The organism is Nitrosospira sp. CT (assembly GCF_059489795.1).
The window spans coordinates 1-54318 of sequence record NZ_JCAHZJ010000031.1; the positions used below are offsets into that span (position 1 = coordinate 1).

Here is a 54318-nt window from a genome sequence, read left to right on the forward strand (position 1 = left end):
CTGACCACATGGAGTTCCTGGTGGACCGCTTCGGCTACCTGCGCGCGCGCTGGATACCCGAATTCGATGGTCCGGGCTGGTCCGGCTCCGACATGCTGATGCAGCAGGTGGCGCAGCTCAACCGCGAAGGGGAAATCCTCCCCCCGCCAGGCGAGCATGTGCATTAGGAATCCTCGGTATAAAAGGGAGGCTTGCCTCAATCAAGAGCCCGGCTCCTCAGGTTCAGTCGGGATTGCCTGTTTGAGGCGTGTTCTCTGGATCAGGCAGTTGTTCCACGTTTTCCTTCGGTTCAATCAGTGAACCCAGTTCTTCCAATGGCGGCAATTCCTCCAGGGAGCGAAGTCCAAGATCATTAAGAAATTCAACGCTCGTAGCATACAAAATGGGTCGGCCCGGTACCTCACGATGGCCGACGGCAGATATCCAGCCTCTTGATTCCAATGCCTTCAGCACTGAACTGGCGACCGCCACCCCCCGTATCTCCTCGATATCGCCGCGTGTCACCGGCTGGCGATATGCAATGATGGCGAGCGTTTCCAATACTGCCCGCGAATAGCGGGGCGGCTTCTGCGGGTTGAGGCGGTCGAGAAATTCCTGCATTTCCGTTTTAGCCTGGAAGCGCCACCCGCTTGCAACCTGTACGAGTTCCACGCCTCTTCCTTCCCAGTCCCTGCTCAACTCGTCCAGCAGGCGCCGCAGGATTTCCGAGCCTAGTTCACCCACGAACAGTTTTTTCAGTTCCGACAGAGGGAGAGGTTCCGGGCTGGTGAGTAACGCAGCTTCCAGAACCTTTTTAACCTGAACAGGGGATGAAACAGGGAAACTAGACGGTGGTAAGGACGCTGATCGGTCGGACATAAATCATTCCAAAAGCGTGCGGCTGGCTGACCTCCACCTGACGTTCCTTCACAAGCTCCAATAATGCCAGAAACGTCACCACAAGTTCCGCTGCTCCGGCAGCGGTGCCAAATAAATCACTGAATTCCACAAAATGGTGTCCCTGCACATGTCGCAGAATACGGCTCATATGTTCGCGGACTGAAAGTTCTTCCCGCGTGATGTTGTGCCGGCGATTTACGTTCAGGCGCGCCATCAGGATAAGCCAGGCATTGCGAAGATCATCGACATTGACTTCCGGTAGGCGTTCAATCACTTTTTGCTCGATCCATACGTTCGCCAGCACGAAATCGCGTTCCACCTGGGGCAGCGCGTTAAGCTTCTGCGCAGCAGCCTTCATCTGCTCGTATTCCAGTAGACGCCGCACCAGTTCTGCTCGCGGGTCCACCTCGTCCTCATCCCCCTTGGCAACGGGTTTGGGCAGCAACATTCGCGACTTGATTTCGATCAGAACAGCGGCCATCAATAGGTATTCCGCGGCCAGTTCCAGCTTATTCGCACGCATCATTTCGATATAAGCCAAATATTGACGCGTGAGTTCCGCCATCGGTATATCGAGTACATCCAGATTGTGCCTGCGAATAAGATAAAGCAGCAGGTCCAATGGCCCCTGAAACGTATCGAGAAATACTTCCAGCGCATCCGGTGGAATATATAAATCCGATGGGATCTCCGTCACCGGCTCGCCATGTATGCGGGCAATGGGATTTACCACAGGGTTTGTCACCGGCGGAGCAGGGGCTTCCTCAATGGAAAGGCTTTGAAAATCGTTCATTCTCGGATAAATCGAGCAACGTCCATGATAGATAGCAAGCGTCGATCCGGCTGGGGTGCCTATGTTGCTTCGTGCGAAGCAAAAATCAGGAATAATCCAGTCCCATTGCCTCCCTGACCTCGCGCATGGTTTCCTGTGCCAGTTTATCGGCCTTTTCGCAACCATCAGCAATGATATTTCGCACCAGTGAAGGCTCTTCTTCGTACATGCGTGCACGTTGGTGCATTGGCCGCTGCTCGGCCAGTATTGCATCGATGACAGGTTGCTTGCAGTCCAGGCAGCCGATACCCGCAGTGATACAGCCCTCATAAGCCCACCTCTTCGTATCTTCATCCGAGTATACGAGATGGAATTGCCATACCGGGCACTTCTCCGGGTTTCCGGGATCGATACGCCGTACGCGTGCGGGATCGGTCGGCATCGTACGAATTTTTCTGGTGACGCTCGCGGCGTCTTCGCGCAGGGTAATGGTGTTGTTATAGGACTTTGACATTTTCTGGCCGTCCAGTCCGGGCATTTTCGACGCTGTCGTCAACATCGCTTCCGGTTCGGAAAGAATCATCTTTCCACCGCCTTCCAGATACCCGAACAGGCGCTCCTGATCACCCATGCTCAAATTTTGCTGCTCATCCAGCAATGATTTCGCCGCCGCAAGCGCTTCTTCGTCTCCCTGTTCCTGGTAACGGTTCCTCAAGTCCCGATAGAGGCGGGCCTTTCGGGAACCCAGTTTCTTGACCGCCGCTTCCGCCTTTTCCTGGAATCCCAGTTCCTTTCCGTAGACATGATTAAAGCGTCGCGCAATTTCCCGAGTGAACTCGATATGCGGTGTCTGGTCCTCTCCCACCGGCACCCGTGTAGCCCGATAAATAAGGATGTCTGCGCTTTGCAGCAAGGGATATCCAAGAAAGCCATATGTGTTCAATTCTTTTTCAACCAGCTTTTCCTGCTGATCCTTGTAGGACGGGACGCGCTCCAGCCAGCCCAGCGGGGTGATCATGGAAAGCAGCAGGTGCAACTCTGCGTGCGCAGGAACACGTGACTGTATGAATAACGTCGCCTGTGCCGGGTCGACACCGGCTGCAAGCCAGTCGATCACCATGTCCCAGACATGCTCTTCGATGATTTCGGGCGTATCGTAATGGGTTGTGAGGGCATGCCAGTCGGCGACGAAGAACAGGCATTCAAACTCGTGTTGCAGTTCTATCCAGTTTTTGAGCACCCCATGATAATGCCCCAGATGCAGCCCCCCCGTGGGTCGCATTCCCGACAAAACGCGATCAGCGAACATAAATCATTGCCTCGGTAACTCCAACCAGAATCCTTCAGTAGAGAAGCAGTTCAATAAGCATTGAAACCAAAAAACAACGCCATCAAATGGATCGTAATTGCAATCAGGGGTCCTATAACAGCCCCGAGTACACCCGTCGCCAGCAGAAACAAAAGGATCATGAAACCGTAAGGCTCGATCTTCGAAAAATTATAGGCCAGACGGGGTGGCAGCAGGCTTACGGCAACCCGACCTCCATCGAGCGGCGGCAGAGGCAACAGGTTCAGCACCATCAGCACCACGTTGATTTTGATTCCCGCCTCGCCCATCAATATCAGCGGCTCGGCCAATCCGTCCTGTGGCAGCCCAAGCGCAAACTTGATGACGAACCCCCAAAGTATCGCCATGAAGAGGTTCGCGCCCGGACCGGCGAGTGCCACCCACATCATGTCCTGCTTGGGATTACGCAACGCGGAGAAGTTGACCGGCACCGGCTTGGCCCAGCCGAACAGGATTCCCCCGAGCAGCATCGTTACGATCGGCAGAACGATGGTCCCCAGCGGGTCGATATGACGTATGGGATTAAGGCTGACGCGCCCCTGGGTATAGGCGGTGAGATCGCCGAAATGCTTGGCTACATACCCGTGCGCAGCCTCATGCAGCGTGATGGCAAAAATGACCGGAAGCGCATAAATGGCAATGTTTTGGACAATGCTATCCATTGAGCATTCCAAAGGGTGCAAGGCTGCCCTTACCTTGCCGTACTACCACAGGCGTATCCCCGGTCAGATCGACCACCGTGCTCATCTCGAGGCCGCAGGCGCCGCTATCCAGTATCAGTTCCACCCGATGCTCGAGACGTGCGCGGATTTCCAGAGGGTCATTGAGCGGAAGCTCCTCTCCTGGCAGTATCAGGGTAGAGCTCAGCAGTGGTTCATTCAGTTCCGCCAGCAATGACTGGACGACGGCGTGATCCGGAATTCTCACACCGATCGTGTTGCGCCTGGGATGCAGCAGGCGCCGCGGCACTTCCCGGGTAGCTTGAAAGATAAACGTGTAGCAACCCGGGGTGCAGGCCTTGAGCAACCGGTATTCCGTGTTATCGAATTTGGCGTAGCGCGAGATTTCCGTAAAGTCCCGGCACATGAGGGTGAAATGGTGATGCTCATCCACTCCGCGCAGCGCGCGAATACGGCTCATGACGTTTTTGTCACCCAACTGCCCGCCCAGCGCGTAGCAGGAATCACTCGGGTATACGATCACGCCTCCTGCCTGCACAATGGCCGAGGCCTGCCGTATCAGGCGCGGCTGAGGGTTATCAGGGTGAATGGAAAAGAATTGAGCCACGTAGCAAACAAGGATTTGAATTTTTGGGAATGCTGCCCTCGTAAAAAGCAAGCATAATCTTCGCCTTACATAAGTCCGGGCCAATCATGCCAGACGGGGGCACAGTTGGCAGGCAAGGGAGGCATTCCACCGAGATCGAAATAGCTCTCGCCCGGCCCATGAAAATCCGAACCGCGTGACGCCAGCAATCCCAGCCGCCGGCTATGGTTGGCGAAAAGCAGGGATTGCTCAGGTGTATGGCTTGCGGTAATCACTTCTATAGCCTCCCCGCCCAGGGTCTGGAATTCCAGCAGCAGTTCTTCCAGTGCATTCTTGCCTAATTTATAACGCCCCGGATGGGCGATCACAGCTCTGCCGCCACTGCTGCGGATCCAGTTTACTGCATCACTCAGCGAAACCCATTGATGGGGAGCATAGCCCGGTTTGCCTTTTACAAGGTATTTCCTGAATACCGTCCGTATATCCTTCGCGTAACCCTGCTCAACGAGAAAACGCGCAAAGTGCATGCGGCCGATCAGCCGTCCATTCCCCGCGTTCCTGCAAGCGCCCTCAAAACTGCCGTGAATACCGAATTTGTCGAGTTGCGCCGCAATGTTGCGTGCGCGCGCCGTCCTGCCCTGACGGATGGTGCTCAAGCCCTCAATTAGTTGAGGGTGTGCGGGATCGATTCCCAATCCCACAATATGCAGGGTCTGTCCACGCCAACTGACGGAGATTTCCACGCCATCGATAAACAAAACGTTGTTTTTATCTGCAGCCTTGCGCGCTTCCTCCAGACCGCCGATGTCATCGTGATCGGTCAGGGCCAGCACTTCCACGCCACGCGCAGCCGCATGCTCCACCAACTGGGTAGGAGTCAGCAAACCATCGGAAACCGTGGAATGGGAGTGCAGATCGATATTGAGCATGAAGAGGCGGTTCGCACGAAGCGAGAGAACGCATCATAACAAATAAGGGGCAGTATGAAAAATTTACCACGGAAAAGAAGCAAAAATTTGCTATCCGGCTGATATCGCAAGCATCCATGCCGCTGCCTTGCTCAAGGCTGCCCAAACCGGAAGAGTATTTTCGGGTAAAGTATGGAAAAGAACTCTTCCCATTCAAGTCGAAAAAATGAATTTCCTACCGGTTTTTCTCGATATCCATGATCGTAACTGTGTGGTGGCAGGCGGGGGAGAAGTGGCTGCGCGCAAGGTGGCAATGCTGCTGCGCGCGGGTGCGCGTGTGACAGTCATCGCTCCGCAACTTTGTCCTGAGTTGCAGGAGCAACTGGATGAACAATCACAGGAAGGAAAGCTTGTTTATCGTGCCGAAACTTTCCATGGTGATCATCTGGCAGATGCTGTTCTCGCCATCGCCGCCACGGATGATTTCGCCGTCAATCAAAAGGTCTCGGAAGCAGCCAATCGGCTGCGCATTCCTGTCAATGTCGTCGATAATCCTGCTCTTTGCTCCTTCATCATGCCGTCAATCGTGGATCGTACGCCGGTTGTTGTCGCGGTTTCGAGCGGAGGTACATCCCCTGTTCTGACAAGGCTGCTACGAGCGCATCTGGAAACCATGATACCCGCGGCTTACGGCCGTCTGGCTGTTTACGCTGCCGAGTTCCGTGGCCGGGTAAAACACCGTTTCTCGCAGCCGGCGAAGCGTCGCCGGTTCTGGGAGCGGGTATTGCAGGGATCGTTTGCGGAAATGGTGTTCGCGGGCAAGGATCAGGCGGCAAAGGCCTGGCTGGAGCGCGAACTTGAAAATGAAACCGAAGAACCGGTCAAGGGAGAGGTATATCTGGTAGGGGCTGGGCCCGGTGACCCTGAACTGCTGACCTTTAGAGCCATGCGACTCATGCAGCAGGCAGACGTGGTCGTGTATGATCGGCTCGTGTCACCGGAAATCCTGGATATGGTGCGGCGTGATACTCCCCGGATTTATGCTGGCAAGGAACGCAACCGGCACACGATGCCCCAGGAGTCGATCAATGATTTGCTGGTGCGCCTGGCCAGGGAAGGCAAACGCGTGTTGCGCCTGAAAGGCGGTGACCCGTTTATTTTTGGCCGCGGTGGCGAGGAAATCGAAACGCTTTCGGGATACGGAATCCCCTTCGAAGTGGTGCCCGGCATTACCGCTGCAAATGGAGCCGCATCCTATGCCGGCATTCCGCTCACACATCGGGACTACGCCCAGTCCTGCATATTCGTCACCGGACACCTGAAGGATGGCAGTGTGGACCTGGACTGGCCAATGCTGGCGCGGCCGAAGCAGACCATCGTTGTTTACATGGGGTTGCTTGGATTGGCCGTGCTATGCAAACAACTGGTTGCACACGGACTGCCCAATACCACTCCCGCCGCAATCGTGCAGCAGGGCACCACCCGCAAGCAGCGGGTGCTTGCCGGTACCCTCGAAACGCTTCCTGGCCTGGCCGCTGCCGCCCATCTCGTTCCCCCCACTCTTGTTATCGTGGGTGAGGTTGTGAAGTTGCACCAAAAACTTGCATGGTTCCAGCCGGAGGAGAATCTGTCCAACGATGCAAAGTGAAATTATTGTAGACGGGTATTCTGCGAGGAGCATTCAATATCAGGTTAGATTTTGCCCGGGTCGACCCCGGGCAAAGGCGGCCTCCTGGTCTGCATGCCGTAGGCCAAACGCCACCTGATAATGGTAATGGTGTTTGGCTGACAACCAGATGCTACTATTGCTACTATTCAGAGCCCTTACTTATTCGGCTGGGGCGTGATGCGCAGATAGGGGCGCGGAGCGGTATAGCCTTTCGGAAACTTCTGCTTGATCACTTCCTCACCCTGGATAGTCAGCGGGATAATCACATCACCGCCGTCATTCCAGTTGGCCGGGGTAGCGACGGTATAGTTATCGGTCAGTTGCAGCGCATCGATCACTCGCAGCACCTCATCGAAATTGCGTCCGGTGCTCATAGGGTAGGTGAGGATAAGCCGCACTTTCTTCTTCGGGTCAATCACAAAAAGCGAGCGCACCGTCATGGTTTCCGACTGATTCGGGTGAATCATGTCATATAGCGCTGCGACCTTTCTGTCCTCGTCCGCAATAATGGGAAAGGCGACGGTACAGCCCTGCGTTTCCTCGATATCCTTGATCCATCCGGCATGTTTTGCCACAGGGTCGACCGACAACCCGATCGCTTTCACATTACGCTTGTCGAATTCAGACTTGAGCTTGGCTGTCATTCCCAGTTCTGTTGTGCACACCGGCGTGTAATCGGCGGGATGCGAAAACAATACTGCCCAGGAATCATCTATCCACTCGTGAAATTTGATCCTGCCGATGGTGGATTCCTGCTCGAAATCGGGTGCGGTATCGCCTAAGCGTAAGGTCATGGCATTCTCCGTGAGTTAAAACGTCGATGGAAATTTCATAGGATGTCGGCTCAATATAGCCTGCCTGCTGCAATCACTCAATAACTATTATTTGCGTCCATTATGCCTTGAGACGGTTGTTTTCGCCTTCGAAGGAAGACATCAGAACTCCTGCCACGCATCATCCTCCTTCCTGGCAACGATCGGAAAACCCCACGAATACGGAGGTTCGTATTTCTGCAAAATCTCATAATAGATCCGCACTGATTCTGCCAACACTACCGCCTGACCCCCCCGCGCAAAGCCATGCTTGAGGTCACGGAAATGCTCGCTTTGGCTCAGTAACGGCAATGTTCTTTTCAAGTCAACCCACGCATCAGGGCTCAATCCCATACGTTGCGCCAGTATGCGCGCATCTTCCAGGTGACTCGGCCCCTGGTTATAGGCAGCCAGCGCCATCCAGGTGCGATCCGGCTCCTTGATGCGCGTGGGCAGCTTATCCTTGAGTAATGCGAAGTAGCGCGCACCGGCAAGTATGCTTTGGCGCGCATCCAGCCTATCCGTCACTTTCATCCGGTCTGCCGTGACTTCCGTCAACATCATGACGCCGCGCACGTTGGAGGGAGAAGTCGCCAGGGGGTCCCAGTGAGATTCCTGATAGGCGAGTGCGGCAATCAATCTCCAGTCGATGCCGCTCAACTCTTCGGCTTCATGAAAATGTTCGCGCAACTCAGGCAAAACGGTGCGGCGTTTGGCAAGAATGCCATTTACATCCGTATGATGAAGACGTTCTATGTGTCCATAGTACCGGTCGAGCAGGCGCGTCAAGGTGCCATCCTGCTGGATGCGGGTGAAGAATTTTTGTGTCGCCTCCAGTAACGCCTGTTCGGCAAATGGTGAAAATGCCCATGCTCGTCCTACCGAATCCCCCAAATTGAACGCTACGTTCAGATTGGGGTAAAAATTCTTCGCGAGATTGATCTGGGTTGAATCCGCTACCACATAATCGACCTTGCCTTCCGCCAGTCTCGCGAGCAGTTCGTCGGGCGTGAGGTCCATTTCTTTCCATTTGAGCTCGGGCGCATCGTGCTTTGCCTTGGTCAACTGCTCAGCGTGAGTGACGCCTTTCGCAATGCGAATAGTTCTTCCACTGAGCTGATGAAGGCTTTTTGGCTTGCTGTAGTCCGTGTTATAGGCTAGCTGGGGCTGTACGAGCTGGTAAATCGGGCCGAACTCGGCATGCCGCGAGTGCTTTGCGCTGATGTTCATGCCGGCGACAAAATGTCCTTTGTGCCTTTCAAGGAGAGACCATACCTTATCCAGTCTGGGCACTGTCTTGAATCTCACTTTCATTCCCAGGTCCTTCGCAAATTCAGTGGCGAGGTCGTAATCCAGTCCGGCATAACCGCCTTCCGCATTCTCGTAATACGTGTCCGGACTATTGACGGTGATCACTACCAGCTCATCCGTTTTGTCGAACGGCAATACCGATCTTTCAAACGAATCACAGGAAGTGAGCAGAGCGCCGCAACCGAAAATAGCAATTAAAAGACAAGAAAGGGATCGCATCGAGAAGAGATAACTAGAATCGGGAAACATTCTGCCATCGAGTCTTGTCCAAGCGCGAGAAAAACATAGGATAAGCTGATAAAATAGTTCCTCATTGGAGAGGTACCGAAGTGGCCATAACGGCGCTGACTCGAAATCAGATGGTCAGGGTAACCTGGCACGTGGGTTCGAATCCCACCCTCTCCGCCAACATCTCCAAGTTATGGGTAATTCAATAACTTTCTGATTATCTTTGGGTTATTGTGCTTTGTTGCATAAAATGCCGCAAGCATCCCCTACAGATCAATGTCTGAAAAATCCCTTGCTTGCAAAGACGCGGGGACGGCTTTTCATTCCACATTACGCATCCTGATGAGTTTCAGACAATGGCTGGCAAGCGAGAGTTTACCAAAACTCTTGAAACAGGGGAGAAAAGTGTTGCTATTCTGAAGATACTCATGCTTGCGGCTGAGCTATAGTAACAAGTCGGCAGGTTGAAATAAGCCTTTTCAAAAACAAAAGCGGGATAAAAGCAGGTGGAAGCTTCAGTGCTGGAGCCTTATAGCTTATAGATGTTTGTCGGCAGGCAGACTGCAAGTGTTTTACCGCGTCGAAAAAGTCCTGCGATGGAACTTTGAAAGGAAGATCAGTCTATGGATCGCTCGCGGTGCTGCTCGCCGGCAGTTCCGGTCCAGGAGGTGTGAATGGCATGAGGCGACGCGCTGCGATCCGCACGCTGCTGTGCGGGGCCATTGATGCGGCGAAGGTTGTACGCCGTATTGATCAAACCCACGTGGGAAAATGCCTGGGGGAAGTTTCCCAATTGGCGCCGGTGACGGGGATGGTATTCCTCGGCAAGAAGTCCGAGGTCGTTGCGTAGAGACAGGAGGTGCTCGAAAAGAACTTCCGCGTCGTGACCGCGGCCGATCATTGTATAGGCATCGGCGAGCCAGAAACTGCAAACGAGAAAAGTTCCTTCCTCGCCGGGGAGCCCGTCTTCGGTTTCCCCAACGCGATAGCGCAGCACGAGTCCATCTTCCATCAGGTCGCGTTCAATGGCTTCTACCGTTCCCCGAAAGCGGGGATCGTCCGGTGGCAGAAATCCTACCTCGGCCATCAACAGCAGGGATGCGTCCAGTCCCACGCCGTCGTAATGCTGTACGAATGTGTTCCGCTCCTTATCGTAACCGCGCGCCAGCACTTCCCGATGAATCTCGTCGCGGAGCGTGCGCCATTTCCCGACAGGACCGGGGAAGCCGAATTGCTCCACAGCTTTTATGGCTCGATCAAACGCGACCCAAGCCATCATTTTCGAATAGACGAAGTGCTTGGCCCCACCGCGCACTTCCCAGATGCCTTGGTCTGGTCCGCGCCAAAGACTCTCCAGTCGGGAAAGAATTGCTTGCTGGAACCGCCAGGCTTCCTGATGCGGCCCGAGTTGCGACTTACGGGCAGTATAAAGTGTGTCCATCAGCTCGCCGAACACGTCTATCTGAATCTGGTCGTGCGCGCCGTTGCCTATGCGCACGGGGAGGCTATTCTCGTAACCCGGCAGCCAGGGAAGTTCGATTTCAGTCAGTCGGCGTTCGCCCCCGATCCCGTACATGATCTGCATCTGATCAGGGGCGCCAGCGGCAGCTCGGAGCATCCATTCCCTGAATGCCCCGGCCTCGTCGAAGCGTCCTGCATTCATGAATGCATATAATGTGAGAGTGGAGTCGCGGATCCAGCAGTAGCGGTAATCCCAGTTTCGGACTCCGCCGATCTCTTCGGGAAGGGAGGTCGTAAGCGCCGCGACGATGCCACCGCTTGGCTGGTAGGAAAGCGCCTTGAGCGTAACGAGCGAGCGCTCCACTGCATCGTTCCATCCGGGTTCCTCGAATTCCGAGAGCTGGCAGATGCGGGTCCACTCCCGCCACCAGGCGAGCGTGTGATCGAGTCTCATCCTGCTGTCGTCAATGAAGTGGGGCTCCCGATGTAAGGGATGATAGGCGAGCGTGAAGGGGATGACATCGCCTTCTCCCACCTCGAACTCGGCGACGGTGCACATGTCCTCGCCGCGAAGGGCGACAGGGGTTGCCAACTCCACCGCATCCGGTCCGGCAACGGCATGAATGCCATAGTCGCGGCGGCGTACCCAGGGGATAGTCTTGCCGTAGCCGAAGCGCAGGACCAGTTCCATCCGCATGGCCACCTTGCCTGACACCCCTTGTACAAGGCGGATGACGTCGACTCTCTCAGGGTCATTAGACAGCGGCATGAAATCCACGAGCGTCACGATGCCACTCTCTGTCTCGAAGGTGGTTTCGAGGATTGGCGCATGGGGCAGATAACGCCGGCTAGGGGGTTTGCTCTTCTCAGTCGGAGAAATCCGCCAGTAACCATGCCTGGATGTTCCCAGCAGTGCGGCAAAGCATGCATCCGAATCGAACCGGGGAAGGCAAAGCCAATCCATCGAGCCATCACGGGCGACAAGCGCTCCGCTCAGCATGTTGCCGATGAATCCGTATTCCTCGATCGGTTTGCTCATCCCGCACCCCGGAATGCCGGATAGGCAGACATTGCACCATCGACGAACATTGTCGCTCCATTCATGTAATCCGACAGATCCGAAGCAAGCCACAGCACAGCCTGCGCAATATCGTTAGGTTCACCGATACGCTTGTACGGAATAAGATCGAGCAGGTTTTTCATCGCCTCTTCAGTCCCCCATGCAGAGCGATTGATGGGAGTACGGATGGCGCCGGGAGCCACCGCGTTGACGCGGATTTTCTGGGGGGCAAACTCCTGGGCGAGCGAACGCATGAGCAGGTCCACGCCCCCTTTGGATGCCGCATAGTTAGCCTCGAATGCCCAGGGAATCTCCTGATGCACGGAACTCATGCATATGATCTTGCCGCTTGCCCGTGACACGTCGGGTTGCGCGCCCCGTCGCAGGAATTCGCGGATGGCTTCGCGGGAGCAGAGAAACATTCCGGTGAGATTGACATCGATCACCTTCTGCCACTGGGAGAGCGTCATCTCCTGGAATTTCGCACTGCTCTCGATTCCGGCGTTGTTCACCAGAATATGGAGGGTGCCGAAGCGTGCAACCGTCTCCGCGAACATTGCCGCGACCTGAGCCTCGTTGCTCACATCGGCGGCATAGGCAAAAGCGTCCCCACCGGCGTCTTCTATCTCCCGGCATACCTCGGTTGCCTCGTCGCTGGCCTCAGGAAGATGATTGATTACAACCTTCACGCCCGCGCAACCCAGCGCGAGGGCGCAAGCGCGGCCTATGCCTGAAGACGCGCCCGTTACCATGGCAACCTGTCCGAAAAGGCCGAACGTATCCTTGCTGATCGCGAACTGTTTTGCGTTCATTGGGATTCTTTTCCTGATCCTCGATAGCTACTCTGTTGATCGAAGAATTGAACCGGTACAAAGCGCCTGCCTTGATATGCTCCCACCGCTTCCCGCATTGAGGCGGGTCGACGAGTCGAAGCGCCGGGAGCGCCTCATGAACCACCAAACAACTTATCCCGGACTCTCGAAGCAGCTTCGATTCCTAAAGCTTTCCGGGGTATTTCAGACGACGATTACAGACAAAGGTACTGTGAATCTTGTAATTCGCGGGACTGATTTCAAAGTAGCACGCCTTTACAAGAGCGTCAAACTCGAACCCAGGCAGAAGGAAGAAATTGAATTGGGCTTGTTTCTTTGAAGGAGGAGTTGGTTCACTCAGCAAAACTCGGTGATTCGACCCGTGCATCTTCTTTCAGGATTGACCTTATGGCAAATCCGGGCAACATAGGTATGATATATCCAGCCGCAATTCCGTTTCCTGTTTACAGGGCAACAGTCACCGAAACAGGCGTAACGCGCGTTGCGGTGAGAAACTGACGAGTGCGAGTACATGAAATACTCTGCTTTTTAGCAATTATCATTTCCTCGGGAAAATAAATGACAAACCAGCTTACCCCGGAAAATATTCTTAAAACCGGTATGGCCTTCTGGCCGGCAAAGACCCTGCTTTCTGCGGTCGAGTTGGACGTGTTCACCCAATTGGCACAAGGCTCATTGAGCCGGGATACCCTTGCCGAAAAGGTAGGATTGCATCCGCGGGCGGCGCGTGACTTCCTTGATGCCCTTGTAGCGCTCGGCTTCCTGAAACGCGAAGGTGACTGTTACAGCAATACGTCCGAAACCGATCTGTTCCTGGACCGCAACAAGCCATCGTACATTGGCGGCATTCTGGAGATGGCGAACCGCAGGCTCTATCCGATCTGGAGCAATCTTACCGAGGCGCTCCAGACTGGCAAACCGCAGAACGAAATCAGGACGGGTGAGGCCGATCTCTTCGAGAAGCTTTATGCCGATCCTGTCGGATTGAAAGAATTTCTTGCCGCGATGACTGGAGTGAGCCGCGCGGCGAACATGACCATTGCACGCGCCTTTCCGTGGCAGGGCTATCATACGTTCGTTGATGTCGGCACGGCGCAGGGAGATCTCGCTGTGCAGATCGCCCTGGCCAATCCTCATTTGCGCGGGATGGGTTACGACCGCCCGGAGGTAGGTCCGATTTTCGAGCAGTACGCTCAAGCTGCGAACGTGGCTGAGCGTGTTTCTTTCGTGCCTGGTAATTTCTTCGAGGAAGACCTGCCCAGGGCAGATGTGGTGCTGATGGGCCATATCCTGCATGACTGGGACCTCTCTACGAAAAAAATGCTCACCCAGAAGGCATTCGATGCGCTCCCGGCAGGCGGCGCCTTCGTCGTGTATGAGTCTCTCATAGACGATGACCGGTCACAGAACGCATTCGGCCTGATGATGAGCCTGAACATGCTGATAGAAACACCGGGAGGTTTCGATTTCACCGGTGCGGATTGCATAGGATGGATGAAAGAGGCAGGTTTTTCCAATACTCGCGTGGAACCCCTTGTTGGTGCGGATTCCATGGTGATCGGCATCAAATAAACGTTCTTTCGCCCTCATTCCGCCAGCCTCGCCCATATTCGGAAAATCATGAAAATCCAGGTTCTTACACTACTGGCCGTTCCGTTACTGCACGCCTGTGCAGGCACACCTGAATACACGCAAAGTTCGATGAAATTGAGGGATGGAACTACCCATTATTTCATTAAAACCCGCATGGGCCCTTGTGCCAACAGCCGGGATTGGGCAATCCGAACGTTGACGAAGGGCGCTAATGAAATTTGCAAGAATGGCTACGTGCTCATTGACCAGCAAACACCCATCATCCTTGATCCCATGCACACTCTAGATAAGGATGGGGAGCTTTTGTGGCAAATCAGGTGTAACGATACGGAAAAGCCTCAATCCTAACTCTTTTTTCTTACTCGGGACTCTCGTCGTCGCCCATCCAAGCTTTCGTCGGCGCAAGCTTCCCATGGTTCGCGCGCAGCCCGCGAAAGAACTCCTCTACAAAGGGGATGATCTCGAACAGCAGCGCAACCGTCATGATGGAAATTATGTAAATTACTGGTAGCTGCTCTTCCTTCCAGGCGAGGTCGAACCGCGGTGTTTCGGGTCCGAACCCGAAAAGCGCCTGGAATTGCCCCCAGTGACGGGAGATCAAGAGCAGGATTGCCATGAGTGGAATCATCTCCTGGAAGCTGTGCACGTGCTGCTCAATGGGTGAGATCCTGCGTACCTTTACCGCGTAGCTCACATCCCAAAGCGCGGTGATCTCATGGAGGAAAAAGGCAGCAATCATGAAGGCGATAATGCCGGCGTTTACCTGAAGGAAGATGGCGGCAAGCAACGGCAGGCCCATCTCGGCGAGCATGATGAGATGGAAGACAGACTCCTTCGCCCCGCTGGTTGTTTCGATGTGAGACACACGATGGCACACCCAATCCGCGAATCCGGCCGCCAGCCAAAGCGGCAGAATAAAGTACATCAGGATGAGAACAACAGGATCATTCAGCATGTACCCTCCCCAGGAACTACTTGCCCTTATTCTCCGATGCTTGCTGGAGCGGCCTTACGTAGTTTTTCATAAAAGTGCGTTTTTGACTGTCAGGGAAAAGGACTGTCACCATGTCGTAATGGATGCTCAAGACCTTGCCTTTGCCCACTTTCTCGACCTCAACCTCAGCCTCCACGGCCAACTCCTGCTCCTGCTTAGTGCGCGATTTATCGGAGCCAGAGGTCATCTGCTCCGTTTTATCCAATCTTTGAACAGGACGCGCTGAAAGCACGTTTTCCGGCGGATTGATGCAGTTATCGCAGTGACCGCAATGGTTCCACTCGACTTCCTCGTTAAAGTACTCCAGCAACACCTTCCAGCGGCAAAAACCGCTGTGGGCATAAAATACCATGCGTTCCAAGGCCTCTCGCTCATGCTCCGCTTTCCTGTGCGCGTCTTCCCCGAGTCTGGCCAGGTCTTCCGCTTTCACATCCTTTTTGCGCAGACGATAGCTCAGCGCCTTGTCGCGCCTGAGTACGCCGCCTTCTTCCAGCAGTTTAAGTATCACCTGCAGCCTGCGAACCGAAAATTTGCTGATTTTCTCTTTTAGCCGCTCAAACCTGATCGCGGGTCGATCCGCAGACAGGTCTTGCATTGCTTTATACACTTCGTGCAGATCCTCCTGGTCGGGATGATGCCGGGCCAGAAAAAACTGCTGTATGCGCTTGTCCTGCGCGTCGAAAAGCAGCGAGCATTCGGCCATTTCGCCGTCCCGGCCGGCGCGGCCTGACTCCTGATAGTATGCTTCGAGCGTACCGGGCATCTGGAAGTGCACCACGAAGCGGATATCAGGTTTGTCGATTCCCATGCCAAAAGCATTCGTCGCAACCATGATCCTGCTCTTGCCTTCCATGAAGGATTCCTGACTTTCCGCACGCGCTTTTCGCGACAGACGGCCGTGGTAGAGGGCGACGCTGACATCCGTTCCAACAAGCGCTGTGGCGAGTTCCTCCACTGCTTTCACCGTAGCCGTATAAATGATTCCGCTTCCCTTGCTTTTCAGAACGAGATCTTGCAGTTTCTTCAGTTTTTCTTCCGGATTAGTAACCTGTACTACAGAATAATTCAGGTTGGGCCGGTAGATGCCAGTATTGACCACATGCATGGAATTACGTCCGAGCTGTTGCACGATATCCTCGGTGACCTCCGGCGTGGCAGTCGCGGTCAACGCGAGTACCGTTGGATTCTTCAATGCCTTGATCGCGTCTCCCAATCCCAGATAGGCCGGGCGAAAATCGTGTCCCCACTGGGAAATGCAGTGCGCCTCATCGATGACGAACAGATTTATCGGGATATTCTGCAGTTCGGCGATGAAATCTGGATCGGAAATACGCTCGGGTGTCACGAAGACGACATCGCTATCCGCGTTGCGGATACTCTCCAATGCTTCTAGCTCCTGTTCCGCGTTCAGCGTGCTGTTAATTTGAGCCGCGTCAGCTCCGATTTCTTCAAGCTTTTCGGCCTGGTCTTTCATGAGTGAAATCAGGGGGGAAACGACAACCGCAGTGCCTGGCAGGTTGAGTGCCGGCAATTGATAGCACAATGACTTGCCGCCACCGGTGGGCATTACCGCCAGGGTGTCGCGCCCGTTCAGCACACTCTCGATGACTTCTCTCTGTCCGGGACGCAGGTGTGTCAGGCCGAATATCTCATGCAGACTTTCTTCTAGTTCATTCTGATCGGGTTCCTCGATGTCAGCATGAGGACTATTCATATCGTGAATTTCAGATGTCATCGTTCCGTCCGCGTTTTCTTCCGGTTGAAATCAACTACCGCGCTCGATGCATCTCGCAGTAGTGTCATGTGCTTGATGATGAAGAAAAATGGCGGACGGTTCCGTGCGGCGCCTAATATATAATCTCAACGATGGGCTTTTAATATGTCTGCCCCATTCGCTTATTGACTGGAAACTAGGCAGGCAATGCGCCGACTCCGGCTCCTTTTGACTCTATTCAGCCCTTGCCTCAAGCCAAAACCAAGCCAAAACCAAGCCAAAATCCAAACCAGCATTGAGGGACTCTCGATATGAAACGCTATACCATCGAACAATTCATGGCGACGATCTCAATAATGGGGGCGTCGTTCAGCGCGGATGAAGAGCGCATCCTGTTCAGCAGCAATGAGTCGGGCATTTTCAATGCTTATACGCTCCCAGTGATAGGCGGTACGGCCGAGCCGCTGACCCGCTCCACCATCAATACCACGTTTTCGGTCAGCTTCTTTCCGCACGATGATCGGGTACTGATCACGCGGGATTATCATGGTGATGAAAATTATCATCTGTTCCTGCTTGCCCCTGACGGCGAGGAGGAAGATCTGACACCGGGGGAAAAGCTCAAGGCGCAATTCATGGGCTGGAACCTTGATGGACATGCTTTTTACGTCGCCACCAACGAGCGCGATGCCAGATTCTTCGATGTATACCGTTACGATGCCGAGACTTTTGCACGAACCTTGCTGTACAAGAATCACCAGGGGTTCGATCTTGGTCCCATCAGCCGCGACGAGCGCTGGGTTGCGCTGAACCGGTCGCATACTGCATCGGACAGTGACATTTACCTGTTCGATGTCGAAAAACAGGAAGTAAGGCACCTCACGCCGCATGAAGGTTCCATCAGTTTCCGTGCTGAAACCTTCGACCCCACCTCGCGCAAACTCTTCTTTCTTACCACCGAGGGAAGCGAATTCAAGCATTTGTGCACCTATGATCTCACCTCCGGGGTCGTCTGCGACCACGAGAGCGCTGAGTGGGACGTGATGTACACCTATTTTTCACGCGATGGCCGATTTCGCGTAACGGGCATCAACGAAGATGGGAGTATCGTCATTCGTGTTGTCGAAATTGAGGATGGAGAAAGGGAAAAACCTGTAAAACTGCCAGCACTGCCCGAAGGAGAAATCCGCGGTGTGGTCTTTTCGCAAAGCAGTGCGCGCATGGCCTTCTATGTAAATGGCGATCGCTCTCCCGATAATCTGTTCGTGCACGATTTCAACACGGGGCAGTTCCATCAGCTCACGCAGAGCCTGAACAAGGAGATCGATCCATCACATCTGGTGGAAGCGGAAGTGGTGCGGTTCCGATCCTTCGATGGAATGGTTATTCCATCCATCTATTACAAGCCGCATGAAGCATCAGACACTAACAAGGTGCCTGCGATCGTGTATGTTCATGGAGGACCTGGCGGGCAGACCATGCGGGGTTACAGCGCGCAGATTCAGTACCTCGTGAACCACGGGTATGCCGTCCTGGGCATCAATAACCGGGGAAGCTCGGGCTATGGTAAAACCTTCTTTACTGCGGCCAACCGCAAGCACGGACGAGAGCCCTTGTGGGATTGTGTGGAAGCGAAGACCTTTCTGGCCAGTCTCGGTTACATCGACCATGAGCGCATCGGCATCATGGGGGCGAGCTATGGCGGCTACATGACGCTTGCAGCCCTCGCATTCCGGCCTGAAGCTTTCAAGGTGGGAGTGGATATTTTCGGTGTCAGCAACTGGCTGCGCACCCTGGAGAGCATTCCTGTTTACTGGGAGTCCGTCCGCAAAGCTATTTATGATGAAATTGGAGACCCGGTGGCGGATATCGATTTTCTTGTTGCGACTTCCCCGCTGTTCCACGCTAGGGAAATACAAAAGCCTTTGTTGGTCATTCAAGGAGCCAATGATCCGCGTGTGGTCAAGGCCGAGAGCGATGAAATGGTGGAGGCAGTCAGAAAGCATGGTGTTCCGGTGGAGTACATTGTTTTCCCTGATGAAGGCCACAGTTTTACCAAGAAAAAGAACCAGATCGAGGCCAATTGGCGAATACTGGAGTTTCTGGACAAATATCTGAAAGGTGACATGAACAAGACTGTAAGCCGGGGGGGAAAGTAGGACAACGCTGTTCCGCCTATCGTCCGATATCACCGGTGTAGGACGGGCTTCGCCCGCCGTTTGCTTCCATCTTAATGTAGTACAGGGGGTAGCGGACAGCTTCGCCGTCAGGCAGGATCTTCATCGCCCTCGCGGCGCAGCCTCCTCTCCAAAAAACTCGCGTATCAGGAAATCCTCCAGGCCCTTGCTGTCTTCAGGTCGAGCGGAGAGGACGACCACACGGTCGAGACGATAGGATTCCCAGTTGAAATCCCCTTTGTGGTATTGCCGGATCAGCTCGATCATTTTTCGAACGATGGCCCGTTGAATATCGCCACCCGGCCCCGCATCGACTTCCACCACCTCCCGGCGGGGAACGCTGCTATCCTTCTTCCAGGCACGAAACAGAAACTGTGCCGTTCGCGGCCCCATCCTGATGATCTGGAATATCCCACTTGCGCCGGGCTCCTTGAGATTACGCATCACATTAGCCATGCGCAGTTCTTCTTCGGAAGGCTCGCGTTCGATCGCCTCAGGTTCAACGGGTTCATCCTCGAAAATTCCGCTTGCCCGGCGCCGCTCCCGCGCCTCGTTCATATACGCCAGCAGATCTTTCGGGCGTTCAGTCTCTGGAGAAGCCTGCGGAACAGTTTTCTGAACCGGCGTGCGTTCCTTGCTGCCCTCACGGTTTTCCATTGCTTTTTCCCGCTTGGGTTTCAGCGGCTTGGTTCCTCCTTCTCCCAGTCGCGATTGGGGCTGACGCTTGGAGGGAGGCTTGGGTGCAGGAGGTATCCTGGGACTGGGAGGGGCGGGCGGCGGTGCCTTCTGTTCCGGTGTCTCTTCGGCGAGTTCCACGAAGCTGGCTTCGATCGCAGGAGGTCCCTTGATCTCCACCTCGGGCGCGGTGAGAAAGAACCCGAACGCCCAGATGATGAGCACCCAGAGGACAGACGCCAGCGGCAGGGGCCACCAGATGCGGATTTCCCTTGATCGGGCCTTGAGCATCGTTCGGGATTACTCGTGTTTGACGGCGATCAGAAAGTGCTGTGCACCCGCACTACGGGCACGCAGCATCGCCTGCACGACAATTCCTTGCGGTGCGTCGCTGTCTGCCGATACCACCACTTTCTGTTCGGAATCGCGCAGCAGTGGTTTGAGGGTGTCCCCCAGCGTCTCCAGGGTCACGGGCGTGCGGTTGACAAAGATTTTGCTGTCGCTCGTCAAGGTCAATGTAACCGGCGTTTTGGCGCTGAGTTTCTCGGCCTCGCCTTGCGGCAGATTCACCTGCAGGGAATCGAGGTTCTGCATCGATAATGACGATAGCATGAATGTGGCAAGCAGGAAAAACATCACATCGATCATCGGGATGATTTCGATGCGCCCCCTGCGGTACTCCCTGGATTTACGCCGCTTCATGACTGCTCTCCTCCTGATCCAGGCGAATATGATCGATGAGGCGCGTGCCCAGCCGTTCCATCTCATCCATCGTTTGAGATTGAAGGCGGGAGAAGTAATTGAAGCCGAAGAGCGCAATCAGCGCAATCAGGAGGCCGACGACGGTGGCGATAAGCGCTTCGGCCACTCCTCCCGTCACAGCAGTGGGGTTGACCACCCCTTCGCCGCCGATGACCTGGAAGGCGCGCATCATGCCGATAACCGTTCCAACAAGCCCGAGCAGAGGTGCTGCGGTGACGATCGTTTCCAGCACCCACAACCGGCGTCCCAGCGATGTTTCGATTAACTGGGCTTCGTCTGCCGCGCGCGACTCTGTCCACCAGGACGGATGATGTCTGTTACTGATTACGACCTCGAAGAAGCGCTTGTAATAGTGGCGATCATCCAATCCGGAGAGTATTTTTTCCAGATCGGCCCATGCAAAGCCGTAAGTCTCAACCAGGTTCAGCAGGTCGTGAGACAGGCGGGCAAACTTCCAATAGATGAAGGCCTTTTCAAGCATGATCGCCAATGCGATCACCGCCAGCAAAGACAGCGGCACAACGGTAAAACCGCCGAGTTTCAGCGCGGTCCAGGTTGCATTCAGTTCCTGCATGTTTATCTCCGAGCGGGGACGATAAGTCCCATGTTGATTAAATTGTCGACAACTGTTTCTTCAGCCCTTGCAATTTCCTGCAGCTGGAAAGAATGCTTTCCATCCGCCAGGCGCAAGTTTATGACGCGGTGAGACAGGGGTGGTAGGGCTTTAAGAGACGCGCTTCCCCTCCCCCAAGAATAGGGGAAATTTACAGATCAGGCTGTTTTCGTTCTGTCCCTTTCGGTCTGCGGGAAGGTTTCGGTCAAACACTCAAAAACACTCAAGCCTAATTTTCATCCTGCCAACCTGTAAAATCTTACAGCTATTCATCCAGCCCGTTTTAGGGTTTCATAGCTCTGTTTTTTCCGAGTTTTTCCGAGTCGAATCGTTCTTGCAAAAGAGCATCAGGTTTTTCCGTAATGATATCCCTAAACCAAAACTACACAGGGAGTGTTGCGTGCGCTTCTGAGAACGCTCGCGATATGACCCGTCCTGCCACTGTGGAGAATGTCCGTACCCCGATTGCAGAAATTCTCGAGCAGAGTCTGAACGAAATTTATCTGCTGAATGCTCAGACGCTGCATTTCGAGTATGCCAGCCGGGGAGCCCGGCGCAATCTTGGCTACAGCATGGATTCACTGCAAAAAATGACGCTGCTGGAAGTCGAACGGGAGTTTGACGAGGCATCGTTCCGCGCTCTGATTGATCCACTCGTGAAGGGTGAGAAAGAAATCCTGGTTTTCGAGGCCACACATCTGCGTGCGGATGGTACGCATTACCCGGTCGAGGTTCACCTGGAGTTGTCCCCGCGGCCTGAGCAAGTGCAATTTCTTGCGATGGCGTTCGATCTCGGCGCCCGCCGCCGCGCCGAGGCCAAATTGCGTGCAAATGAGGCGGGATTCCGGACAATGATCAATACCCTCCCACAGCTTGCATGGATAGCGGAGGCGGATGGATTCAGGTCCTGGTACAACCAGCGCTGGTATGACTATACCGGAACTACTCCCGAAGAGATGATGGGCTGGGGCTGGCAAAAGGTCCATGATCCCGAGCTGCTGCCGGAGGTAACAAAACGTTGGAATGAGGCTACTGCTGCCGAGCAGCCGCTCGATATGGAAATTCCACTGCGCGGCGCGGACGGGAAGCTCCGGGTATTTCTGACCCGCGCCGAGCCGTTAAGAAACGAGGAAGGTCAGGTTGTGCAGTGGTTCGGGACCAATACCGATGTCCATGATCAGAGACTCTGGGAAGAGGCGCAGCGTGAGACAGAAAAGCGGCTTCAGGTGGTGATGGAGCATATGACCGAGGGGCTTGTCATCTCCGATTTCAATCGTAATCTCCTCCACTGGAACCCCGCCGCTTTGCGAATGCATGAGGTCGACGGTGCGGAAGAGGTCTTGGGCAATCTTCATAGTTTTGCCCGGATCTATGAGCTGTCGACCACCGAGGGCAACGTCATGCCTATAGATCAATGGCCTTTGCCACGCATTCTCCGGGGCGAGCACCTGCATGATCTGGAATTGCGCATCAGACGTCTGGATAAAGAGTGGTTGAGAATCTTCAGTTATTCCGGAACGGTTTTGCACTACGAGAACAGTAAAGGACTGGCGTTTCTTACCATCAAGGATATCACCGAGCGCAAACAGGCTGAAGAAGCTCTGCGTGATGCGAAGGTTAATCTTGAATACAAGGTGAATGAGCGTACCGCCCAGCTTCTTGCCAAGAGCAAGGAACTGGAAAATTTCTGTTATTCGGTATCCCATGATCTGAGAGCGCCCCTGCGCGGCATAGCCGGGTACAGCAGACTGCTGCTGGAAAACTACTACGAACGCTTCGACGAGGAAGGCCGCAGTTTTCTGACAAATGTCCGTTCAGCCACCACGCATATGACGGATTTAATCGAAGATCTGCTCTCCTACTCAAAACTCGAGCGTAGAAAACTGTCTTCGACCGTCATCAGGCTTCCCGCCTTCGTATCAAAGGTGTTGGCCCAGTTCGAGGATAGTCTGCAAAACGTGCGCCTCATGGTCAGTGTGGATGATTTCCACGTTCGCGCTGATCCCGATGGTCTTGCAATCGCTCTACGTAACCTGGTCGATAACGCCCTCAAGTTCTCCATACACGCTCCGGAGCCTGTCATCGAAATCCGCGCCTGGACTTCGGATAGCAATTGCATTCTTTGCGTGCGCGACAATGGCATCGGATTCGATATGCGTTTTTACGACAAAATTTTTGAGATATTCCAGCGCTTGCAACGGGCCGAGGAATATCCCGGGACAGGCATCGGGCTTGCAATGGTGCAAAAAGCAATGGAGCGTATGGGAGGACGGGTGTGGGCGGAAAGCCAGGTAGGTGCCGGTGCTGTCTTTTACCTGCAACTGCCACTGTCTGGCCCTGCGCCAGGGCTATTCGAGCAGTTGCAAGAACAGGACTTATAGGTGTGTTTTCATGAACACTGCGTTGCCGATTCTGCTTATTGAAGACAATCCGATGGATGTCGATCTCACCCGGCGTGCTTTTGTACGGCACAACCTGACCAATCCACTCGAAGTGCTGCGGGATGGGCAGGAAGCGCTTGATTTTTTTTCGAGCTGGAGAACGAGTGATCTCCCGCCTTCGGTTGTACTGCTAGACCTCAAACTGCCCAAAGTAAGCGGACTGGAAGTCCTGCGAACCATACGGGAGCATTCCATGCTTGGAACTGTTCCGGTCGTAGTGCTTACGTCTTCCTCCGAAGATGTCGACGTTCATGAGGCCTATCTGCTCGGCGCGAACTCCTACATCGTAAAGCCGGTGGATTTCGAGAAATTCATCGACGTGGCCCGCCAGATTGAGCTCTACTGGACTGTTCTCAATACCCATTGTCTTGCAAGGATTAGAGGTTTCTGAATGAGTTTCATGCAGGATGCGAGGTCGCGCAGGACTCGGGCAATACCCCGGAGGGTGCGAGGATACGATAGGGGACCGAAGTCTGCACGGGCTTTTTCCGACCCTCGGGGAGATTATTCAAAGGCTTTCCGATGAGAGTTCTCTACCTTGAGGATAATGCGCTGGATGCCGATCTGGTGCGATTGGAACTGAAAAAGCGCGCGCCCGACATCCAGCTCGATATCGTCAGCTCACTGGCAGAAGCTTTGCACCGCGTGGAAAGATTCCACGATCTCTATGGAACCAGCCTCGGAATCCCGGCGCTCACCAGGCCGGGGCCGAATGCTCCTGCCCGCTATGATATTGTCCTGACGGACCTCAACCTTCCGGATGGGAGTGGTGAAACGTTGCTGGCTCAGATTCGCAGACGACATCTACCGCTTCCAGTCGTGGTTCTTACGGGTTCCAGCAGGGAAGAAGCCATCCTCTCATTACTTCGGGCCGGGGCCGACGATTACGTCATAAAGCATGGGCGCTTTCTCGAAACTCTTGGGCTTGTGCTTCGTGCGACGCTCGACAAGTTCCAGACAGAAACTTACCGCCGCGCTACAGTACTCCAGGTTTTATACGTTGAGCCCAATCCGCATGATGCCGAAACGACGAAACAGGCACTGGCTTCCACTGCACCGCACCTTCGAATCGAGTCTGTTCAGTCAGCTGAGGAGGTTTTTTCCTATCTTGCTGGACAGAATAGAGAAACCGACGTTGATGTGTTGCTGCTCGATTATCGCTTGCCCGGGGCCTCCGCGACGGACGTTCTAAAGGAGCTTTGCCAGGTACGGGGACTTGATCTGCCCATCATTCTCTTTATCGGAAGCGAGGACGAGGAGATCGCCAGGCAGTCACTGAAACTGGGTGCTGCCGATTACGTTGTGAAGACCGCAGGCTACCTCCAGCGGTTGCCGACTGTCATAGAAAATGTCTGGCTGCGGGCAGAGTCGAACAGAAGGGAGCGGGTTTTGCTGGAAGAGAGGACACGACTTGCTCTTGCCACGGAAGCAGCCGCCATCGGTATCTGGGAGTGGAACACTGCGACCAATGAAATGATCTGGAATGACCGGATGTACGAGATCTACGGGATTACTTCCGGGAGCGGCGTCACGTATGACATATGGAAATCCTATACCCATCCGGACGATCTGCCCCAGCAGGAGGCGCATCTGGAACGAGTCAGCGCCGAGGACGGACGCGTTCAACTCGATTTCCGGATTCTGCGCGAACACAAGACAGTGCGCCATCTGCATATTGCGAAGGCATTGAAATGGAGTACCAATCCGGATGAACTGAGAATAGTGGGCACTGCCATCGACATTACCAAACGCAAGCAAACTGCCTTTGCAATCCAGGAGCATGCCATGCAGCAGGGGCTCATTGCCGCGTTCGGGCAACAGGCGCTCGCCAGCGGAAATCTTGCCCTGTTGTGGGGCCAGGCAGCGGTGATCGCTTCTCAAGGTCTCAATGTCGAGTTCTGCAAGGCGCTCCAGCTTGCACCGGATTTCCGTTCTTTTGTTCTTAAATCCGGGATTGGCTGGCAGAAAGACTGGATTGGAAGGCAGATATCATTTACATACGAGAACAGCCAAAATCGCTTTGTACTCGCGAGCCATCAATCCGTCATTGTGGAGGACTTCCAGACAGAAACCCGCTTCAAGCCTTCCAGTATCCTGAAGAGCCATAATATACGCAGTTGTGCAGATGTGCTTATATCGGGGGCGGGGGGACCTTACGGGATCCTTGGAGCCTATTCGCGCGATCCGCAGCGCTTCACGTCCAGCAGTATCAATTTTCTGCAGAGTCTCGCGAATATTCTCGCAACCGCAATCGATCGCAAGACAGCGGAGGAGCGCCTCACCTATTTGGCCCAGTTTGATCCTCTGACGGAACTGCCTAATCGAAATCTTTTTCTTGATCGTCTCCGGCAGGCGATGGAATATGCCCATCGCAACCGTCGCCGGGTCGGCGTGGTATTTGCGGATCTGGACCGGTTCAAGATCGTCAACGACACAATGGGCCATTCTACCGGTGACGAACTGCTGATCCATGTCGCAAAAAGACTGCAGCGGTGTGTGCGTTCATGCGACACGGTTGCCCGTCTTGGAGGAGATGAATTTGCTTTCATTCTGTCCGATCTCGTACAGGCTGAAGATGCAACCTTAATTGCAGAGAAGGTTATTTCGGCGCTCCAGGTACCCTTCGAGCTGAAAACACAGGAGATCTACGTCTCTGCAAGCCTTGGGATCAGCATCTATCCCGGCGATGGTACCGACGCAGACAGCCTGCTCAGAAATGCGGACACAGCGATGTTCCAGGCAAAGGAGCAGGGACCCGCGATTTATCAGTTTTACCTTCCGCAGATGAATGAGCGCGCGGTGGCTCGCCTGAAAATCGAGACGCAACTTCGCGGCGCTCTGGCAAGGCACGAGTTCGTGCTTCACTATCAACCCAAAGCAAGCCTGATCAACGGAGAGATTACCGGTTTTGAGGCGCTGCTGCGCTGGCAGCATCCCGCGCATGGACTAGTGCCTCCACTGCAGTTCATTTCCGTTCTCGAGGATACGGGGTTGATCGTATCGGTAGGCGAGTGGGTGGTGAAAACGGTTTGTGAGCAGATCAGGGAATGGCAGGGCCAGGGGCTGGTGCTGCATCCCATCTCGATCAATCTGTCAGCGCGGCAGTTTCAGCAACAGGATCTGGATAGCATTATCGGGGAAACGTTGAAGGCTACGAACATCGATCCGCGTCTGCTGGAATTCGAACTTACGGAGTCGGTATTGATGAAGGAGGCCGAGATGGCCGCCAACGCCTTGCAGAATCTGAAAGCCTTCGGTGTCCAGATATCAATGGACGATTTTGGTACCGGCTATTCCAGTCTTGCCTATCTCAAGCGCTTCCCTCTGGATGTACTCAAGATCGACCGCGCCTTCATCCGTGATGTCACGACGGATCCCGACGACGCAACCATTACCGTAGCCATGATCAAGCTCGCGCACAGCCTCGGGCTGAAAGTAGTGGCTGAGGGCGTTGAAACAAGGGCGCAACTGGATTTTCTGATAAGACACGGATGCGACGAAATGCAGGGCTACTATTTTTCCCGGCCTTTGCCGCTCGAGGGCGCATCCAAGGTGCTCATGGATGGCTACCGCCTGTCAATGAGCGATAGCGTTTGCGCCGGGCAGTAAGTCCCATTTACTCACCGATCTCCATTTCCACTTGCTTCGCTGTTCCAGAAAAACCCTTGACGTGCGCGTGCCTCTGAACATAGCTCTTTCCCTAGCTCGTGATATTTGGTACTTTATCGACCGTAGTCCCAGTCCGCGGGGAGGGCGGACAACTCCATTGGATAATGATAATGAAGAACGCCATATTGGTGGTTTGCGCCACGTTTGCGTTTATGGGAGGCGCTTTTGCAAAACCGGCCGACCTGTCTCTCCGGTCCAACGCAGCGCTGATTCTGGATCCACAGCGGGGACAGGTTCTTTTCCACAAGAACGCAGACAGCGTCATGCCGATTGCTTCGATTACCAAACTCATGACCGCAATGGTTGTGCTCGATGCAAAACTGCCGTTGAACCAGGAAATAGTCATCGACTCGGCTGATGTTGATGTCATCAAGTATACCCGTTCCCGCCTGCGGGTAGGAACAAAGTTCACCCGCGGAGAATTGTTGCGACTGGCCTTGATGTCTTCGGAGAATCGCGCTGCTGCGGCCCTGGGACGTACGTATCCCGGCGGCCTGAATGCGTTTGTTACGGCCATGAACCGCAAGGCATTCCAGTTAGGAATGGGCAGTACCTATTTCGTTGACTCGACCGGCTTGAACAGCGGAAATGTCTCCACTGCGCGCGATCTCGCAAAAATGGTCAAGGCGGCACACAAGTACAGTCTCATCCGCGTATTTTCCACGACTGCTGCGCACGAGGTGGTATCCGTGGGGAAGGTACGCAGCCGCAACTTGAATTTCGTCAACTCCAACAGGTTGGTGAGGAGCAGCAGGTGGGATATCGGCATATCCAAAACAGGATTTCTCAGCGAGGCCGGGCGCTGTCTGGTGATGCACGCAAATATCACAGGCAAGCCGACCATAATCGTGCTGCTCGATTCCTGGGGAAAGAATTCCCGGATTGGTGATGCCAATCGTATCAAGAAGTGGATGGAAACCGGCTTGACTCGCAAAGTACGCGGTTAGCGTGCGGGAGGTGGCCTGCTTGCTGCGAGGGTAGTGCCACTTTTGTTCGGTTATCCTTTTGTTGATTCAAGTGCGTGGAATCGCGGCCGGGCCGCCTTCGGACGCTCTCTTTCTATCATTTTTCACAACCGGAACCGGGAGGTATAGCCCGGCAGGTTTTTCACGTTCGTATCTGGCACATCGTGCCTCTTGCTGAGAAGGAAGCCGTTTTCCCCGATTTGGATACGGGTGCCCGGAAAGGAGTTATTGTGCAATTGCAATTGATTGCAGCGCTCGTCATCGTTTTCCTTATTGTCACGTTTGCAGTTCAAAATGCTGTTGAGGTAAGCGTCATATTCCTGCTTTGGCGTGCCGATGCATCGCTTGCCGTTGTGATCGCAGTCTGCTTCGGTCTGGGTGCGCTCATCGGAGCGCTCGTTACACTGCCGACCATGTTGCGCGAACGCATGGCGATAGGACATCTGCATAAGGAGGTCGAAGCGTTGCGCGCCGAGAATGACAGCTTGCGCGCCTTGAAGCAGAACGAAGCATCTGCCCCGTAAGGTTATTGAAGATGCGGACCGAAATGGGCCAGGCTCGATTTTGCTGCAACCCGGATCGGAGCTTTGCGAGGGATTTGTTCAGTGGTTCCCTAGAGCAAGCGGAAAGCCAGGAGAGCCACGATAGTCGGTGGTATTGCCGCTGTCAGCAGACCTAACGGGTGAATGGTCGCATCCTCGAAATCGCCGCGTAGAATAGCGACCCCGGCAGGGTTGGGCGCATTCGCGATGATCGTGAGACCTCCTCCCGTAACGGCTCCTGCAACCAGCGCATATTTGAAAGAATCCGACAACCCCTCTACAAGCGAGCCAAGATAGGTAAGGGCCGCATTATCCGTTATCGCGGTCAGCAGCGTGGCACTAAAAAACACTGCCTCACTGCTCATCCCAAGCAATAGCGGCTGCAACCACCACTGCTGCTGTCCGCCCAGCACTACCAGACCGGCCAGGAAAAATGCCACCAGCAAACCCTCCCGCAGGATAAACCGGTTCTGATGTTTTTGATATGCATGGGCGATGCCAAGAAAGAACAGAAAAAGCCCCATAAAAGCAGCAGGATGATGAGCAAACGTCACTATCCCGATCAGGAAGATGAGGTGCACAGCTACAAGAAGGTCCGGCACTTTCTCTCCACGATCAGACAAATTCTGCCCCGGCCCCGCCTGGGATAATTCGCGGCGAAACAGCAAGGTGGCGCTCCCCGCATTGATGATTACGGCGATAGCTGCTTTCCAGCCGAAAGTGGATATCATGAACCAGATGTCCCATCCCCATTTCTCCGCCACCATAAGCACGGGGGGTGCAGCGAAGGGTGTCAAGGTGCCGCCGATGGATACATTGACGAACAGAACTCCGAGCGTAGTGTACTTAAGCTTGAGCGAAATTCCGCGAGAGAAATAATTATCTCGAAGAATCAGGGCAGCAAGCGTCATGGCTGCCGGTTCGGTGATGAAGGATCCGAGCAGTGGAACGAGGGAAAGCGTCACAAAGTAGAAAACGATCCCCCGCGATAGCGGAATGAGTTGCGCCACGGTGCGTACCGAGAGCATGGCAAGCTGGAGGATCGGCTTTGTTCCAGCAACGACCATGATCGCAAAGACGAACATGGGCTCCGTAAAGTTACGCGAATCCAGGTAATCGATTGCGCTGGCACGGCCTTCCACCGCAAACATGAACAGTATGAGAATCATGGCCCAGAAGCCGAACACGACTTCTACTTCACCCAATAAATGCCATATCCCTGCGTGGGCAGGGCGCGCGTTTGCCAATCGTTCAAAAAATCTGGTGGAAAACGTATGCAGGATTGCAATCGCGAATAGCGCTGCGCTGATTGTCTGAATTGTCGAAGGTGTCACCAACTCCCTTTATGTGGTTAGGATTGGAGGATGGGAGCACGGAATACGATAACCTGCCCTCGGATAGGTATCTCCTTATGTCCTTATGGAGCGAAACTTCGAATGGCTACCGCAGGCTGGGTGAATACGCGCCACCATGACGAACAACATACCTTTGCGATGATACAAGCGTAATGCCGTTCCCTTGCATTACAGAAATGCCCGGGTTCTCGAAACAAACAGCGAAGCTCTTATTTCATTGCATCCAGGTTTGCCTGCGCGTCGGCATTGCCCTCGGCCGCCGCTTTCTTGAACCATTCTTTCGCCTTGGCCTCGTCTCTGGGCACACCTTCACCTGAGTAATACATTACACCTAAGTTATTTTCCGCGTCGACATTGCCCTGTTCGGCCGCTTTTTGAAATAGTCCGAACGCCTTGGCGGAATCTTTAGGAACACCTTCACCGTTGGCATACAGCAACCCCAGGTTGAATTGCGCATCCGCATAGCCCTGCTCAGCGGCGCGATGAAACCAGGCGGCGGCGGTAGCAGGATCGTTACTCAGGATTTTGCCCGAAGCATCCTTGGATATCGCTTCACCCGTATAGTACATAACGCCAAGGCCAGTCTGTGCTTTGGGATCGCCAGCCTCCGCGTCTTTTTTCAACTGCAGGAATCTTTCCTCCGGTGTAGAATCGCTCTCAGACCCGGCCGGCATGATTTCTTTCAATATTGCAGACTTCTCTTCCGGGCTCAGACTTTCTTCCAGCACTGATGGTATTTGCTTTTCAGAAGTGAACTCATCCGGCAGTTCCGTCTGCTGCTCGGCGGGTTTTTCCGCGTCCTTCGCTGTTTTCTGACCACATCCGGCAAGCATGAGCATCGGCAGCGCGAGCAATGTAACAAAAAGAATTTTCATCAGATATTATGTCCTGATCAATGAAACAGCGTTAGCGGTCCGAACGTGAGAAACAGCGCTCACAAGCTGTAGTACATATCGAATTCGACCGGATGCGTCGTCATCCGGAAGCGCGTAACTTCTTCCATCTTGAGCTCGATGTAAGCATCTATCATATCATTCGAAAACACCCCGCCGCGAGTCAGGAAATTGCGGTCCTTATCCAGGCTGTCCAGTGCTTCATCCAGGGAAGCGCAGGGATTCGGAATTCTGGCGGCTTCCTCGGGTGGGAGGTCGTAGAGATTCTTGTCCATCGGGTCGCCCGGATGAATCTTGTTCTGGATTCCATCCAGCCCCGCCATCAGCATGGCAGTAAATGCAAGGTAAGGGTTCGCGGTAGGGTCAGGGAAGCGCACCTCGATCCGTCGGCCTTTGGGGTTATTGGCATAAGGAATGCGCACGGCAGCCGATCGGTTGCTGACGGAATAGGCAAGATTGATGGGTGCTTCAAAGCCCGGAACGAGGCGCTTGTACGAGTTGGTCCCGGGATTGGTGATGGCGTTCAAGGCCTTGGCATGCCTGATGATTCCGCCAATATAGTACATTGCCATTTCCGAGAGTCCGCCATAACCGTTTCCGGAAAACAGGTTTCGTCCGCCTTTCCAGATTGACTGGTGCACGTGCATCCCGGAACCATTGTCACCGACAATGGGTTTGGGCATGAAGGTTGCGGTCTTTCCGTAAGAGTGGGCGATGTTATGCACCACATATTTGAATACCTGAGTCCAGTCAGCACGCTTCACCACGCTGCTGTACTTGGTGCCTATCTCACACTGTCCGGCAGTCGCCGTTTCGTGGTGATGCACTTCAACTTCGATACCCATTTCCTCAAGTGCAAGACACATCGCCGATCGGATGTCATGCAAGGAGTCGATTGGGGGAATGGGGGAATAGCCTCCCTTGATACCAGGACGATGCCCGATGTTGCCACCCTCGTATTTTACTCTCGAACTCCAGGCTGCTTCTTCCGACTCGATTTTTACGGAGCAGCCGGACATGTCCGCGTGCCAGGTGACGGAATCAAAAATGAAGAATTCAGGCTCCGGGCCGAAAAACGCGGTATCCCCGATGCCTGTCGATTTGAGGTAGGCTTCGCCGCGTTTTGCCAGGGAACGGGGATCTCGGTCATAACCCTTGCCATCCGAGGGCTCCACTACGTCACAGGTGATGAACAGTGTAGCCTCGTCCATGAAGGGATCCAGACGGGCAGTGTCGGGATCCGGTATCAGCAGCATGTCCGATGCCTGCACACCCTTCCAGCCGGCGATGGAAGAACCATCGAATGCGTGACCGTCCTCCAGTTTATCAGCATCGACGGCGTGAGCGGGCAGGGTTACATGTTGTTCTTTACCGCGGGTATCGGTAAATCGTAGATCAACGAATCTGATTTCGTTGTCCTGAATCATTTTCAGAACATCGGCTACCGCCATTTCAGTCTCCAAACCATGTCAATATGCATCGTGCGAAAGCGCCTTCCTTTTAAAAAGTGGAGTGTCCTCATATAAAGGGAATTTGCAGAATTAATATTATATATCAGGAGGGGAACGGCCATTCCCTCAGCAATAAAATACCGCAAGTTGGAAGAGGTAGGGTTTGTTGCATCCTGTCCCTCGATTGAAGTTTTCCAGGCATCCAGATGGCTGAAAATCGATTACCATTACATATTATTTCATTCGCGTCATGGTAAACCATATGGAAACCGAAACAATTACTGCAATACTCGAAAGGGCGCATAAGCGTGCCGAGGAAATGGATCTGCCCTATCAAGGGGCGCTGCTGCCGACCGAGGCGCTTACCCTGCTTCAGGAAGCGCCGGAGGCGAAACTGGTGGATGTGCGTTCACGCGCGGAATGGGATTGGGTAGGAAGAATTCCGGGTGCAGTGGAAATCGAATGGCAGTCTTATCCGGGAATGCGTTCCAACCCTGATTTCATCAACTATCTTTCCAGCCAGGTAGATCAGGAATCGTTGGTCATGTTCATCTGTCGTACGGGAGGACGTTCGCATCAGGCCGCAGCTACCGCTTCCGAACTGGGTTATACGAATTGCTACAACGTTCTCGAAGGATTCGAAGGTGAGAAGGACGCAACCGGCCATCGCGGTAAGAAAGGTGGCTGGAAGGCGGCAGGACTACCCTGGGTGCAGAGTTGAGGGTCTTTCGTCTCCATCGCTCTGGGTTAAATTCCCCCTGTTCATCCTGTCTCTCTAGAGAGACTCGGGGCATGTTTATCGCGGCGAACAACAATCTGGAAAATAATGGGCGTCAGTGCATGAGCAAAACATTGCACTATGAATACTTCTTACGCCGACCACTGAACCATCCCGGAGTACGCCGTCAGCAGGACAATAATTCCGAATCCGATGCGATACCAGGCAAAAACGGAGAAATCATGCTGGCTGACAAAACGGATTAAACCCCTCACCGCCAGGAGGGCGCTGATAAAGGACGCCACGAACCCGATCGCGAACACGCTCACATCATCCAGATGAAGGATATCGCGATTCTTGTAAAGATCATAAAAAGTTGCCGCGAACATAACTGGAATCGCGAGGAAAAATGAAAATTCAGTAGCGGCCTTGCGCGACAGGCCGAAGAGGAGGCCGCCAATAATGGTGGCGCCCGAGCGCGAGGTGCCGGGTATGAGCGCCAGACACTGCGCCAATCCCACTTTCAAGGCATGCTTCCAGTCCATGTCTTCGACCCGTTCCACGTCCACTACATGCGACCTGCGCTCGGCCCAAAGAATCAGAAGGCCGCCGATTATGAATGCTAGCGCAACCGGCACCGGATGAAACAGGTATTGCTTGATAGCTTTGATGAACAGCAAACCCAGAATTGCGGCTGGTAGAAACGCGATCAAAAGATTCAACACGAAGCGGTTTGCATCCTGACGGGAGCCGATATCCGTCACTACATGGCGAAGCTTGACGCGATATTCCCAGCAGACCGCCAGAATCGCACCAAGCTGAATGACAATGGTAAATACCTTGCCCTTTTCGTCATTGAAGTTGAGCAGGTCGCTGACCAGAATCAGGTGACCGGTGGATGAAATCGGAAGAAATTCCGTCAGACCTTCGACTATGCCAAGGATGAGCCCCTTGAGGAGAAGAAACCAGTCCATTCCAGATTATTCGGCAGAAACCAGGAGGCCGCGGGTAACCGGGAACGAACGGGAATGAACCATGGTGTTACCAGGGAATACGGGCAATGGATATCCAGTAGAGAAGTAGCGCCGAGAGCGCGACTGTTTGTTTTTCTGATATTATCGCATCAAACCGGCTTCAGGTTTGAGAAAACTTGCGACGCTGTTGTGGGAGGCGCGCAGGAATGAATGCCCTCGCGCAATGTAACCACCTGAACTCTCCTGCCTCCTTCCCATTTCGCTTTTTCAATAGCAAGCCTGCGCACAGGCCCACCTGTCATGCCGCTCACACCTTGCTGTAAATCTCTGTTCCTCCTGCTACAAATTCGCTCGCTTTTTCTTCCATGCCTTTTTCCAGCGCCTCTTGCTCGCTGACACCTTTGCTCGCCGCGAAGTCGCGCACATCCTGAGTAATTTTCATCGAGCAGAAATGCGGGCCGCACATCGAACAGAAATGAGCGAGCTTTGCGCCTTCCTGCGGCAGGGTTTCATCATGGAACTGTCTTGCCTTGTCAGGATCGAGGCCGAGGTTGAACTGATCTTCCCACCGGAACTCGAAGCGTGCTTTCGAAAGGGCGTTGTCGCGTAACTGTGCGCCGGGATGCCCCTTTGCCAGATCTGCGGCATGCGCAGCGATTTTATAGGTGATGATGCCGTCCTTGACGTCGTCCTTGTCCGGCAGGCCGAGATGCTCCTTGGGCGTCACATAACATAGCATCGCGGTACCGTACCAGCCGATCATGGCAGCGCCAATGGCAGATGTTATATGATCATAGCCGGGGGCGATATCGGTGGTAAGGGGTCCCAGCGTATAGAACGGCGCTTCGTCACAGTATTTCAGCTGCATATCCATGTTCTCCTTGATGAGATGCATGGGAACATGGCCGGGACCTTCGATCATTACCTGCACGTCATGCTTCCAGGCAATCTGTGTCAGCTCGCCGAGGGTTTTCAGCTCCGCAAACTGGGCTTCATCATTTGCATCATATATTGAACCGGGGCGCAATCCGTCACCGAGGGAAAAGCTTACATCGTAAGTCTTCATGATTTCACAGATTTCCTCGAACTGCGTATACAGGAAACTCTCCTTGTGGTGCGCAAGGCACCACTTCGCCATGATCGATCCGCCGCGGGAAACAATACCGGTGAGCCGTTTTGCCGTCATCGGAACATAGGCGAGCCGTACGCCGGCATGAATGGTGAAATAGTCCACACCCTGTTCAGCCTGCTCTATCAGCGTATCGCGAAAAATTTCCCAGGTCAGGTCTTCTGCCTTGCCATCCACTTTTTCCAGGGCCTGGTAGATCGGCACCGTGCCGATGGGAACGGGACTGTTGCGTATGATCCATTCACGCGTTTCATGGATGTTTTTTCCCGTGGAGAGATCCATTACGGTATCTCCCCCCCAGCGTATCGCCCATGTCATCTTTTCGACTTCCTCCTGGATGCTTGAGCTTAGCGCCGAATTACCGATATTTGCGTTGATTTTCACCAGAAAATTGCGCCCGATGATCATCGGTTCGGATTCCGGATGGTTGATGTTGGCGGGAATGATTGCGCGTCCCCTGGCGACCTCATCACGTACGAACTCGGGCGTGATGTGGCGGGGCAGGAACGCGCCGAAATCATGGCCCGGGTGCTGGCGTGCAAGCAGTTCCCGCTGTTGATCGGCCAAATGCTCGCAACGCTGATTCTCCCGTATGGCAATAAATTCCATTTCCGGCGTGACGATGCCACGTCGCGCATAATGCATCTGTGTCACGTTTGCTCCGGTTCTGGCGCGGCGGGGGCTGCGCTTCAGGTCGAAGCGCAATTCGGCCAAGCGTGGGTCATTCAGCCGTTGCCTGCCATAGATGGAGGCCGGACCGGAGAGAATCTCCGTATCGCCGCGCTCATCTATCCATTTTTCGCGCAGCGGCGCCAGGCCGGAGCGAATGTCAATTTTGACTGCCGGGTCGGTATAAGGACCGGAAGTGTCATAGACATAAATCGGCGGGTTTTTTTCCGCTCCCATGCTGGCGGGCGTATCGGACTGGCTGATTTCACGCATGGGAACCCGGATATCCGGGCGGGAACCGCTCAGGTAGGTTTTTCGTGACCGGGGCAGAGGTTTGACCGCGCCTTCGTCAACCTGGGCGGTTTTGCCCGAAAAGGGCGATGAACTTTGTACCACGCTTGAAAATGTTGCATTCATATTACGCTCCTTGAGTGCCATAAAGGAGCGGGACGACCGGACAACCGATTCCCAGCTTCCCTACGGCGGCATTATCCGTGTCAGGTAGAGGAACCGCCGAATAAGCGTGATATGCAAGTGTACTTATCCGCGGGTTCCATGAGGGACTCTCTCACCGGTTTCCGGCTGCTCGCGGAAACGGACCCCTAGCTGCTGCTGTGAAGCTAACGGAAATGTGGAATAATTGCAAGTTTGTTATGACATTTCATATAGGAGCAGAGGGTTGGATATGGATCTCGAACAAAGCCGGTATAACATGGTGGAGCAGCAAATTCGTACGTGGGACGTGCTGGACCAGGAGATTCTCCAACTATTGTTCGAGCTGCGGCGCGAGGAATTTGTCCCGGCAGCTTACCGTTCACTTGCATTCGTCGATATGGAAATCCCGCTGGGATACGGGGAGGTAATGCTCGCCCCCAAAGTGGAGGCGCGGATTCTGCAGGAACTGGGAATCAATAATACCGACAGAATTCTGGAGATAGGGAGCGGCAGCGGTTACCTGACTGCGCTGCTTGCCAAAAAAGGGAGATTTGTTCATAGCGTCGAGATTGTGCCTGAGCTGGCGGCCATGGCCGAAAAAAACATAAGAAATCATGAGATTACCAATGTCTTGGTGGAAAATGGCGATGCTGCCCGCGGCTGGGTCCAGCACGGCCCCTATGATGTTATCGTCCTGACCGGATCCACTCCCCTGCTGCCGGAGGGATTTCAGAAGAGCCTTAAAACCGGCGGGCGCCTCTTTGCTGTAGTGGGCGATCCACCGGTAATGCAGGCTCTTCTCGTTACTTGCGTGGCACAGGAGGAAAACGGGCGCGCAGGCGCATACAGCACAGTCGGCCTGTTCGAAACCTGTATTGCGCCGCTCAGAAATGCGAAGCAGCCGGAGAGATTTACATTCTGATCTTTCGGCCCGAACTCCAGGAATTGCAGTCCACGCGACGTATCCATCGCTACTCTCTTATAGCTATCCATCTATCTTTAACTGTAGTCAACGAAGATGTTCTTTTCAAGCAGCGCAAGGCAATCCGGAATCAAATCGAAAATTGCGCCGTACGTCCATGGGCTCCTGTTTATCGGAGCACTGAGCACCCCGCTGCAGGCCGCGGACATGATGGACATCTATCATGAAGCGCTGGAAAATGACGCGCAGTTTCGCGCAGCCCGCTTCACGCACCAGGCCGCGCAGGAAAAACTGCCTCAGGGCCGGGCGGGCCTGCTGCCCACGGTAACGCTTGCGGGGGTGCGGCGGCGGCAGTGGATCGATATAGAAAGAATCGGCGGAACTGGAACCGCGACCGGAACAGGTGTGGCCGTCAGACCCTCCGAAGTTGTCATCGATAACCAGAGCCTGACCATTACCGCCACTCAGCCGATCTATCGCAAGGAGAATTTCGCGATTTACGAACAATCGAAGCTTCAGGTTGCGCAGGCCGATTCGGAGTTCATCATTGCGGCGCAGGATCTAATCTTGCGCGTTGCGCAGGCGTATCTGGATATTCTGCTGGCAGAAGTAAACGTGGAGGTCGCGGAGGCGCAGAAAAAGGCCATCAGCGAACAGTTGGCGCAGGCAAAGCGCAACTTCGAAGTCGGAACCGCTACCATCGTCGACACTCACGAAGCTCAGGCGCGTTTCGATTTGACGGCTGCGTTGCAGATAGGCGCGCTGAACGAACTTGAAGTGCGCAAACGGGCGCTCGAACAGATCATCGGGCGGATACCGGAAGATATGGTTCGTCCCGCCGAGGTGCCCTCCGATCTGCTCATGTTGAAGTATCCCAGCATGCAGGACTGGATCAGCGTGGCCGAACAGAACAATCTCGCGCTGAAGGTCCAGGAGGCGGTATATGAAATTGCAAAAAAGGACGTTGAACGGGCTCAGGCGGGGCATTATCCGACGCTCGATCTCGTTGCGATATACAGCGACCAGAAAGGGGTAGGGGGTACGATCACGGGGCGTCCCATTGACCTGACATCGAAAGAAATCGGCGTACAGCTCAGCTTTCCGCTGTTTCAGGGTTTTGCGGTGCAGTCGCGCGTGCGCGAAGCAGTAGCTATCCAGGAAAAGGTGTTGCAGGACCTGAACAATACCCGGCGCAACAGCGTGCTGCAGGTAAGCCAGCAGTATCTCAATGTCACCAATGGCATTGCGCAGGTAACGGCGCTGAAGCAGGCGCTGGTGTCCAGTCAGAGCCAGGTCGATTCCACCAAGCTCGGCCAGGAAGTAGGTGTCCGGACCGAGGTGGACGTGCTGAACGCACAGCAATTGTATTATTCGGCGCGACGAGATCTCGCGCAGGCGCGCTACAATTTTCTCATGTCACGATTGCGGTTGAAGGCAGAGGCGGGAGAACTGGACGAGGAGGATTTGAAGGAGGTGAACGATGCGTTGTTTCGGCCGCAAACCCCAGGCCCCTTCCAGCTACCACTCGCCGCGCATTGACGGGCGCCTGCCCTGGTGGTAGATTTTCAGGGGAAACGTGAAAGGTGGCATGCACACCGATGAGCACGTCGTGAAGCAGGCATCCACCAAAAGGATGCTACGCTGTCGTAAACTGCTTTTCAGGCCCCTATCTTCTCCTCCGGGCATCCCTCATTTCAGGAAGGTTGCCAATCTTATCCCGGAAATCGATCAATCCAACATAACCTGATCATGAATTCGCCCTCTGCTCCCAATTCATACTGGAATCAAAAACCTGTTCTCTCCAGTGGTCAGAAGCCCAGCGGTATTCGAGACAGTCGGCCGAAGGAAGACGATTACGGTGTACTGGATGCGAAAACGTTCGATGCAATCGAAGCCGATGAGTTATTCGATTCGGTCAATCACGCTATTACTCATGCAGGGCAATCTGTGCTCTATCGCTCGCTTGCGCGACCGGAGACAGATGCGGCGCTGATTCAAAAGAAACAGGAAGCAGTACGGGAACTCGGGTCAAATTCAATGCTTCGTGAAGCGCTCCAGCATTTCGTCGATACGGTGAAAGAGGGAGAGCAGTCCCTTTATCATTTACTCTACGGTACTTTTACCGGGGGAATTGCCATAGACAATTCCAGGGGTGGTAAAGATGAAATGGAGTTCAGCGGTTACGGTTACCACCAGTTCATCGATGGTACGGGATTTGCGATCGACATGGTCGAGACGGTGGAAATTCTACCTCAGCCGCAAAGCGCTTATCTCCGGGAGCTATTCCAGGCTGTTCGCGACTTCGGAAAATCAAGGATTTATTCCCTGATGCGCGGTCCTGTCTATATCTCCGAAGGAAAATTCAAGACCCGGGAAGAAAAGCCGCGTTACCTGCCGCTCTCGCGCTTCACGCCATCCATGTTCAAGCCGATTCCGGTATTTTTCGTTGTGGCTGCGCTCGCCGCGGCGCTTTATTTTTTTCAGGGATTGCTGGCGAGTTTCGGCATCGCTTATCTCGGTTATGGGATACTCGTGCTGGCAGTGCCGATTTTGCCCGTTGTTCTGATTGCAATTGCCGCCTCAGATCGCGATACTGTCATCTATCCACTACGCAAGCTGTTCAAGCACAGCCCTGAACTGGCGCGATTGGTGGATGTGCTGGGAATGCTCGACGAACTGCTCTCCTTCCATCGCTATTCGGCAGCCTTCGTGGGCAAGATGACCTTGCCGGAAATATCGGAAAGCGAGCGGCACGCACTGGAAGTCACGGAAGCGCGGAATCCCGTGCTCGCGAAGGCCAACTCCAATTATGTGCCGAATGATGTTTCGCTCGATGATACCGGCCGCTTGCTGGTCATTACCGGACCCAACAGCGGCGGCAAAACTGCGTATTGCAAGACAGTCGTCCAGATTCAGCTGTTGGGACAGATAGGTTGCCATATTCCCGCCGCTGGCGCCCGCCTGGTGCCGGCTGAGCATATTTTCTACCAGGTACCGGACCCAGGCCATCTGGATGAGGGCATGGGGCGCTTTGGCCACGAGTTGAAACGCACGCGCGAAATTTTCTTCAATTCCACGCCGCGCAGTCTCGTCGTGCTGGATGAGCTTTCGGAGGGAACGACATTCGAAGAGAAGATGGAACTCTCGGAGTATGTTCTCGCCGGTTTTTACAAGCTTGGCGCAAGCACCTTGCTGGTTACCCATAACCATGAACTGTGCGAGCGTTTGCAGGACAAGGGGATAGGCCGCTATCTCCAGGGCGAATTTTCGCCACAGGGTCCGACCTATCGCCTGATTCCGGGTGTATCCCGGGTGAGTCATGCGGATCGGGTTGCCGCTGCCCTGGGTTTCAGTAAGGAAGATGTGGAAAAGCACCTTGCCAGCCGCAGCTAATTGCCAGGATCAGCAGGTCGAGTAAAGAGAGGTTCTACTATATTGCTGGATGCATTTTTTTCTTTGTAACGCTTCATCCTGCCTGCTTCAGACAACGATCTATTGCTGAATTATCCAGAATTCCCGTATAAAGGATCTCACCTGGTTTTCTCAAGTGGAAGTTGTGAGTGCGCAACGCTTTTGCGGATTCGCCGCCGTCTGATCCCTGATCATTGCGAGTGGGCTCTGACAGGGGCAGCATTCATCACTGAACGACACCAAAGCGAGTGGCTGCTCGCAGGTTCGCACTGAATCCGGAAGTCGAAAGGGTCAGATATGACTAAGTCTTTAATAACCGGAGCCAACGGATTTGTCGGCTCCGCAGTAACGCGTTGTTTACTGGAAGCGGGCCATGAAGTGCGCTGTCTTGTTCGGCCAGGAAGCGATCGGCGGAATCTTGATAAGTTGCACGTTGAAATTTCGGAAGGTGACTTGCGTTCTGCTCCCTCCCTGAAACGGGCAGTCGCCGGGTGCGATAACTTGTTTCATGTGGCAGCAGACTACCGTCTTTGGGTACCCAATCCGGATACCATGTACGAAATCAATGTAAAGGGAACCCGGGCACTGGTGCTTGCAGCCGCCGAAGCTGGAATGAAACGCATGGTTTATACCAGCAGTGTAGCGACGCTGGGCACGGCTGAAAATGGCATTCCTGCCAACGAAGATACCCCTTCCAGCCTGGGATCGATGTGCGGACACTACAAGCGCTCGAAATTCATGGCTGAAGAAATTGTTCAGCAGATGACGCGGGAACATAACCTGCCCATGGTCATCGTCAATCCATCCACGCCGATAGGGCCGCGTGATATCAAGCCCACCCCCACCGGTCGCATCGTAGTGGATACATTGCGCAATCGAATGCCGGCATACGTGAATACCGGCTTGAATATCGTGCACGCTGACGATATCGCTGAAGGCCATCTGCTGGCGTACAAGCATGGAAAACCTGGCGAGCGTTACATCCTCGGGGGCGAAAACATGACCTTGCTGCAGATTCTGCAGAAAATCGATGAGATAAGAGGCAAGCAGACCAGGCGACTTGGTCTTCCCGTCAAGCTGGTGGTGCCTGCTGCCTGGTTGATGGAAAAAATGTCCGCCGTTACCAAGGTTGAGCCGCGCGCTACCGTGGATAGCGTCTCCATGGCAAAGAAAAAGATGTTCTACTCCAGTGACAAGGCGGTAAGAGAACTGGGTTATCGCTATCGCCCGGCTGCGTCTGCACTCGAGGATGCAATGAACTGGTTTCAGGCAAATGGTTACTGTGGCTAGCCTGGATAGTTTGAACGTCTCGCCAGCGGCGCTCTATTGCGCACCTTTTCGGCTTCGGTCCACCTGTTCCGCCGTGATGAGACTTCCCCGGTTGCCCCATGAGTTACGGATATACGACAGCACCAATGCAATCTCTTCATCGGGCAGAACTTGCGCAAACGGTGGCATTCCGTAGGGACGCTGCTGGACTTCAGTGACAGGAGCATAGCCGCCATTGAGAATGCTGCGAATCGCGTTGACCGGGGATGCCATTGTCACCCCACGGTTGCCGGCCAGCGCCGGATAGCTTCCCGGTGCGCCTTCACCCAGATTTCCATGGCAGTCCTGGCAATAGGTTTCGTAAATCTGCCCCCCTTTTTTAAGCTGCTTGTCGACTTCTTCGGTAAGGGGAGGGGCGATTCCACGGGAGCGAGGCTCGGTTTCGGGCAAAGACTTCAGATACTTCGCCACGGCGTGCGCGTCGTCTTCTGTCAGGAACTGGAGACTCTGGCTGACAACATTCGCCATCAGTCCCGTCGTCACAGCGCGCGAAGTGGATCCGGTTTTCAGCAATCTCTTAATGTCTTCGATCGGCCAATCGGCGGTACTGGCCTCCTGGAGGGAAGTCAGCGACGGCGCATACCAGTTTGAACCCATGAGCTGACCTCCCCCCAGGATATCTCCTTTGCTTATTCCCAATATGTTGCGCCGGGTATGACATGCGTTGCAATGCCCGAGCCCCTGTACGAGGTAGGCCCCCCGGTTCCATTCGTCATCCCGCATCGTGTCAGGAAGATATATGCCCGGAGAAAAATAAATAAGCTGCCAGAGATGCAGCAGCGGACGCCAGTTGAAAGGGAAATTGATGCGGTTGGGTGCATTACGCTGCCTCACGGGTGGAAGTGATTGAAGGTAGGCAAAGATGGCATCCGAATCTTCGCGCGATACCCTGGTATATTCCGAATACGGAAATGCCGGATAAAGGAGATTTCCATCGCGCCCCCTGCCGTTATGGAGAGCCCGCCAGAAATCTTCCTCGCTCCAGAGGCCGATACCCGTTTCTTTATCAGAAGTGATATTAGGCGTGATGAATATGCCGATCGAAGTATCGAGGATGTGTCCACCAGCGTAGGGGAGTCCACTATAGGCCGTGTGACAACCCAGGCAGTTGCCGATGCGTGCCAGATAAGCGCCGCGTGCCCTCTGCCCCCCGATTTCGGCAGTATCGCGTACCTCCTTCGTTGCCTCCGGTTTTTCTGCTGCTGACGACAGCGTAACGGGTGGCGCCAGCAAGATGCCCAGGCCGGTAAATCCAGCGATCAGGATTGCGAGGGAGCCGTATAAGCCGTATCTCATTTTGGATTGTTTGTTTGTGGAATGATGCTGGCGCAGCGTCCTGCCAGCCGCTTGGGCAATTCTACCCCCGCACCTGCATGTCTCTCGTCCGACTCGGGAACAGGTTGCGCGGCCAGCCACATGGCAACAGCGCTTACCTCTTCGGTGGTAAGCTTCTTTGCTATTTCCGACATGCAATCGGGCGTTCGCCCACGCATCAGTGCGCCGTGCTGCCAGTTGCCGAACTGGGCCATGATATATACGCGCGGGAGACCGATAAGACCGGGAATGAATGGCGCTATGCCCATCAAGTCCTTGCCGTGGCAGCCGACGCAGGCGGGTATATTACGGGCAGCATCTCCATGCTCGATCAGCTCGCGCGCTATTTTGACTTTGGGTGATGAAGCCCGCATTGGTTCAGGTGGAGGAAAGGCCTGTTTTAACGAGGCAAAATATCCGGCCATCTCCCACAGATATGCATCGGGCAGGCCTTCGAGCAGCAGGGCCATGGGCCGATAGTGGCGGCGGCCATCCCGGAAATTCCGCAACTGGTTGAAAAGATAGCCTTCCGGCTTGCCTGCGATACGAGGGTAATATTCATCTCTACCCTTTTTATCTTCCGGGCCGTGACAAATGATGCATGCCTTCACACGTTCTTCCGTTGTGTCCGGAATCTCGTGAATCTCGTGGGCTACGGCAGGCAACCCAATCAGCAGCAAGGCGATCAGGGCTGATCTAATGAGGATAGGAGGATTCATTGTGAGAAATTCTTCTTGTGCAAGGGATTGCGGCCGTTACAATAAAAATTATCCTCAATCGGGACCACGCTAGCGGGCGAACCTCCGCACCACTGTCATCAGCTCATCGATTGCTGCGTCTCCGTCTCCCGACCTGATCGCACTCTGCATGCAGCCATGCGTGTGATTTTCAAGCAGGCGCATTGCGACAGCATCGAGCGCGGACTGAAGCGCGGACACCTGATTCAGGATGTCAACGCAATAACGGTCTTCCGTGATCATTTTTGCCACGCCACGCACCTGGCCTTCGATGCGGTTGAGGCGTTTTATCAGCGCTTCCTTATCTGGCTGCACCACCGCAGTTGGCATATGGCAAGGTTTCTTGTCAGTTTTCGACTTCAAAGCCTGCATCCTTGATTGCCTCCCTGAATTGATCAGTATGAGCCTTGGAAGCATCATACTCAATGGTTACCTGTTGCTGTTCCAGGGAGACATTTGCATTGCTCACCCCGGGTATCTTTTCCAGCACATTCTTAACGCTATTGACACAGCCCATGCAGGTCATTCCGTTGATTTTTATGACTTCCATTTGCATTTCTGCCTCCTTTGGTTGGTTTGGCTGGCCGAGGTTATTTATTATCGCTCATCCTGTGACGAAAGCTCAGGCACTCGCTCGCCAGCGCTTCAACAACAGGGAATTGCTTACCACTGATACCGAGCTCATTGCCATCGCCGCACCTGCAATGACAGGATTGAGCAGACCCATCGCCGCGAGCGGTATCCCCAGCACATTGTAGAAAAAGGCAAAGAAAAGGTTCTGCCGGATTTTCCTCAATGTCATGCGCGAAAGGGAGATGGCGTCGGCCACACTCATCAAATCATCGCGCATGAGGGTAATGTCGGCTGCCTCGATCGCGACATCCGAACCTGCGCTGACGGCAAAACTTACGTCAGCCGCCGCCAGTGCGGGCGCATCATTGATCCCATCGCCCACCATGCCGGTAACTTTGCCGCCTTCCTTCAACTTGCCTACCTCTGTGGCCTTGTCCTGTGGCAGCACCTCGGCCCGATACACGGTTATCCCTGCCTGGCCTGCGATTGCAGCCGCGGTCGGCGCATTGTCGCCGGTGAGCATCACAACCTCGATACCCATCGCTTTTAATCGCGACACCGCCCGTGCTGAAGTTGCGCGGAGCTGGTCGGCGATGGCGAGATAGCCCAGCATTTGGGGAGATTCCCCGGAGGGCATATTCACGGCGGCAAGACCGACGACCGTCTTGCCTTCGGATTGGAGGGCGAATACTGCATTCTCATCAACCCGCGCCCCGTGCTCTCGCAGGAATCCGGGTGAGCCAAGAATATACCCGATATCGCCAACATTGCCAGTGATGCCGCTGCCAGTGACAGCCTGAAAATCGGTTACAGGCTCCGGTTGAATACCCGTTTTACTGGCATGTTCCATGACTGCTTTTGCCAGAGGGTGTTCCGAATCCTGTTCAAGGGTGGTTGCAATACGCATCAGCTCTCGTTCTGTAAAAGGCTCGACGGGGACGATATCCGTAAGCGCTGGCTTACCTTCGGTGAGCGTGCCGGTCTTGTCCAGGATGAGTGTCTCGATTTTTCCTGCGTGCTCGAGTGCTGCGGCGTTCTTGACCAGCACGCCGCTCTGCGCGCCGCGGCCTACGCCTACCATGATGGCGGTCGGGGTCGCCAGCCCAAGCGCGCAGGGGCAGGCGATCACCAGCACCGCCACGGCGCTGACCAGGGCGGGGACAAAGTTGCCCGCCAGCCACCATGTCAGGATAAAAGTCAGAATACTGATGGCAGTCACGATTGGCACGAAGATACCGGAGATGGTATCGGCGAGACGCTGGATAGGCGCTTTCGAGCCCTGCGCTTCCTCAACCAGGCGAATAATAGCCGCGAGCTGCGTATGGGCGCCAACGCCTGTAGCGCGGCATTTCAGCATGCCCTGCTGATTCACCGTGGCGGCGTATACCGTGGCACCTGTCTGCTTTGCCACGGGGAGGCTTTCCCCTGTCAGCATCGCTTCGTTTACACTGGATGCACCTTCGAGGACGATGCCGTCTACCGGCAGGCTTTCGCCCGGGCGAACCAGAAAAATATCGCCCTCCTTGAGCGTACCCACGTCCACCTCGATGATCTCGCCGTTGCGCTCCACACGCGCTGTTCTGGGCTGCAACTTGACAAGTTCCTCGATGGCGGCGGAAGTCCTGCTTTTGGCGCGTGCTTCCATCAATTTACCGAGCAGCACCAGAGTGATGATGGCTGTGCTCGCTTCGAAGTAGACATGCTGATCCAGTCCCAGCAACGTAACCACCGCGCTGAAAAGATAGGCCATGCTGGTGCCCAGCGCGACCAGTACATCCATATTGGCGCCGCCGCCTCGCAATGCGTGCCACGCACCCACATAGAAGCGCTTGCCTATCCAGAACTGTACCGGCGTGGCCAGCAGCAACTGGAGCCAGCGCGGCAGCAGTTCCATCTCACCGCCCCAGAACATGGGCCCCATCTGCACCAGCAGCGGCACGCTGAGAGCCGCAGAAATCCAGAACATCCGAAGCTCCGCCTGATAGGCGGCAAGCTTGCGCGCTTTCTCCTCGGCACGACTGGTATCGCTGAGCTCCCGGGCGCCATAGCCGGTTTTGACGACAGCATTGATGATATCTTCCACCGTTTCCACGGCGGGATTGTAATTGACATGCGCGGTTTCGGTTGCCAGATTGACGGAAGCTGTAACCCCCGAAAGCTTGCTCAATGCCTTTTCGATCCGACCGCTACATGCCGCACAGGTCATGCCAGTGATCTGCAACTGCACCGACTGAGGGGCGACATGGAAACCTGCTTTTTCAATGGAGTGTACCAGGTCTTCCGGCTGAGTCGCCGAAGCGTCAAACTCGATCCGCGCTTTTTCGTTGGCGAAGTTTACTGCTGCCTGCACGCCTGGCAGCTTGTTGAGGTTTTTTTCGATCCGGGTCGCGCATGCCGCACAAGTCATGCCTTCGATAGGCAGTTCGATATGCCTGAGAGTAAGAGAACTCATGATGGTGCCTCCAAAACGTTCATCTGACTTTATACCCTATGGGGGTATATGTCAAATATTCTGAACAGCCCATCTTTCGTGCCTTTCGTCCACTTAGTCCCCGCAAAGCGAACACTACAGCCGGAGGTTACTCAGCTTCAAAGCCTTCAATACGAATCCAAATCCTGCTCAAGTCCTGCTCCCTCCTGCGGTTCGGAGGATGCTTCTCGCCAGTTTTTATCATTCTCTTCAATAACCGGAGTGACCCTTTCCCGGTATTTTTTGTCATCCCGCTGAATGCTCCGTCCCTTCCATAGGGGGTCAATACCTGGGTAGGGTATATAAACTTTGGCAGCGAATGGAGTAAAAGGTTCAAGCAGACACTCCATCTTCCAGCCTGGAAAGATGGCAAAGGATGAGATGTACTTCGCGATGCGAACGAGCTGGGAGAATCCAGTAAGGGGACGGTGAATCCGGCAGCATCGAGCCGAAAAACTCAAGCCGCGCCAGATGAGATCAGGAGCAGTTCAGCTGCCTGAAGAGTATATTGAAGAGCGTATTTATTACGCAGTTTGTTATTGATCCGGCCAGAAAATACTATGAATCTCGTCATTCCGGACCTGAGCCGGAATCCAGTCCAAACCAACAACGACGTGCTTTGAACGTCACTGGATACCGGCTTCCACTGGTATGACGTTTGTACTGCTTGCTCGCCGATTCAATAAAAAACCGGAGTTGGACAACTCCGGGCAATCGAAACGATCCAGATTTTCAATCCTCCCGCCGCAACTGGGGGAACAGGATGACATCGCGTATACTCGGGCTATCGGTCAGGAGCATGATCAGCCGGTCGATACCGATACCTTCTCCCGCGGTGGGAGGCAGGCCGTATTCGAGTGCGCGGATATAGTCGGCATCGTAGTGCATGGCTTCCGCATCGCCTGCTTCCTTGGCTCTGGCTTGCTCCAGGAAGCGCGCCGCCTGATCCTCCGGATCATTCAACTCCGAAAATCCGTTTGCAATCTCCCGTCCGGCTATATAGAGCTCAAACCGGTCGGTTATCTCCGGATTCCTGTCATTGCGACGCGCAAGCGGCGACACTTCCGCCGGATAATCCACTATGAAGGTTGGTTCGAACAGCAGATGCTCGGTAGTTTCATCAAACAGGGTCAGTTGTAATCCTCCTATCCCGTCCCCGGGTTTATAAGGAATTCCGAGTTTCTGCAATTTGTCGATCAGGAATGCACGGTCGTCGAGCTGCACCTCCGTATATTCGGGATGAAATTTCCGGATAGCCTGGGTGATGGTGAGCCGCTCGAAGGGTTGCGCCAGATCCAACTCGCGCCCCTGATACGTGAAGCTGGTGGTGTCCAGCACCTTTAGCGTTACCTCCCGCAGCAGGGCCTCGGTAAGGTCCATCAGATACGTATAGTCCCGGTAGGCCTCGTAAAACTCCAGCATGGTGAATTCGGGGTTGTGCCGGGTGGAAATCCCTTCATTCCTGAAGCTGCGATTTATTTCGAATACTTTTTCCAGTCCGCCTATTACCAGCCGCTTGAGATAAAGCTCGGGCGCGATGCGCAGATACAGCTGCATGTCCAGCGCGTTGTGATGCGTGATGAAGGGGCGGGCAGTCGCACCCCCGGGGATAGGATGCATCATGGGCGTTTCGACTTCCAGATAGCCGTGGCCCGCCAGAAACTCGCGGATGGCCTGGATGATCCTGGAGCGCGCGATAAACACCTTGCGGCTGGTTTCATTCGTGATGAGGTCGAGATAGCGCTGCCGGTACTTCTGCTCCTGGTCGGTCAGCCCGTGAAATTTTTCCGGCAACGGTCGCAGCGATTTCGTGAGCAATCTCAGGCTTGTTACCCGTACTGACAATTCCCCGGTGCGGGTCCGAAACAGGGTGCCCTCTGCGCCTAATATGTCGCCAAGATCATAATGCCTGAATGCGTCATAAGCGCTGTCGCCCGCTACATCCTTTGCAATGTATAGCTGGATGCGACCGCTCATATCCTGCAAGGTGGCAAAGCTTGCTTTGCCCATGACCCGCTTGAGGACCATGCGGCCAGCCACGCGCACTGGTATCGGTTCTGCCTCCAGCGTTTCGTTGGCGTGCTCGCCATACTGGCGATGAAGGTCCGCCGAAAAATGCTCGCGGGGAAAGTCGTTGGGAAAGGCATTGCCCGTTGCACGCAGGGCATCCAGTTTTGCGCGCCGCTCCTCGACGAGCCTGATCTCTGCCTGAAACCGATCCGTTTCGTCCGAATCCTTCTCTAAAGCCTCATCCATCTCAGATCGGTCCTCTTATACGCCTTGTTTCAAGCTTGCTTCGATAAAATCATCCAGATCCCCATCGAGGATAGCCTGGGTGTTGCCGCTTTCCACCCCCGTCCGCAAGTCCTTGATGCGCGCCTGGTCCAGCACATAGGAGCGGATCTGATGCCCCCAGCCGATATCGGTTTTCGTGTCTTCTATCGCCTGCTTTTCCTCATTGCGCTTGCGCAGTTCCGCTTCAAAAAGGCGCGATTTCAGCATGGCCATGGCATCCGCGCGATTACGATGCTGCGAACGTCCGCTCTGACATTGAACGACGATACCGGTAGGGTTATGAGTGATCCGGATCGCCGAGTCAGTCTTGTTGATGTGCTGGCCCCCCGCACCGGAAGCGCGGAAGGTATCAACCCGCAGGTCCGCGGGATTGATATCGATCTCGATGGTCTCATCCACTTCCGGGTAGACGAATACACTCGCAAACGAGGTGTGACGGCGATTGCCGGAATCGAACGGCGATTTGCGCACCAGTCGATGGACGCCGGTTTCGGTGCGGAGGTAGCCATAGGCATATTCACCCGATATTTTGAGGCTCGCGCTCTTGATTCCCGCCACTTCGCCCGGCGACTCTTCCATGACTTCCACCTCATAGCCGCGGCGCTCGCAATAGCGCAGATACATGCGCTCCAGCATCGCGGCCCAGTCCTGCGCTTCGGTACCGCCCGAGCCGGACTGGATATCCACGAAGCAGTTATTCGTATCCATGGGGTTGGAAAACATGCGCCGGAATTCCATGTCCGACACTGCTTTTTCCAAATGGCTGATGTCGCGCGCCACGCTTTGAAGAGTAGGGTCGTCATCCTCCTCTTCCGCCATCTCGAACAGCTCCCGTGCATCCTGCAACTGGCGGGAAATAGTTTCCAGGTTGATGACCACGCTTTCCAGCATCTTTTTTTCGCGCCCCAGTTCTTGGGCACGCTTGTTGTCATCCCAGACTGCGGGGTCTTCCGTCAACCGGTTAAGTTCGGTCAGACGTGTTTTCCTGGTATCGAAGTCAAAGATACCTCCGCAGTTCTGCTGCCCGGCTATCCAGATCGCCGAGCTGGTGGGTGAGAGCGTTGACGTGTTCTGCTTCCATGAAAAAATGCTTTCAAAGTATAAAGGGGATAAAAGGGAATTATACAGGAAGCGGCGCGGAGCCTCAGGCTGGGATGCGGATGATCCGACTCTTTCGGCAAGGGGAAATTATCATTGATAGGTGGATTCAGTGGATTCACGTAGAGAACAATTGCTCCTCCAAGCCACCGCGTAAAACCCGGCTGTGATGATATCGCTTTCACGCTCCTCATAGTCGCAGCTCTCGAACTATACTTGAGATCATCTGTGTGGCGTTGTAATCACAGCCAGTTCCATTAGTTCACGGATAACGAGGTTAATTAGCGTACGATTTGGTTATATGCGTGACATTAAAAGTATTCTGGTAGCAATTGACTTTTCCCAGTTCTCCCGTTGGGCGGGTAAGCGAGCGGGCATGCTGGCAGCTCTTCTGGAATCTGACACAATTGATTTGTTGACTGTGAAAGAAGCAGGATTGCCCGACACGCTGGCGCTTGTTCTCAAGAGTACGCCTGTGGCAGCCGAGGTGGTTCTTGTCGAGCGGGCGATGCGCGAGTTAGGACTGATCTCTGCGCATCTGCAGGATAACCATGGTATCCGCTGTACCAGAACGGTCAGGTTTGGGAAACCTGAGAAAGAGATTGTTGCAAGAGCAGATGAGCTGCCTGCGGATTTAACGGTTATTGGCGAGCATGGAGGTCATTTTTTAACTTCTATTTTTCTCGGCAACACAGCCGACAAGGTGGCGCGGATGATTAAAACTCCTTTGCTGGTAATAAAGAAGGAAGCGATAACATCCTATCGACGAGTGCTGGTTCCAGTTGATTTTTCCGAAAACTCCAGAAGTGCGGCGCAGATGGCGCTGAAGATTGCACCGGAGGCAAAAATCGATTTTCTGCACGTATTTGATGTCGTACTGGAGGAGCAAATGCAGTTGGCAGGCATTGGGAACAACCTCGTTCACGACTACCATGTCAAAGCGGAAGAAGATGCCCGGCGCGATTTGAATCAGTTTATTGCGGGTATTCCGGAAGGGGATAATCGGGCAATTACCCGCGAGGTTGTTTTTGGCTATCCGGGTCATGTGATATGTGATCACGCAGAGCTAACCAGGCCAGACTTGATCGTCTTGGGAAAACATGGAAAATCCGGTCTCGAGGAACTGCTGCTGGGCAGTGTATCGCGGCATGTTCTTGAGCAATCCTCGTGCGATGTGCTCATAACAATCGAGCCTCGCCGTTGAACAGAACTCTCCGAAATATCAAAGCTGACCTTCCGCAGATTGTCCAGTATGAAAAGAGATTCTGCCCAGATAAAGGGGGATAATCAGGCTCAGCCTGAGGCGGAGCTATACTCCCCCGCAATTTTGGCACGCACTCCAGGCTTTTGGCAGCAAAAGCTTTAAACCGCATCCGATGGGCGGAAGGCTTACATAATATAGATCCAACGTCTTGCGCCGCCGAAGCGCCGTAGCGCCCGGGTGCGCCTGCTGATGCAGTTTCACAACATTTCGCTCTACGTCATGCTAGCTTCGGCTTCCTTCAGCACCGCAACAATCTGCTCCACACTAAACTGTTTCGTCTTCATGCAAAACTCCTTCCTCCAAAGGTAAGTTTCGCCGAAAACTAACATGGCCACTGGCTACATTTTCATGGAGCCCATCAGCTCCATGAAAACCCGCGCTGTGACCGGCATCGACCAGAACGTGAAGCTCAATCGCGCTTTGTAGGTGCTGGCCGAGGAAATGAGAAAGTTGAAATAGTTGATTACTGGGGGCCAGTATCTTCGACTGGCCCTCAGCCTTGTTTTCGCATTCCGGAAACAAGGCTGTCAGCGTGCGTGCGCTACCGGCACATCGCTCCAGTGCGTGGCATAGCAGGGGGACATCGCTTCCCGGCGGATGGCCCAGAGCTTGGGAGAGGAGGGGATAAAAACGGAAACGGTATTGCGGCCGTAGCTCGCATTCAGCATGTCGATGGCCTGCATCAATCTTTCTGATCGATTGCCTGAGCCATGCTCAAGCACAATGATCCTTGTGCCATTTGCGCTTCCCCGATACCCATCAGCATGAGGCCGCCTTCTTGTAGGCAAAGCCTCCCCGATAGATTTTCTTCAAGCCAAACAGGGCAGCGCGCTCCAGAAGTCGAGTATCCGCGCTGGCATTGGGCAGAGGAATGACGATGCTGCCTCCATATTGCGGGTCCTGTTCGCGGAAGGGATTGGTCTGGATGAAAACATGGATGGCATTGCATACGCCACCTTGAGTGCGCAGTTTCTCCCCAGAAATCACTCTGGAGAAAACAAATGGTGCTGTCATCATCATCAATGAGCTTCGGTGCCTATATCTTATTGCTATCCATCTGCGGCTGATAGTGGAGAATAAACTTGTTTCTCTCCCAGTTTTTGGGTAAGTCCGCCTCCAGAATGGCGCGAGCATTCATTGCCGCTTGCATCCGGATCGAAAAAGCACATTGCGTTGCGGCCTGATGCTTTTGCCTGATACATCGCGAGATCCGCCTGCTTGAGCAACTCGTCTGTTGTGTGCGATTGATCGTTAAACAGCACGACGCCAATGCTTGCCGTGCTGTGATGTTTATATGCACGGAGATTAAAAGGCTGATTGAATGCGCTGCGAATCCTCTCGCAAATGGCCTTTATCTGAGCAAGGGATTCCTCATAATTTTCGCTAAAGTCCGTTATCAGTATTACCACAAACTCGTCGCCGCCTAGGCGAGCGACCGTGTCGCTTTCGCGTATACAGGAGATCAGGCGAGGAGCCAGTTGCTGCAGCAACAAGTCCCCCAAATCGTGGCCGAACGTATCATTGAGTAATTTAAAGTTATCGAGGTCGATAAACAGTAACGCGCCCATGCGATGTTTACGGGCTCTCGCTGAGAGCGCCTGACTCAGCCGGTCCAGCAGGAGTTGCCTATTGGGCAATCCGGTCAAGGAATCATAGAAGGCGAGGTGTTCGATTTTGTTTTCCGCCATCTTGCGCTGGGTAATATCGGTGTTGATTGCGAAAACAGACTGCGCTTGCCCCTCGTCATTTCTAACCAAAGTCCAGCGTGCTTCAGCAAGCAATATATTTCCATCTATTTCCATCTTTGCGCCGCTGTGCGATCTCCCCCCTCCATTCGCCCGTATTCAATAGCAGTTTGCTCGCTTCATGGAAGGCTAAGGGGTTGTCATACAGCATCTCTATAGATTTACCGATGACCTCTTCAGAAGTCCATCCGTATAACCGCTGCGCGCCCTGATTCCAAAACTGAATACGATAATCGATTCCGTGAACAATGATTGCGTCGGCTGCCTTATCAAGCAGGGAAGCCTGTTGGCGAATGCGGGCCTCGGTCTCCTGGCGCGCCTGCTCAGACTGTTTACGCTTCGTAATGTCATTAAAATAAACAGCCAGACCATCTTCCAAAGGATAGACGTGTATCTCGAACCACCCGTCCAGAGGAGCGTAGAAGTTTTCAAATTTTACGGTGGTGTTTTCGACGAGTGCCCGACGGCATTCGTGATCGAAGATTGTTCCTACTGCCTCCTTGAATTCTTCCCAGACCACCTTGCCCAAAAGGTCGCTGCGAGAGCGCCGTAGCAGATTTTCTGCTTCCTTGTTTAGACACGTGAAGCGCCATTCGCTATCCAGGGTATAAAACGCATCAGTAATACCGTCCAGAATCCTCTCTGGGCGAAGCTTCGTATGTGAAAGTTCGAGGGCTGTTACCTTCCGTTCCTCGATAGGTGACAATATTTTTTTATTTACCCGTCCTAGATAGTGTAGTCACGAGTCTCCGCACATGAGAGACTTGGCGAGTCAGGAAAGGAGACTCGTATGAAGGATTCGAAGCCCGCATACTGCCGCCACGATATATCCGATGAGACCTGG

The 54318-nt window shown here is 54.2% G+C and carries 48 protein-coding genes and 1 tRNA gene; 18 read left to right on the plus strand and 31 right to left on the minus strand.

Annotated features, from left to right (window positions below):
- Nucleotides 1-222 precede the first annotated feature (222 nt).
- From scpB to AC52W5_RS05060, 6 genes are all read right to left on the minus strand, one after another.
- A complete protein-coding gene (gene scpB, locus AC52W5_RS05035) occupies nt 223-858 on the minus strand; it encodes an SMC-Scp complex subunit ScpB (RefSeq protein ID WP_107761626.1) in 636 nt (211 codons plus the stop codon).
- A complete protein-coding gene (locus tag AC52W5_RS05040) occupies nt 824-1672 on the minus strand; it encodes a segregation and condensation protein A (RefSeq protein WP_074975581.1) in 849 nt (282 codons plus the stop codon). The genes scpB and AC52W5_RS05040 overlap by 35 nt, the downstream gene beginning before the upstream one ends.
- Before the next feature lie 85 nt (nt 1673-1757).
- Nucleotides 1758-2960, minus strand: coding sequence for a tryptophan--tRNA ligase (locus AC52W5_RS05045; RefSeq protein WP_074975582.1), 1203 nt, complete (start codon nt 2958-2960; stop codon nt 1758-1760).
- A gap of 50 nt (nt 2961-3010) precedes the next feature.
- Complete coding sequence (locus AC52W5_RS05050; RefSeq protein WP_074975583.1) at nt 3011-3661, minus strand: site-2 protease family protein; 651 nt, start codon at nt 3659-3661, stop codon at nt 3011-3013.
- Nucleotides 3654-4286, minus strand: coding sequence for an L-threonylcarbamoyladenylate synthase (locus tag AC52W5_RS05055; RefSeq protein ID WP_074975584.1), 633 nt, complete (start codon nt 4284-4286; stop codon nt 3654-3656). The genes AC52W5_RS05050 and AC52W5_RS05055 overlap by 8 nt, the downstream gene beginning before the upstream one ends.
- A 65-nt stretch (nt 4287-4351) precedes the next feature.
- Nucleotides 4352-5194 (minus strand): 3',5'-nucleoside bisphosphate phosphatase, encoded by an 843-nt coding sequence (locus AC52W5_RS05060; protein ID WP_074975585.1) that lies wholly within the window; start codon nt 5192-5194, stop codon nt 4352-4354.
- A gap of 205 nt (nt 5195-5399) precedes the next feature.
- Between AC52W5_RS05060 and cysG the strand changes: the two genes are divergently transcribed.
- Nucleotides 5400-6821, plus strand: a complete 1422-nt coding sequence (gene cysG / locus AC52W5_RS05065) for a siroheme synthase CysG (protein ID WP_495670210.1) — start codon at nt 5400-5402, stop codon at nt 6819-6821.
- Nucleotides 6822-6997: 176 nt separating this feature from the next.
- Here cysG and AC52W5_RS05070 read toward each other — a convergent pair whose 3' ends face one another.
- Nucleotides 6998-7636 carry a peroxiredoxin gene (locus tag AC52W5_RS05070; protein ID WP_495670211.1) on the minus strand — a complete coding sequence of 213 codons (639 nt, stop codon included), beginning with the start codon at nt 7634-7636 and terminating at the stop codon, nt 6998-7000.
- Nucleotides 7637-7777: 141 nt separating this feature from the next.
- Nucleotides 7778-9214 carry a membrane-bound lytic murein transglycosylase MltF gene (mltF, locus tag AC52W5_RS05075; protein WP_495670212.1) on the minus strand — a complete coding sequence of 479 codons (1437 nt, stop codon included), beginning with the start codon at nt 9212-9214 and terminating at the stop codon, nt 7778-7780.
- Nucleotides 9215-9280: 66 nt separating this feature from the next.
- Between mltF and AC52W5_RS05080 the strand changes: the two genes are divergently transcribed.
- Together AC52W5_RS05080 and AC52W5_RS05085 are read left to right on the plus strand one after the other, a co-directional pair.
- A tRNA-Ser gene (locus AC52W5_RS05080) sits at nt 9281-9373 on the plus strand.
- A gap of 116 nt (nt 9374-9489) precedes the next feature.
- A complete protein-coding gene (locus tag AC52W5_RS05085; protein WP_371265892.1) occupies nt 9490-9642 on the plus strand; it encodes a DUF6538 domain-containing protein in 153 nt (50 codons plus the stop codon).
- Nucleotides 9643-9809: 167 nt separating this feature from the next.
- On the opposite strand, the gene AC52W5_RS05090 is transcribed toward AC52W5_RS05085, so the two are convergent.
- Nucleotides 9810-11693: a glycoside hydrolase family 15 protein gene (locus tag AC52W5_RS05090; RefSeq protein WP_495670213.1), complete on the minus strand. Its 1884-nt coding sequence runs from the start codon at nt 11691-11693 to the stop codon at nt 9810-9812.
- Nucleotides 11690-12526, minus strand: a complete 837-nt coding sequence (locus AC52W5_RS05095) for a glucose 1-dehydrogenase (RefSeq protein ID WP_495670214.1) — start codon at nt 12524-12526, stop codon at nt 11690-11692. Before AC52W5_RS05095 ends, AC52W5_RS05090 begins: the two co-directional genes overlap by 4 nt.
- 136 nt (nt 12527-12662) lie before the next feature.
- Here AC52W5_RS05095 and AC52W5_RS05100 point away from each other — a divergent pair, with 136 nt between their 5' ends.
- The 3 genes from AC52W5_RS05100 to AC52W5_RS05110 all read left to right on the plus strand — a co-directional run bounded on the left by AC52W5_RS05100 (nt 12663) and on the right by AC52W5_RS05110 (nt 14488).
- Nucleotides 12663-12866 carry a hypothetical protein gene (locus AC52W5_RS05100; RefSeq protein ID WP_495670215.1) on the plus strand — a complete coding sequence of 68 codons (204 nt, stop codon included), beginning with the start codon at nt 12663-12665 and terminating at the stop codon, nt 12864-12866.
- 239 nt (nt 12867-13105) lie between these two features.
- A complete protein-coding gene (locus AC52W5_RS05105; protein ID WP_495670216.1) occupies nt 13106-14119 on the plus strand; it encodes a methyltransferase in 1014 nt (337 codons plus the stop codon).
- Nucleotides 14120-14167: 48 nt separating this feature from the next.
- On the plus strand, nt 14168-14488 hold the full coding sequence (locus tag AC52W5_RS05110) for a hypothetical protein (RefSeq protein WP_495670217.1): 321 nt from the start codon (nt 14168-14170) through the stop codon (nt 14486-14488).
- A gap of 10 nt (nt 14489-14498) precedes the next feature.
- Here the strand turns inward: AC52W5_RS05110 and AC52W5_RS05115 are convergent, their stop codons facing one another.
- Both AC52W5_RS05115 and AC52W5_RS05120 read right to left on the minus strand, forming a co-directional pair.
- The gene (locus tag AC52W5_RS05115; protein ID WP_495670218.1) at nt 14499-15095 is read right to left on the minus strand and encodes a diguanylate cyclase; all 597 of its coding nucleotides are present in this window, start codon (nt 15093-15095) and stop codon (nt 14499-14501) included.
- Nucleotides 15096-15111: 16 nt separating this feature from the next.
- On the minus strand, nt 15112-16869 hold the full coding sequence (locus tag AC52W5_RS05120) for a RecQ family ATP-dependent DNA helicase (protein ID WP_495670219.1): 1758 nt from the start codon (nt 16867-16869) through the stop codon (nt 15112-15114).
- A 290-nt stretch (nt 16870-17159) separates the two neighbouring features.
- On the opposite strand from AC52W5_RS05120, the gene AC52W5_RS05125 reads away from it, so the two are divergent.
- The gene (locus AC52W5_RS05125) at nt 17160-19007 is read left to right on the plus strand and encodes a S9 family peptidase (protein ID WP_495670220.1); all 1848 of its coding nucleotides are present in this window, start codon (nt 17160-17162) and stop codon (nt 19005-19007) included.
- Nucleotides 19008-19127: 120 nt separating this feature from the next.
- On the opposite strand, the gene AC52W5_RS05130 is transcribed toward AC52W5_RS05125, so the two are convergent.
- Genes AC52W5_RS05130 through AC52W5_RS05140 form a run of 3 tightly spaced genes read right to left on the minus strand, consistent with a single transcriptional unit; the run spans nt 19128 to nt 21036 of the window.
- A complete protein-coding gene (locus AC52W5_RS05130) occupies nt 19128-19991 on the minus strand; it encodes a hypothetical protein (RefSeq protein ID WP_113067369.1) in 864 nt (287 codons plus the stop codon).
- Nucleotides 19992-20000: 9 nt separating this feature from the next.
- The gene (locus AC52W5_RS05135; protein ID WP_074975597.1) at nt 20001-20402 is read right to left on the minus strand and encodes an ExbD/TolR family protein; all 402 of its coding nucleotides are present in this window, start codon (nt 20400-20402) and stop codon (nt 20001-20003) included.
- The gene (locus AC52W5_RS05140; RefSeq protein WP_107761612.1) at nt 20389-21036 is read right to left on the minus strand and encodes a MotA/TolQ/ExbB proton channel family protein; all 648 of its coding nucleotides are present in this window, start codon (nt 21034-21036) and stop codon (nt 20389-20391) included. Before AC52W5_RS05140 ends, AC52W5_RS05135 begins: the two co-directional genes overlap by 14 nt.
- Nucleotides 21037-21500: 464 nt before the next feature.
- Between AC52W5_RS05140 and AC52W5_RS05145 the strand changes: the two genes are divergently transcribed.
- The 5 genes from AC52W5_RS05145 (at nt 21501) to AC52W5_RS05165 (ending at nt 28674) form a co-directional block, all read left to right on the plus strand.
- The gene (locus AC52W5_RS05145) at nt 21501-23456 is read left to right on the plus strand and encodes a PAS domain-containing sensor histidine kinase (protein ID WP_495670221.1); all 1956 of its coding nucleotides are present in this window, start codon (nt 21501-21503) and stop codon (nt 23454-23456) included.
- 10 nt (nt 23457-23466) lie between these two features.
- Nucleotides 23467-23907: a response regulator gene (locus AC52W5_RS05150; RefSeq protein ID WP_107761610.1), complete on the plus strand. Its 441-nt coding sequence runs from the start codon at nt 23467-23469 to the stop codon at nt 23905-23907.
- A gap of 131 nt (nt 23908-24038) precedes the next feature.
- Nucleotides 24039-27125, plus strand: a complete 3087-nt coding sequence (locus AC52W5_RS05155; RefSeq protein WP_495670222.1) for an EAL domain-containing protein — start codon at nt 24039-24041, stop codon at nt 27123-27125.
- Between the two features lie 170 nt (nt 27126-27295).
- Nucleotides 27296-28132, plus strand: coding sequence for a D-alanyl-D-alanine endopeptidase (gene pbpG / locus AC52W5_RS05160; RefSeq protein ID WP_495670223.1), 837 nt, complete (start codon nt 27296-27298; stop codon nt 28130-28132).
- A 248-nt stretch (nt 28133-28380) separates the two neighbouring features.
- Nucleotides 28381-28674, plus strand: coding sequence for a LapA family protein (locus tag AC52W5_RS05165; RefSeq protein ID WP_495670224.1), 294 nt, complete (start codon nt 28381-28383; stop codon nt 28672-28674).
- 89 nt (nt 28675-28763) lie between these two features.
- Here the strand turns inward: AC52W5_RS05165 and AC52W5_RS05170 are convergent, their stop codons facing one another.
- From AC52W5_RS05170 to glnA, 3 genes are all read right to left on the minus strand, one after another.
- The gene (locus AC52W5_RS05170) at nt 28764-30026 is read right to left on the minus strand and encodes a putative Na+/H+ antiporter (protein ID WP_495670225.1); all 1263 of its coding nucleotides are present in this window, start codon (nt 30024-30026) and stop codon (nt 28764-28766) included.
- Nucleotides 30027-30256: 230 nt separating this feature from the next.
- Entirely contained in the window at nt 30257-30922 is a 666-nt protein-coding gene (locus tag AC52W5_RS05175) for a tetratricopeptide repeat protein (RefSeq protein ID WP_074975602.1), read from the minus strand.
- Between the two features lie 59 nt (nt 30923-30981).
- On the minus strand, nt 30982-32391 hold the full coding sequence (gene glnA, locus AC52W5_RS05180) for a type I glutamate--ammonia ligase (RefSeq protein WP_495670226.1): 1410 nt from the start codon (nt 32389-32391) through the stop codon (nt 30982-30984).
- A 262-nt stretch (nt 32392-32653) separates the two neighbouring features.
- On the opposite strand from glnA, the gene AC52W5_RS05185 reads away from it, so the two are divergent.
- Nucleotides 32654-33112, plus strand: a complete 459-nt coding sequence (locus tag AC52W5_RS05185) for a rhodanese-like domain-containing protein (protein WP_074745099.1) — start codon at nt 32654-32656, stop codon at nt 33110-33112.
- A gap of 149 nt (nt 33113-33261) precedes the next feature.
- On the opposite strand, the gene AC52W5_RS05190 is transcribed toward AC52W5_RS05185, so the two are convergent.
- Complete coding sequence (locus AC52W5_RS05190) at nt 33262-34083, minus strand: undecaprenyl-diphosphate phosphatase (protein ID WP_074975605.1); 822 nt, start codon at nt 34081-34083, stop codon at nt 33262-33264.
- Nucleotides 34084-34390: 307 nt separating this feature from the next.
- Nucleotides 34391-36298: a phosphomethylpyrimidine synthase ThiC gene (gene thiC, locus AC52W5_RS05195; RefSeq protein ID WP_074975606.1), complete on the minus strand. Its 1908-nt coding sequence runs from the start codon at nt 36296-36298 to the stop codon at nt 34391-34393.
- Between the two features lie 268 nt (nt 36299-36566).
- Between thiC and AC52W5_RS05200 the strand changes: the two genes are divergently transcribed.
- From AC52W5_RS05200 to hpnA, 4 genes are all read left to right on the plus strand, one after another.
- Nucleotides 36567-37238 (plus strand): protein-L-isoaspartate O-methyltransferase family protein, encoded by a 672-nt coding sequence (locus tag AC52W5_RS05200; protein WP_495670227.1) that lies wholly within the window; start codon nt 36567-36569, stop codon nt 37236-37238.
- Nucleotides 37239-37445: 207 nt separating this feature from the next.
- Entirely contained in the window at nt 37446-38777 is a 1332-nt protein-coding gene (locus tag AC52W5_RS05205) for a TolC family outer membrane protein (protein ID WP_371265893.1), read from the plus strand.
- 210 nt (nt 38778-38987) lie between these two features.
- Nucleotides 38988-40631 (plus strand): MutS-related protein, encoded by a 1644-nt coding sequence (locus AC52W5_RS05210; RefSeq protein WP_495670228.1) that lies wholly within the window; start codon nt 38988-38990, stop codon nt 40629-40631.
- Between the two features lie 315 nt (nt 40632-40946).
- Entirely contained in the window at nt 40947-41939 is a 993-nt protein-coding gene (gene hpnA / locus AC52W5_RS05215; protein WP_074975610.1) for a hopanoid-associated sugar epimerase, read from the plus strand.
- A 33-nt stretch (nt 41940-41972) separates the two neighbouring features.
- Here the strand turns inward: hpnA and AC52W5_RS05220 are convergent, their stop codons facing one another.
- From AC52W5_RS05220 to prfB, 7 genes are all read right to left on the minus strand, one after another.
- Nucleotides 41973-43274 carry a c-type cytochrome gene (locus AC52W5_RS05220; RefSeq protein WP_495670229.1) on the minus strand — a complete coding sequence of 434 codons (1302 nt, stop codon included), beginning with the start codon at nt 43272-43274 and terminating at the stop codon, nt 41973-41975.
- Entirely contained in the window at nt 43271-44011 is a 741-nt protein-coding gene (locus AC52W5_RS05225) for a c-type cytochrome (protein ID WP_495670230.1), read from the minus strand. Before AC52W5_RS05225 ends, AC52W5_RS05220 begins: the two co-directional genes overlap by 4 nt.
- Before the next feature lie 69 nt (nt 44012-44080).
- Nucleotides 44081-44392 carry a metal-sensitive transcriptional regulator gene (locus AC52W5_RS05230; protein ID WP_256210542.1) on the minus strand — a complete coding sequence of 104 codons (312 nt, stop codon included), beginning with the start codon at nt 44390-44392 and terminating at the stop codon, nt 44081-44083.
- A complete protein-coding gene (locus AC52W5_RS05235) occupies nt 44376-44585 on the minus strand; it encodes a heavy-metal-associated domain-containing protein (protein ID WP_074975614.1) in 210 nt (69 codons plus the stop codon). Before AC52W5_RS05235 ends, AC52W5_RS05230 begins: the two co-directional genes overlap by 17 nt.
- A gap of 66 nt (nt 44586-44651) precedes the next feature.
- Nucleotides 44652-47054: a heavy metal translocating P-type ATPase gene (locus AC52W5_RS05240; protein WP_495670231.1), complete on the minus strand. Its 2403-nt coding sequence runs from the start codon at nt 47052-47054 to the stop codon at nt 44652-44654.
- 750 nt (nt 47055-47804) lie between these two features.
- Nucleotides 47805-49328, minus strand: coding sequence for a lysine--tRNA ligase (gene lysS / locus AC52W5_RS05245; protein ID WP_495670232.1), 1524 nt, complete (start codon nt 49326-49328; stop codon nt 47805-47807).
- A gap of 15 nt (nt 49329-49343) precedes the next feature.
- Nucleotides 49344-50448 (minus strand): peptide chain release factor 2 gene (prfB, locus tag AC52W5_RS05250; protein ID WP_133669705.1). Its coding sequence is split into 2 segments (ribosomal slippage): nt 49344-50366 and nt 50368-50448, totalling 1104 coding nucleotides; the frame shifts between segments, so codons are not numbered across the junction.
- Between the two features lie 318 nt (nt 50449-50766).
- Here prfB and AC52W5_RS05255 point away from each other — a divergent pair.
- Nucleotides 50767-51669 (plus strand): universal stress protein, encoded by a 903-nt coding sequence (locus AC52W5_RS05255; RefSeq protein WP_495670233.1) that lies wholly within the window; start codon nt 50767-50769, stop codon nt 51667-51669.
- A 587-nt stretch (nt 51670-52256) separates the two neighbouring features.
- Here AC52W5_RS05255 and AC52W5_RS05260 read toward each other — a convergent pair.
- The 4 genes from AC52W5_RS05260 to AC52W5_RS05275 all read right to left on the minus strand — a co-directional run bounded on the left by AC52W5_RS05260 (nt 52257) and on the right by AC52W5_RS05275 (nt 54180).
- On the minus strand, nt 52257-52412 hold the full coding sequence (locus AC52W5_RS05260) for a DUF4113 domain-containing protein (protein ID WP_495670234.1): 156 nt from the start codon (nt 52410-52412) through the stop codon (nt 52257-52259).
- A 76-nt stretch (nt 52413-52488) separates the two neighbouring features.
- Entirely contained in the window at nt 52489-52749 is a 261-nt protein-coding gene (locus AC52W5_RS05265) for a DinB/UmuC family translesion DNA polymerase (protein WP_177219772.1), read from the minus strand.
- A 29-nt stretch (nt 52750-52778) separates the two neighbouring features.
- Entirely contained in the window at nt 52779-53510 is a 732-nt protein-coding gene (locus tag AC52W5_RS05270; protein ID WP_495670235.1) for a diguanylate cyclase domain-containing protein, read from the minus strand.
- A complete protein-coding gene (locus tag AC52W5_RS05275; protein ID WP_495670236.1) occupies nt 53500-54180 on the minus strand; it encodes a PAS domain-containing protein in 681 nt (226 codons plus the stop codon). The genes AC52W5_RS05270 and AC52W5_RS05275 overlap by 11 nt, the downstream gene beginning before the upstream one ends.
- Nucleotides 54181-54318 lie beyond the last annotated feature (138 nt).

What these genes read in the sequence shown, in the direction of transcription:
- scpB (WP_107761626.1), bottom strand. Translation starts at nt 858, where the DNA reads ATGTCCGACCGATCAGCGTCCTTACCACCGTCTAGTTTCCCTGTTTCA.
- AC52W5_RS05040 (WP_074975581.1), bottom strand. Translation starts at nt 1,672, where the DNA reads ATGAACGATTTTCAAAGCCTTTCCATTGAGGAAGCCCCTGCTCCGCCG.
- AC52W5_RS05045 (WP_074975582.1), bottom strand. Translation starts at nt 2,960, where the DNA reads ATGTTCGCTGATCGCGTTTTGTCGGGAATGCGACCCACGGGGGGGCTG.
- AC52W5_RS05050 (WP_074975583.1), bottom strand. Translation starts at nt 3,661, where the DNA reads ATGGATAGCATTGTCCAAAACATTGCCATTTATGCGCTTCCGGTCATT.
- AC52W5_RS05060 (WP_074975585.1), bottom strand. Translation starts at nt 5,194, where the DNA reads ATGCTCAATATCGATCTGCACTCCCATTCCACGGTTTCCGATGGTTTG.
- cysG (WP_495670210.1), top strand. Translation starts at nt 5,400, where the DNA reads ATGAATTTCCTACCGGTTTTTCTCGATATCCATGATCGTAACTGTGTG.
- AC52W5_RS05070 (WP_495670211.1), bottom strand. Translation starts at nt 7,636, where the DNA reads ATGACCTTACGCTTAGGCGATACCGCACCCGATTTCGAGCAGGAATCC.
- mltF (WP_495670212.1), bottom strand. Translation starts at nt 9,214, where the DNA reads ATGTTTCCCGATTCTAGTTATCTCTTCTCGATGCGATCCCTTTCTTGT.
- AC52W5_RS05090 (WP_495670213.1), bottom strand. Translation starts at nt 11,693, where the DNA reads ATGAGCAAACCGATCGAGGAATACGGATTCATCGGCAACATGCTGAGC.
- AC52W5_RS05095 (WP_495670214.1), bottom strand. Translation starts at nt 12,526, where the DNA reads ATGAACGCAAAACAGTTCGCGATCAGCAAGGATACGTTCGGCCTTTTC.
- AC52W5_RS05100 (WP_495670215.1), top strand. Translation starts at nt 12,663, where the DNA reads ATGAACCACCAAACAACTTATCCCGGACTCTCGAAGCAGCTTCGATTC.
- AC52W5_RS05105 (WP_495670216.1), top strand. Translation starts at nt 13,106, where the DNA reads ATGACAAACCAGCTTACCCCGGAAAATATTCTTAAAACCGGTATGGCC.
- AC52W5_RS05110 (WP_495670217.1), top strand. Translation starts at nt 14,168, where the DNA reads ATGAAAATCCAGGTTCTTACACTACTGGCCGTTCCGTTACTGCACGCC.
- AC52W5_RS05115 (WP_495670218.1), bottom strand. Translation starts at nt 15,095, where the DNA reads ATGCTGAATGATCCTGTTGTTCTCATCCTGATGTACTTTATTCTGCCG.
- AC52W5_RS05120 (WP_495670219.1), bottom strand. Translation starts at nt 16,869, where the DNA reads ATGACATCTGAAATTCACGATATGAATAGTCCTCATGCTGACATCGAG.
- AC52W5_RS05125 (WP_495670220.1), top strand. Translation starts at nt 17,160, where the DNA reads ATGAAACGCTATACCATCGAACAATTCATGGCGACGATCTCAATAATG.
- AC52W5_RS05130 (WP_113067369.1), bottom strand. Translation starts at nt 19,991, where the DNA reads ATGCTCAAGGCCCGATCAAGGGAAATCCGCATCTGGTGGCCCCTGCCG.
- AC52W5_RS05135 (WP_074975597.1), bottom strand. Translation starts at nt 20,402, where the DNA reads ATGAAGCGGCGTAAATCCAGGGAGTACCGCAGGGGGCGCATCGAAATC.
- AC52W5_RS05140 (WP_107761612.1), bottom strand. Translation starts at nt 21,036, where the DNA reads ATGCAGGAACTGAATGCAACCTGGACCGCGCTGAAACTCGGCGGTTTT.
- AC52W5_RS05145 (WP_495670221.1), top strand. Translation starts at nt 21,501, where the DNA reads ATGACCCGTCCTGCCACTGTGGAGAATGTCCGTACCCCGATTGCAGAA.
- AC52W5_RS05150 (WP_107761610.1), top strand. Translation starts at nt 23,467, where the DNA reads ATGAACACTGCGTTGCCGATTCTGCTTATTGAAGACAATCCGATGGAT.
- AC52W5_RS05155 (WP_495670222.1), top strand. Translation starts at nt 24,039, where the DNA reads ATGAGAGTTCTCTACCTTGAGGATAATGCGCTGGATGCCGATCTGGTG.
- pbpG (WP_495670223.1), top strand. Translation starts at nt 27,296, where the DNA reads ATGAAGAACGCCATATTGGTGGTTTGCGCCACGTTTGCGTTTATGGGA.
- AC52W5_RS05175 (WP_074975602.1), bottom strand. Translation starts at nt 30,922, where the DNA reads ATGAAAATTCTTTTTGTTACATTGCTCGCGCTGCCGATGCTCATGCTT.
- glnA (WP_495670226.1), bottom strand. Translation starts at nt 32,391, where the DNA reads ATGGCGGTAGCCGATGTTCTGAAAATGATTCAGGACAACGAAATCAGA.
- AC52W5_RS05185 (WP_074745099.1), top strand. Translation starts at nt 32,654, where the DNA reads ATGGAAACCGAAACAATTACTGCAATACTCGAAAGGGCGCATAAGCGT.
- AC52W5_RS05190 (WP_074975605.1), bottom strand. Translation starts at nt 34,083, where the DNA reads ATGGACTGGTTTCTTCTCCTCAAGGGGCTCATCCTTGGCATAGTCGAA.
- thiC (WP_074975606.1), bottom strand. Translation starts at nt 36,298, where the DNA reads ATGAATGCAACATTTTCAAGCGTGGTACAAAGTTCATCGCCCTTTTCG.
- AC52W5_RS05200 (WP_495670227.1), top strand. Translation starts at nt 36,567, where the DNA reads ATGGATCTCGAACAAAGCCGGTATAACATGGTGGAGCAGCAAATTCGT.
- AC52W5_RS05205 (WP_371265893.1), top strand. Translation starts at nt 37,446, where the DNA reads ATGATGGACATCTATCATGAAGCGCTGGAAAATGACGCGCAGTTTCGC.
- AC52W5_RS05210 (WP_495670228.1), top strand. Translation starts at nt 38,988, where the DNA reads ATGAATTCGCCCTCTGCTCCCAATTCATACTGGAATCAAAAACCTGTT.
- hpnA (WP_074975610.1), top strand. Translation starts at nt 40,947, where the DNA reads ATGACTAAGTCTTTAATAACCGGAGCCAACGGATTTGTCGGCTCCGCA.
- AC52W5_RS05220 (WP_495670229.1), bottom strand. Translation starts at nt 43,274, where the DNA reads ATGAGATACGGCTTATACGGCTCCCTCGCAATCCTGATCGCTGGATTT.
- AC52W5_RS05225 (WP_495670230.1), bottom strand. Translation starts at nt 44,011, where the DNA reads ATGAATCCTCCTATCCTCATTAGATCAGCCCTGATCGCCTTGCTGCTG.
- AC52W5_RS05235 (WP_074975614.1), bottom strand. Translation starts at nt 44,585, where the DNA reads ATGCAAATGGAAGTCATAAAAATCAACGGAATGACCTGCATGGGCTGT.
- AC52W5_RS05240 (WP_495670231.1), bottom strand. Translation starts at nt 47,054, where the DNA reads ATGAGTTCTCTTACTCTCAGGCATATCGAACTGCCTATCGAAGGCATG.
- lysS (WP_495670232.1), bottom strand. Translation starts at nt 49,328, where the DNA reads ATGGATGAGGCTTTAGAGAAGGATTCGGACGAAACGGATCGGTTTCAG.
- AC52W5_RS05255 (WP_495670233.1), top strand. Translation starts at nt 50,767, where the DNA reads ATGCGTGACATTAAAAGTATTCTGGTAGCAATTGACTTTTCCCAGTTC.
- AC52W5_RS05260 (WP_495670234.1), bottom strand. Translation starts at nt 52,412, where the DNA reads ATGCAGGCCATCGACATGCTGAATGCGAGCTACGGCCGCAATACCGTT.
- AC52W5_RS05265 (WP_177219772.1), bottom strand. Translation starts at nt 52,749, where the DNA reads ATGATGATGACAGCACCATTTGTTTTCTCCAGAGTGATTTCTGGGGAG.